Genomic DNA, 47,427 nt, shown 5'->3' on the forward strand with positions numbered 1-47,427 from the left:
CGGACGTGCCGGTGCCGCGTTCTCTTTCATCCGGACTGTGACCGTCGGCTCCGGGATCACACCGGAATCTGCTCGACCCACACTGCCGATGAGAGACACTGTGGCGCTCGCGGGCTCGTGCACTCCGGATCGGCCCGGATGCCATTACCGCCGGTGGGGAATTCCACCCCGCCCTGAGAACGTGTACGTAGCGGACAGTAACACGGGGATTCCGGCATCCGGAACCCCGTGTACCGCACAGCGCGACAGCACGGCCGGGTGTCAGCGCACCAGCACGTCGGAATCGGCGGGCAGCCCGTCCACCGGCCACCAGCGCAGGTCGGTCGACTCCGAACTGCGCACCGGCACAGCGCCTTCCGGTGCCTTGATCTTGAACAGCAGGTCCAGGTGCCGGGTCGGCACGCCCAGCGAGCAGGTGATGGGGTGCGCCTGCGCGCCGTAGAGGCCGGGCTCGAGCACCAGCCCGTCGATGCCGGACTCCTCGGTCGCCTCACGGAAGGCGGCCGCCGCGACCGAATCGTCGGATTCCTCACAGTGCCCGCCCAATTGGATCCAGCGGCCCACCCGCGGGTGCAGGGTCAGCAGCACCTCGCGCTCGTCGTGGGAGAACACGATGGCCGAGGCGGTGATGTGCCCGGCCGCGTGCTCGCGCAGGCAGCCGCGCGGCGCGGAACCCAGGAAGGCCAGCATGGCCTCCCGGATGGAGCACTCCGGACCCGTTGCCGGGGACCAGGTCTCCAGCAGCTCGGTCGCCGATTTGTGCAGCGACTCCGCGCTCACAGCTCGACCAGCCCGAGGCCGGGCTCGCGCGCCTCGCGCGGCTCGATCTCGTCGAGCGGGTACCCGATGGCGATGGCGCCCAGCGGATTCCAGTCCGCCTCCAGACCCAGCACGTCGCGGGTGACCTCGGGCGCGAAGATGGTCGACCCGATCCAGCAGCTGCCCACGCCCCGCACGGCCAGCGAGACCAGCAGGCCCTGCACGGCCGCGCCCACCGCGACGGTGAACATGGTCTGCTCGGCGGCGCGGCGGCGCTCGTCCGGATAGTCGTGCGCGCCGTCGGGCACGCAGAACGGGATGATCATTTCGGGGGCGTCGAAGAGGATGCGGCCGCGCGCGACCCGCTTCTCCACGCTCTCCGGGGTGCGGCCGTCACCGGTCAGGTCGGTGCGCCACTTCTCGGCCATGGCCTCGAGCAGCTGCTCGCGCAGGCCACGCTTGCGGACCCAGACGAAGCGGACCGGACGGGTGTGGTGCGGCGCGGGCGCGGTGAGCCCGGCGGCCACGGCCTCGCGAATGAGCTCCGGCGGCACCGGCGTCTCCGCGAACCGGCGCACCGAACGCCGCAGCGGCACCGCCTGTTTGCGGCCGAGCTCGACGGATTCCCCGGTGCCCAGCCAGAACAGATCGTCCTCGCCGCGCCGCAGCAGATCCCCGGCGGTGGATCCGTCGTCGGTGTAGTCGAGCCCGCGCACCACCGCGACCGGGACGCCGCCCAGCTTGCCCTTCACCAGGTCCGCGGCCGCGGCCAGCTCGTCGGCCACCGCGACCAGGGTGACGTGCAGTTCATTGCCCTGCCCGTCGACCGCGCCGTCGTAGTCGTGCAGCACCCGGATGCCCGCCGACCCGATGGCGGCGTCGATCTGGCCGTTGCGCCAGGCCCGGCCCATGGTGTCGGTGATGACCACGGCCACCTGCACGCCCAGGCGGTCGGCCAGCGCGGTGCGCAGCGCCTTGGCGCTGGCGTCCGGATCCTCCGGCAGCAGGACCAGTTCGCCCTGTTCCACATTGGAGCCGTCGACTCCGGAGGCGGCCTGCACGATGCCGAGCCGGTTCTCGGTGATGAGGGTGCGGTTCTTGCGCGCCAGCACGCGCACCGACTCGTCGAGCACCAGTTGCCGGCGTGCCGCGTCGCGTTCCTCGGGGTCGCTGGGCACGGTCACGATGCGGCCCTCGGCCTTGGCGACGATCTTGCTGGTCACCACCAGCACGTCACCGTCCTGGAGCCAGGGCGCCTGTGCCGCGATGGCATCGGCGACATCGTCGCCCGGGCGAAATTCCGGCAGGCCCGGAATGGGCAGGATGCGCAGTTCGCCGCCGGACGCGTGATCGCCCAGCGCTTCGATGGAATCCGTTGTCACGGTTTGACTCCCGCGATGTCGAGGGCTTCGCGAACCATCTCGGCGGTCGCGGCCGGGTCGGTCATGAGCAGTGGCACGCTCCGGACTTCGACGCCCGGAATGTCGGCGGTGTCGCCGGTGTGCACGAGCCAGCCGTCGAGAATGCCGGTGCTCGAGCGCGCGCCGTAGTAGGTGCCGACGGCCTCGGCGGAGGTTTCGACGCCGATCACCGACAGGCACTCATCGGCCATGCCGCGCAACGGTTTTCCGCCGATCACCGGGGACAGTCCGATCACCTTGGCATCGGTGGTCCGCAGTGCGCCCCGAATGCCCGGAACCGAGAGGATGGCGCCCACGCTCACGACGGGGTTCGACGGAGCGAGCAGGATCACATCCGCTGAACCTATGATTTCGATCACACCCGGGGCTGGTTTCGCAGCATCTGCCCCAATAGTCACGAATCCATGGGTCTCTACGTTCGCCCGGTATCGAACCCACCACTCCTGGAAATGGATCGCGCGGCGTTCGCCAGGGTTCTCCGGGTCACCGATTACGACATGTGTTTCGCATCGGTCGTCGGTTGCCGGAAGCAGTTTCACACCCGGTTGCCACCGATTGCAGAGCGCCTCGGTGACCGCCGAGAGCGGGTATCCCTGGCGCAGCATTTCGGTGCGAATGAGATGTGTGGCGATATCCCGGTCGCCCAGCCCGAACCAATCGGGCTGAGCCTTGTATTTCGCCAGCTCCTCCTTGGCGCTCCAGGTCTCGTTCGCGTGCCCCCAGCCCCGTTCGGGGTCGATGCCGCCACCCAGGGTGTACATGCAGGTGTCCAGGTCAGGACAGATGCGCAGCCCGTGCATCCACACGTCGTCGCCGACATTGACGATGGCCGTGGTGTCGGCTCCGGGCAGCAGTTCGCGCACCCCCGTCAGGAACCGCGCGCCGCCGACTCCGCCGACCAGGACGGCGATCCGCAGGCCGGTGCCGGGCGCGGTGTCCGCTTGTTCTCGAGTCACATCCGCACAGCCTATGCGTTCGAAGCGGAAAGTCGTCCCGCAGCTCATTTGCTGTGAATTTGCTATTTGAACTGCGGGAACGCCTCCCGACGGGGTCGCAGATGGTAACGGAATCGCTTCGGCAGCTTGACCATCGCCGCTCCCGGCGTGTCTAATCACAGGCATGTCATTCCGGGTCCGCGTGAGAGTGCAAGGCGCGGACGGGTTTTCGAACAAGCGTTCGCACGGAGTGACGCCAAGCTCGGGGATGGCCGCGGGACTACGCCGCGGTGTTGGGCCGTCGGTGGGATCGGCTCCGGCGGATTAATCATTCTGCGCTAACACACAGTGAGGAGGCGGAGCGATGGCCGAAGAGCTGGCCCCGTCGGGCATTCCGGGCGGTGTATCGCAAACCGATTCCACGACTGGCGCAGCACCTGACTTCTGCGCCGACGATCGGAACGGATACGAGGGGGGTGAACCGATGACGACTGCGCGACCGGGGGGCGGACAGTGGGCGCGAGCCGCCTACCAGCCCGAACCGCCGCGGCTGAGCCTGATCGTCACCGGTGCCGAGGATATGTACGACACTTTCTCGCGCGGCGGTCGCATGATGACCGAGGCCGAACAATGGCAGGAACGGGCGCTGTGCGCCCAGACCGACCCGGAGGCGTTCTTCCCGGAGAAGGGCGGCTCCACCCGCGAGGCCAAGCGGATCTGCATGGGCTGCGAGGTCCGCGACGAGTGCCTCGAATACGCCCTGGCCAATGACGAGCGCTTCGGCATCTGGGGCGGACTCTCCGAGCGGGAGCGCCGCCGCCTGAAGCGGGGCATCAGCTGACTCCCCCGCCTCTCCGAGCCTTCAGCGGGCGGCTTGGGAGCCGTTGACCGCTGGCAACCCGTGCCGGCGGTTGGGTACCGAAACTACCTTGGACGTACCCGGCGAGTTACCCCGAACATACGAAATCAATTGTTGCGAAACGTAGTTCGGGGTATGCGGTTGCATTCTGACTACTCCGGGTCGGGATCGATGATGTCGGGTTCCACACCCAAGTAGGTCGCGATCTGTTGCACGAGGACCTCGCGCAGCAGGTCGACCAGGTCGTCGGGGTCCCCGGCACGGAGCTCCAACGGCTTGCGGAACAACACGACGCGGGCGCGGGTGGCCATGCCGTAGCGGTCCACACCGGCCGGGATAAGGCGGGAGAGGGGCACCGGGCCGTCGGCCACCACCTCTTCCGGCCAGGTGACCGAATCCGGGTGCAGCGGACGGATTTTCGGCACGTCGTCGACGGCGATGTCGAGCTTGGTGAGCTGCTCGTGCCAGCGGGTCTCCAGCGGCGCGAAGGCCTCCAGCACCAGACGGTCGAACTCCTGGCCCCGGGTGCGCCGGGCGGGCACGGTCGGTGGCAGCATCGGCCCGCGCACACCCCGCCCGCGGCGGATGACCGACCGCGCGGTGGGCGGTCGCCTCTTACGTGAACGGGTCATACCTTGAATCTAACCCTTACCCCGGGCGGGTGTGAGCACCCGCCTCGCCGGGCCGCCCGGCCGGTGCGGCGGCCCGCCGCGACGGCATTCCGGAGACCCGGCGACCGCATTTCCGAGGGCCGTCGCGACGCGCCCGCGGCTCGAAAGCGCACAGCTACCCGGGGCCCTCGTGGCACGAGTGAGACGGGCTTCATTGAGCGTGTCTGTGTCCACGAGGGCGTGAGGGGGGTTACCCTGCATGGCGTGATCCCCATGCGTCGTTGCTGCCGTCCAGGCTGCAAGAACCCGGCCGTCGCGACGCTGACCTATGTGTACTCCGACTCGATGGCAGTCGTGGGTCCGCTGGTCACGGTGGCGGAGCCACACTCCTGGGACCTGTGTGAAACGCATGCTTCCCGAATCACCGCGCCCAAGGGATGGGAGTTGGTCCGCCACGAGGGCGGGTTTTCCTCCTCGACCCCGGACGACGACGATCTCACCGCGCTCGCCGAAGCCGTCCGCGAGGCCGGATTGCGCCGCCGCACACCGGAACCCGATCCGCGCGGCTACACCGACTACGCTCCCGCCCCGCAGCGCCCGACCCGCGCGGGTCGCACCGGCAGACGCGGCCATCTACGCGTCCTACCGGACCCGCCGGACCGCCTCTCCGAGACTTGAGCGGGCGGCTATGAGCCGTGCTCCATTGACATTCCGTGCCGGCGGTTGGGTGCCGCCGGCAATTCTGGACGTACCCGGCGAGTTACCCGCGCCTCACGAAATCAGTTGTCCGGTTGGCAAGGGTCGGGGGAAGTCTCTCATTGTCGCGGTCAGCTACTAGGGTGGTGCGCATGACAGTCGCCCGGTCCGCCGAGTCCGTTCAAGCAGTCATCAAGGCATACGATGTTCGCGGAGTTGTCGGCGAACAGATCGACGCGGACTTCGTCCGGGACGTTGCCGGATCCTTCGCACGGCTGATGCGCGGCGAGGGCGCCCGGCGCATCGTGATCGGTCACGATATGCGCGACTCCTCACCGGAATTGGCCGCCGCCTTCGCCGACGGCGTGCTCGCCCAGGGACTCGATGTGGTGCACATCGGCCTGGCCTCCACCGACGAGCTCTACTTCGCCTCCGGCCACCTGGACTGCCCCGGGGCCATGTTCACTGCCAGCCACAATCCCGCCAAGTACAACGGCATCAAGCTGTGCCGCGCCAAGGCGCTGCCGGTCGGTCAGGACACCGGGCTGGCCACCATCAGCGAGGAGGTCGTCGCGGGCGTCCCGGCCTTCGACGGGCCGCGCGGCACCGAGACCCGGGAGGACCTGCTCTCGGCCTACGCCGACTTCCTGCACAAGCTGGTGGACCTGAGCGGTTCGCGCCCGCTGCGCATCGCGGTGGACGCCGGCAACGGCATGGGCGGCTACACCGTGCCCGCCGTGCTGGGCACGCTGGCGCAGTACACGGTCGAGCCGCTGTTCTTCGAACTCGACGGCAGCTTCCCCAATCACGAAGCCAATCCGCTGGATCCGAAGAACCTGGTGGATCTGCAGGACCACGTCCGCAAGACCGGCGCCGACCTCGGCCTGGCCTTCGACGGCGACGCCGACCGCTGCTTCGTGGTGGACGAGAAGGGCGACCCGGTCGCGCCGTCGGCCATCACCGGCCTGGTGGCCGAGCGCGAGCTGACCAAGGAACCGGGCGCGACCGTCATCCACAATCTGATCACCTCCCGGGCGGTGCCGGAGCTGGTGACCGAGCTCGGCGGCACCCCGGTGCGGACCCGGGTCGGCCACTCGTTCATCAAGCAGCAGATGGCGGCCACCGGCGCGATCTTCGGCGGCGAGCACTCGGCGCACTACTACTTCCGCGACTTCTGGGGCGCCGACTCCGGCATGCTCGCGGCCCTGCACGTGCTGGCCGCGCTGGGCGAGAAGGACCGGCCGATGTCGGAACTGGCCTCCGCCTACGCGACGTACGCGGCCTCCGGGGAGATCAATTCGACGGTGGCGGATGCGCAGGAGCGGACCCTGGCCGTACTCGAGGCGTTCGGCAAGCGGGCGAAATCGGTCGATCGGCTGGACGGCGTGACCGTGCAGCTGGCCGACGGCGCGTGGTTCAACCTGCGCGCCTCCAATACCGAACCGCTGCTGCGACTCAACGTCGAGGCGCGTTCGCAGGATGAAGTAGACGCACTCGTAACCGAGATCCTGAGCATCGTCCGCGCCTGACTGGAATAGTGGAATCACAGAGCTTGGATTCACCAGCGTCTGGTGACCCGATGAGGGGAGGTGGCAACGCCCGATGATCGCTGGGACACCGGTAATCGACCTCGATGACGTCGCCTCGCTGGAGGCGGCGGACGCCGGGGGTGTACTCCGCTCCGCCGCGTCGGGGGGAGCCCAGGTAAGGGCAACCGCCGCGGCACTTTCCGAAGATGCGCTGACCCGACTGACCGATCTGCGGCCCCGCAGTCTGGTGCTGGTGTCGGGCAGCGGGCGCGCCGCACGCGCGGCGTCGCTGTTGATCGCGGCCCTGGGCGACCGCACGAGTATGCCGCTGGTACCGGCGACTTCGATCCCGCCGTGGGTCGGGCCGCTCGACGTGGTGCTGGTGGCGGGCGACGACGCGGGTGATCCGCGGCTGGCCGAAGCGATGGACCGAGCACTTCGACGGGGTGCCGAAGTGGTCGTGGCCGCGCCGGACGAGGGACCCATCCGGGCGGCCGCCGCCGGGCGCGCCACCATTCTCGCGCCGCGGGTGCGGGTCCTCGACCACAACCGCATGCTGCGCTATCTGGCCGCGGGCCTGGCCGTGCTGACCACCATCGACCCGCACCGCATCGGGCCGCTGGTGCCCGAATTGAACGCTCTCGCAGACCTGCTCGACGAGGAGGCGCTGCGCGACGGACCGCAGCACGAGGCCTTCCACAATCCCGCCAAGACCCTGGCCACCCGCATGCAGCAGCGCAAGCGCCTGGTGCTGGCCGGTGATTCCGGCGCCGCCACCGTGCTCGCCGAGCACGGCGCCGAGGTGCTGCTGGCCACGGCCGGGCACACCGCTACCGCGGTCACGCTCTCGGAAGCCGTTGCGGCGCACGGCCGGCTGGTCGCCGCCGCCGGGGTGGCCGCCCCCGGATTCGATCCGCTGTTCCACGACGAGCAGCTGGACGGGCCGGCGCCGGTGGAGCAGGTGCGGGTGTTCGTGGTGAGCGCCGATCCGGACGAGGTGAAGGTGCGCCGGCGATTGGCCGTGTTCGGTTCCGACGCCGGGCTGGTCGACACCGACCTGATCACCGTGGACACCGAGGTGGCCACCGCAGCCACCGTTGCCGCCGAGGCGGCGGGGCAGACCGCGCCCGCCGTCCAGGGTGGTGAGCTGGAAAAGCTTGCGGTACTCGCACTTCGGCTGGAGATGGCGGCCGCCTATCTCCGACTACTCGGTTCCCGCCCGGCCACCGGACCGGGACGCTACGACGGGGGCAATTACTAGTGCACGAACTCGTTGGTGCGCTGCGTTCCTACGCTTGGGGTTCGCGCACCGCGCTCGCTCAGCTGTGCGGACGACCGGTCCCCTCCGCGCACCCGGAGGCCGAACTCTGGTTCGGCGCGCACCCCGCCGATCCGGCGCGGGTGCAGATCAACGGGCACAGTGAATCCCTGCTGGAGCTGGTCAGCGCCGACCCGCAGCACGAACTCGGCCCGGTGGCGGGCGAATTCGGCGGACGGCTGCCGTTCCTGCTGAAGGTCCTGGCCGCCGAGGAGCCGCTCTCGCTGCAGGCGCATCCCAGCGTCGAACAGGCCCGGGCCGGGTTCGCGCGGGAGAACCACAACGGGGTCGCCATCGACTCCCCCATGCGCAACTACCGCGACGAGAACCACAAGCCCGAACTCGTGGTGGCGCTGCACCGTTTCGAGGCGCTGGCCGGATTCCGCGATCCGCGCCAGACCGTGCGGCTGCTCAATGCCCTGGACGTGCCGGAACTGAGCCAGTACGCCGAACTGCTTGCCGCCCAGCCCGACTCGGCGGGGCTGCGCACGCTGTTCACCACCTGGATCGCGCTGCCGCAGGGCAGTCTGAGCATGCTGCTGCCCAAGGTGCTCGACGGCTGCGTGCGGTATCTGTCGGAGGCCCGAAGCGGCGGCGCGGGCAAGGAATTCGTGGCCGAGGTGCGCACGGCGCTCGAGCTCGCCGAGGCGTATCCCGGCGACGCCGGGGTGCTGGCGGCGCTGCTGCTCAACCGCATCACCCTGGAGCCCGGCGAGGGCCTGTTCCTGGACGCCGGGAATCTGCACGCGTACCTGCGCGGGGTCGGCGTGGAGATCATGGCCAACTCCGACAATGTGCTGCGCGGCGGCCTCACGCCCAAGCACGTGGATGTGCCGGAGCTGCTGCGGGTGCTGGACTTCGAGCCGCTGGACCTACCGGTCGTGACGGCGGAGCGGGTGTCGGACAGCGTGTTCCGCTACCACACACCCGCGGCCGAATTCGCGCTCAGCCGTTTCGAACTGGCCGCGGGTGCCGAGCCGGTACCGGTGCTGCAGTCGGGGCCGGGGATCGCGCTGGTCACGCACGGGCGGGTGAAGCTGTCCCAGGGCAATCACGAGCTGATCGTGGAACGCGGGCGCGCGGCGTGGATCTCGGCCGCCGACGGCGGGATTCGCGCGCAGGCGTTCCCGGTGGACGAGGATGGCGACGGGGACGCGGACGGCTCGGCGCAGCTGTTCTGCGCGGCCGTCGGCGAGGAGTGACGCCCGGGCTCTAGTAGGCTCTCCCGGTCAAAGACGTTTAGGACAAAACGGACATAGATTCGGGAAGGGGCGATTCATTGTCTGCGGGCGGCGGTAAGAAGGCCATCCTGGCGGCGCTGAGCGCGAACGCCGGTATCGCGGCGGCCAAATTCGTGGGTGCGGCGATCACCGGATCGGCGTCCATGCTGGCCGAGGCCGTGCACTCGGTGGCCGACACCTCCAACCAGGGGCTGCTGCTGCTCGGCCAGCGCCGCGCGGAACAGGAGGCCGACCAGCTGCACCCGTTCGGCTACGGGCGCAACCGGTACTTCTATTCGTTCGTGGTCGCGCTGGTCATCTTCGCGCTCGGCTCGCTGTACGCGATCTGGGAGGGCATCCACAAGATCCAGCATCCCGAGGAACTGTCCAACCCGATCGTCGCGATAGTCATCCTCGGCCTCGCCATCTGCCTGGAGGGCTTCAGCTTCATCACCGCCATGCGGGAATCCAAGCCGCTCAAGGGCAATTCGAGCTGGTGGCGGTTCATCCGTAACTCGCGCAATCCGGAGCTGCCGGTGGTGCTGCTGGAGGACTCGGGCGCGCTGATCGGCCTGATCTTCGCCTTCGCGGCCATCAGCCTGACCATGATCACCGGCGATCCGGTGTGGGACGGCGTGGGCACCCTGGCCATCGGCCTGCTGCTCGGCGTCATCGCCGTCATCCTCATCATCGAGATGCAGAGCCTGCTCATCGGCGAGGGCGCGACGCCCGAGGAGGACGCCGCGATCCGCACCGCGCTGGTCGACGACCGCCGCATCGACCGGGTCATCCACCTGCGCACCCAGTATCTGGGTCCGGAGGAAATGCTGGTGGCCGCAAAGGTTTCCATCGTGCCCGGCCTGACGATCGCCGATATCGCCACCGCGATCGACGACGCCGAGGCGCGGGTGCGCGCCGAGGTCCCGGCCGCCCGGGTCATCTACCTGGAGCCGGATCTGTATCGGACACACTCCCCCGCCTCCCCGAGCCTTTAGCGGACGGCTCAGGTGCCGTTGACAGTTGGGAACCCGTGCCGGCGGTTGACGGCCCAACCGATTTCGGAGGTACCCGACGAGTTACCCCGACCGGCACGAAATCAGTTGTCACTTATCGATCGGCGAGGCGGATGACGAACCGCAATCCCGACCAGGTGTCGTCGATGGCGGCGACCTTGTTGTCGACCAGCCCCTGAGCCAAACCGTATTCCCGAGCGGCGTTCTCACCGAGATCGGTGGGCACGCCGCTCGCCTTCTTGGGCCAGGCCAGCCACAGGCCGCCGGCGACCGCGAGCCGCTGCCGCCACCCGGGGAACCGGCGCGTCGGGGTGGCGCGGTCCGGACAGAACCCGAGGATCACGTCGTAGGGCCCGGCGCCCGCCCGGCGATGCACCTCGACCCCGCCGGGCAGTTCACCCAGCTCGAAACCCGCCGGCGCACCGGCCAGCAGCACCCGGCTCTCGGCCTTGATGCCGAGCTTGCGCGGCAGGGGCGTCCCCGAATATCCGGCCATGCCCCGGAGCGTAGCAATCAGATGCGCCAGTGGTCGGTGAGTAGTTCGAGAGGGTCGGTGCGGACGTCGAATTCGGTGCGCAGGGTGTGGCGGGCGGCGTAGTAGCCGTTCATGCCGTGCACGCCCGGGCCGGGCGGGGTGGCCGAGGAGCACAGGTAGACCCCGGGTAGCGGGGTCGAGTACGGATTCCAGCGGGGCGCGGGGCGGAAGACGGTCTGGCGCAAGGTCATCGCGCCCGCCGAGATGTCGCCGCCGATGTAGTTCGGGTTGTGGGCGGGCATGGTGGCGGCCGTGCGGACATGGGTGGCGAGAACGAGGTCGCGGAAGCCGGGGGCGAAGCGTTCGACCTGGGCGGTGACGGCCTCGGTGAGATCCTCGGCGGAACCGTTGGGGACGTGGGCGTAGGTGTAGAGGGTGTGCTTGCCCTCCGGGGCCCGGGTCGGATCGACGACGCCGGGCTGGATGGCCAGCACGTAGGGGCGGTCGGCGTGCCGCCCTGCGGCCACCGCCTTTTCGGCGGCGACGGCCTCGGCGCGGGTGCCGACCAGGTGCAGGGTGCCGGCACGATCGCAGCCGGTGGCCTGCCACGGCACGGGTCCGGCGAGCGCGAAGTCCACCTTGCAGGCCGCGCCGCCGTAGCGGAACCTGTTGAGCGCGAAGTTGTATCGGGCGGGCAGGGTCGCGATGCGCTGGAGTTCGGCGGGCGCGACATCCAGCAGCACGGCCCGGACCTCGTCGAATTCGTCGAGGGAATCCACGCGGTGGCCGGTGAAGATGCGGCCGCTATGAGTTTTCAGATCATCGGCGAGCGCGTCCACGATGGCCTGGCTGCCGCCGCGCGGGACCGGCCAGCCACTCACATGGGCGAGGGTGCCGAGCAGCATCGCGACGCCCGCGCCCGGCACACCGCGCGGGGGCCGGATGGCATGCGCGGCTATGCCGGTCAGCAGGGCGGGCGCGATGTCCTCGCGAAAACGCATGTTCCACAACGGCGTCGACTGTTCGAGCAGCCGGCGGACGAAGCGCAGTTCGATGCCCGGATCCAGGTGCAGCAGGCCGGCCGGGTCGATCGGCGGATGCCGCAGGTCCGACATGGCCAGCCCGACCAGGTCCTCCCACTTGCGCACCAGCGGGCCGAACAGCCGCCGCCAGGAACCGCCGTCGCGCCCCAGGCCGTCGGCGGTCCGGTCGAGATCGAGCCAGGCCAGACCGGCGTGCCCGCCGTCGAGCGGATGGGCGTAGGAAACCTGCGGGGTGAGCAATTCGACGCCGTGCGTCTTCAGATCGAAGGCCCGGAAGACCGGGGACGCCACCGCCATGGGATGCGCGCCCGCGCACAGGTCGTGGTGGAAGCCCGGCAGGGTCACCTCACCGGTGCGGCAGCCGCCGCCGATGTGGTCGGAGGCCTCGTACACTTCCACCTCGAGCCCGGCCCGGGCCAGGATCACCGCCGCCACCAGCCCGTTGGGCCCGGATCCGACCACCACCGCGTCAGCCATGAATTCAGCGTAGGCCGGGCACGGCCGGTGGTGGCGTAACCATGGGGTCAGTCACCGCGAACCCATTGCGCGACCAGGATTTCCAGCCGCTGGTCCCGGAAGCCGGGCCGCAGGCGGCCACTGCGATCCAGGGTGGCCAGCCCGTGCAGGCTGCTCCAGCCGACCTCGGTGAAGGTCTCGGGGTCGTGCGGCGGGGCGAAGGGGGCGAAGGTCTGCAGCAGCTCGCCGAAGGCGTCCTTCAACGCCTGCGGCGCCTCGGGGCCGAACTTCAGGTCGGTGTGCAGCAGGAACATGGCGTCGTAGAGGGCGGCGCTGTCTCGGGCGAAGTCGAGGAAGCCCTGGGCGACCGCGCGCAGCGCCTCTTCCGGGGTGGCGGCGGACGCCCGCAGTTGCTTGACGACCGCGCCGAATTCGGCGCAGCCCGCCTCGGCGACGGCCGACACGATGGCGTCCTTCCCGGCGAAATGGCTGTACAGGACGGGCTGGCTGTATTCGATGCGTTCGGCGAGCTTGCGCACGGTGACCGCGTCCCAGCTGTCGGTCTCGGCGATCTCGCGGGCGGTGTCGACGATGCGCTGCCGGCGCTCGGCACGCTCACGTTCCTTACGGGTCTGGATGACGCTCATGAGGAAACTCTAGCACCGCTAGACAAACTACCGACGAATGGGATAGCGTTGCTTCATCAGTTAGCGACGCTAGAATTTGGAGCACCGGACATGATCACCTCGCGCCTCACCTCCCGCATCGCCACCACCCTCGCCGTCGCCGGAGCCGGCTTCATCGGCTACATCGGCTTCCGCTACCTGGCCGACCCGCAGGCCATGGCGCCCACCTTCGGCATGCGGGTCTCCCCCACCGGCGAAGCCGCCGACTTCCTGAACGTCAAGGGTGTCCGCGATGCGGCCTGCGCGCTGCTCATCGTGGCCCTGCTCGCCGCCCGCGAGCGGTACGCACTGGGCATCGTCATGCTGGTCATGGCCACCATCCCCACCGGCGACATGCTCACCATCCTGCGCCACGACGGCTCGACGGCCACAGCCTTCGGCGTCCACGGCGTGACCGCCGCCCTGGTCGCCGCCACCGGCCTGCTCCTGGTGAACGAGCGCACCGCCACTGCAGGACGCGCCATCACCGCATGACCCGCGTCACACCGCGATGAATTCGCCCGCGCCGCACCGTCGATCCCTTCGACACCACAGCGCAAGGAGATGATCATGGCGACCACCAAGCCCCACGGCCCGGCCTCGTACTTCCCCTCCATCGAGGCCAAACACGGCCGCCCCGCGGACGAATGGTTCGCCGTACTGACCGCCTCCGGCCGCACCGGCCACAAGGACCTGGTCAACTGGCTGAAGACCGAACACGAGCTGGGCCACGGCCACGCCACCGCCCTGGTCCAGTTCCACCTCAACCCCGGCAAGTGGGAGCGCTGACCCGCCCCTACCCGGGAAGGTCACGCACCTCGGCCACCAGCAGCGGCGCGAGGGACACCGCGGCGAAGGCGAGTCCCCCCACCAGCGCCACCGGCGACGCACCGAAGCGGGCGGCCAGCGGCCCCACCATCAGCTGCCCGACCGGGATCGCCGCATAGGACAGCAGATCGCCGTAGGCGGTGACCCGCGAGAGCATGTCACGCGGAACATGCTGCTGCAGTGAGACTTCCGAAGCGATATCGAGGGCAGTGAAGCCCACTCCGGCCAGGAAGGCACATCCCAGGAGCATCGGCAGACCGGCTCCGAAACCCAGTGCCAGCAGCCCGAATCCGCCGAACACCCCGAGCAACTGCCCGGCGCGCAACAGATATCGGAACGTGAGCCGATACATCAGCGCACTCATGGCGAGCAGTCCGAGCGCCCGCACGCCGAGCACCAGTCCCCAGGCCGCGTCCCCGGCCCGGTGCTGGGTCAGCGCCGGGCCGAGGATCTGCCAGACACCCGTATACAGCAGGTTGATCAGGCAGAACGACACCGTGATCACCCACACCCAGCGGATGCCCCGGAAGGTCCGCCACCCGGCCCGCAGCTCCCGCCACAGCCCGGCACCCGGCTGGGCGACCGCCGGGGCGAGCCGCAACCGGGTCAGCAGCATGGCGGCGACGAGGAAGCTCGCCGCGTCGACCGCGATCGCCCAGCCCCCGCCGACCGTGGCCACCAGCACCCCCGCCGCCGTCGGCCCGAGGATCTTGGTGGCATTGCGGGTCCCCGCCAACAGCGAATTCGCCCGTTGCAGCGCATGATCCGCCACCAGTTCCGGCACGATCCCCCGCAACGCGGGCGCGGCGAATGCACTCGCGGCCCCATTGAGCAACTCCAACCCCGCGATCACCGGCAGGCTGTAGTGCCCGCCGATCAGCACCGCGGCCACGGCGGCCTGCGTCACCCCCGCACACAGATTGGCCCCTACCAACACCGCCCGCCTGGACCACCGATCGGCCACCACGCCACCGACCAACAGCAACCCGATCTGCGGAATCACCTGCGCCGCAAGCACAATCCCCAGATCCCCCGCCCGCCCTGAAACCCCCAGCACCGCGAGCGCCAACGCCACCGGCGTCATCGCACTCCCTGCCAGCGAGATCGCGCGGATCAGCAGGAACCGCCGGAACGGCGGCGACAGGCGGGGCTGAACGGAAAGCGAGACCACGCTCCGATATTCATCGGGCGGGGCTCGCTAGGCTAACGCTTCGGAGAAAGGCGAAACATGACCTTGCTCAGATTGAACGCGGTCGCGCTGACCCGGTGCCGCTTCGCCCTGTCACCCCTGGCCGAAACGCTCGGCACGCTCATCGCCCTGCAGCGGCCGAACACCGATCCGGCCTACTCGGACCGGCACGCCCGCCTCCGGCCCACTCTTTCGGAATGGCTGGACCGTGATCCGGTGGCCGCCGGGCTGGTGCCGCTGGTCGCCGCCACCAAATGGTTCCCGTCCTTCGTCGCCATCCCGCCCACCGGTGGGATGAACACCCGTCTGGCCGACGAATTGGCCGCGGTCGCAGCCTATTCCGATGATCTGGTGCGGGCCGAGGTCCGCGATTCACTGACGGCGTGCTGGGCAGAACCGGACACCGGCTGGCTGACGCTGGACAATCTGGGACCGCGCATCGCCGCCGTTTTCGAGCACGCCTGGACCGCACTGGTCGCCCCGGATTGGGCGCGCCGGCGCGCGATCCTGGACCGCGACATCACCTTTCGCGCCGGACTGGTCGCCGACCACGGCTGGCACGAGGCCATCGCCTCACTGCGCGCCAAACCCATCTGGTCCGCTGCCGAAACCGCCATCCGCTTCAGCAACCAGGACTACCCCGACCTCGACATCACCGAGGAAGGCCTGATCTTCGTCCCCCGCACCACCCCGGGCGGCTGGTGGACCTGCGACAACCCACCCGCCTACGCCCTGGTCTACCAGGCCCGCGGCACCGCCGCCCCCGCGCCTGCCCCCGATTCCGACCCGCTCGCCACCCTGCTCGGCCCCGGCCGCGCCCGCGTCACCCGCGAACTGACGGCCCCCGCCACCAGCACCCAACTGGCAGCCCTGCTCGACATCTCACTCGGCACTGTCGGCGCCCACCTCGCCGTACTGCGCGACGCGGGCATCATCGCCGGCGCCCGCACCGGCCGAAATGTCGTCTACCGTCTCACGCCGCGCGGCGAATCCCTGCTGGCCGCACTCGCTTCGGAGTAATCACCGTCCGCGATCGGACGTTATCGTCGCCCGCGATCGACACTGTATGCCGACCACGACGTGGCGAATGTCGAACTGCCGGAACGTGATCGGCCGTCCACCTCGGGAGGTGGACGGCCGATCGAGGGGCTTCGTGGGGTCAGACGTCGGTGGAGAAGCGGATGCCGCCGTCGGGGATGTCGACGCCGGGCCAGATGCGGGCGCCGCGGAGGAGTTCGCAGCGGGCGCCGACGTTGGCGCCGTCGCCGATGACGGCATCGCGGACCAGGGCGCGCGGGCCGATCCGGGCGCCGAAGCCGATGATCGAACGCTCCACGGTGGCACCGGCTTCCACGCGCGCGCCGTCGAAGAGGATCGCGCCGTCGAGGCGGGCGCCCGCGCCGACCTCGGCGCCGCGGCCGACGACCGTGCCGCCGATGAGGAGGGCACCGGGGGCGATACCCGCACCGGGGTGGACCAGGGATTCGCCGCGCTGGCCCGGCAGAGCCGGGGACGGGGCGATGCCGCGGACCAGGTCGGCCGAGCCGCGGACGAAGTCCTCGGGGGTGCCCATGTCACGCCAGTAGGAGATGTCCACGTGGCCCTGGATGTGCGCGCCCTCGGCGAGCAGCGATGGGAAGGTCTCCCGCTCGACCGAGACCGGACGGCCGGCGGGGATCTTCTCGATGTACTCGCGACGGAAGACGTAGCAGCCCGCGTTGATCTGATCGGTCGGCGGATCCTGGGTCTTCTCCAGGAATGCGGTGACCCGGCCGTTCTCGTCAGTGGGGACGCAGCCGAAGGCGCGGGGGTCGCTCACCCGCACCAGGTGCAGGGTGACGTCCGCGCCGGAGGTGTGGTGGGTCTCGAGGACGCTGCCGAGGTCGGTGCCGCCGAGTACGTCGCCGTTGAACACCAGGACGGTGTCGGCGCGCAGCTTGGGCAGCACATTGCGGATGCCGCCGCCGGTGCCCAGCGGTTCGGTCTCGGTGACGTATTCGAGCTCGAGGCCGAGGTCGGAGCCGTCACCGAAGTGCTCCTCGAACACCTCCGCCTTGTAGGAGGTGCCGAGCACCACGTGGGTGATGCCGGCATCGGCGATGCGGGCCAGCAGATGCTGCAGGAACGGCAGTCCGGCCGTGGGCAGCATCGGCTTGGGGGCGGACAAGGTCAGCGGACGCAGGCGGGTGCCCTGGCCTCCGACCAGGATCACCGCGTCCGTCGACCCGGCGGTACTACCGCTGTTCGCCATCTTCTCCCCTGTTGTCAGGTTGTCAGGAATGCGCGCCCGCGATGTTAAACACTCTCGTTTCGATCACGTTCGCGCAGTGCGGATCGAACCGCAAGCCGGCATCGGATCGCAAGTCCAGCCTTCAGCGCGATGCGCAGCGGAGCCTGCCACCAGTGCGGATGCCGGTCGGCCTGGAAACGATAGGCGCTGGCGTGGTGCGCGGGCAGCATGGTCTCCGGGTGACGACCCGCGGCATGCCCCTTGGCATGCGTGACCTCAGCGGACGGCACGAAGACATTGTGCCAGCCGGCCTTGCCCATCCGATCACCGAAGTCGACGTCCTCCATGTACATGAAGTAGCGGGAGTCGAAACCGTCGATGGAGTCGAAGGCGGCCCGGCGCACCAGCAGGCACGAGCCCGACAGCCAGCCGACCGAACGCTCGGAGATCTCCTCGTTGTCCTGGCGGTAGCGCAGGGTCCACGGGTTCTTGGGCCAGATGCTGCCCAGGATGGCGTGGCCGGCGCCGTCGGCGATGCCGGGCACCGAGCGCGCGGAGGGGTAGGTGCTGCCGTCCGGCTCGAGCACCATCGGGCCCAGGGCCCCGGCGCGCGGCCAGCGGCGGGCCGCGGCCAGCAGCTCGTCGATGGAGTCGGTGCCCCAGCGCACGTCCGGGTTGGCGATGACGATGAATTCGATGTCCGGGTCGATCTCGGCGACCGCGCGGTTGATGGCGCCGCCGTAGCCGATATTGCCGCCGGTGCGCAGCAGGCGCACATGGGCGTTGGCCTCGGCGGCCATTTCCGGGGTGCCGTCCACCGAGCCGTTGTCGGCCAGGATGACCTGCGGCTTCTCACCGGTAGCGGTGGCCAGCGTGCTGATGAAGTGTTCCAGGTGCTCGCCGGGCGAGTAGGTCACCGTGACGACGGCCAGCTGCGGTTTTTTCTCCGCAGCGGGGGGTTGTCCGACAGAATCCGAGGGGCTCACGGGGGCCCAGGATAGTCGGAGATGGCGGTCAGTGCGTCGTTCAGTGCCTGCTTCCAGTGACGCAGTGGCGACAGGCCCGCGGCGGCCCACGAATTGCCCGAAAGGACCGAATATGCCGGGCGCGGAGCGGGTCTCGGGAAATCCTCGGTGCCGCAGGGCAGTACGCGTTCCGGGTCCGCGCCGAGGCCGGCGAAGACGGCCCGGGCCAGCTCGAACCAACTGGCCTGTCCGCCATTGGTGGCGTGCAGGATTCGGGGTGTAGTGGGATTGCCGGGCCGGGACGCCAGTTCCAGCAGGCCGGCCGCCAGATCGGGCGCGTAGGTGGGCGACCCGATCTGGTCGCGCACCACGGTGATGGTGTCGCGCTCGCCTTCCAGCCGCCGCATGGTGGCCACGAAGTCGGCGCCCGCGCCGGTGTAGACCCACGCGGTGCGCACGATGTCCGCCTCGGGCGCGAACTCCAGAACCGCTTGCTCCCCAGCCAGTTTCGACCGTCCGTAGACCGTTGCCGGTCCGGTCGGATCGTCCGGTTCGTACGGGTGCGTGCCGGTGCCGGGGAAGACGTAGTCGGTGGAGACGTGGATCAGCCGCGCGCCGTTCTCGGCGCACACCCGGGCCAGCACGCCCGGCCCGGTGGCATTCACCGCGAAGGCGGCGTCCACGTCGGTCTCGGCCCGGTCGACGGCGGTGTAGGCGGCGCAGTTGATCAGCACGTCACCGGGATTCACCAGCTTGCGCACGGCATCGGCGTCGGTGATGTCGAGATCGGTGTGGGCTACGCCACGTGCGCCGGGCGCGAGCGTCATCACCGCGCGCCCGAGCTGACCGCGCGCCCCCGTCACCAGCAGTGGCGCGGAATCCGGGCGCGGTCGGCCGGTGGTCGGGCTCACGTCATGGGCGGTCACGGCTGTCAGTCTGGCACGGACCCCGCACGACTCACGGAGCCGGCGATACCGCAACATCACCGCTACCGCCACTAGCCTGACTGGCGGGGGCCTTCCCATCGACGCGACCTCGCTCATCGGGGTCCGCTCGGCCGAAGACGCGAAAGGGAGATCGGGTTGCCGGACCGCACCTGGGCATCCGCGCCGCTATCGCCGCGATCCGGTACGGGATCGCGCGAGCTATGGGGCGGCGGTCCGGGCCGCATGGTGGCCGCCGTGATCTCGGTGCTGGTGCTGACGGTGACCGGATTGGGCTGGCACAGCGTGGATCAGCTGGTGGCGGGCATCGAGCGGATCGGCAATCTGGGACTCGGCGGCGACAAGGCCGACGGCGCGACCGACATCCTGATGGTCGGCATCGACTCCCGCACCGACGCCCACGGAAACTCGCTCACCGCCGATGAATTGGCCATGCTGCACGCCGGCGACGACGGCGAGGGCGGGCTCAACACCGACACCATCGTGCTCATCCGGGTGCCCAACGACGGCAGCTCGGCGACCGCCATCTCCATCCCCCGCGACTCCTACGTCGACATCCCCGGGGTGGGCATGGGAAAGATCAACTCCGCCTACGGCGTCACCAAGGCGACCACGGAGCAGAAGCTGATCGACAAGGGCGCCAGCCCGGCCGAGGCCGATCGTCAGTCGACGGAGGCCGGGCGGCAGGCGCTGGTCAAGACGGTGGCCAACCTCACCGGCATCACCGTGGACCACTACGCCGAGATCGGGCTGCTGGGGTTCGTGCTGCTCACCGATGCCGTCGGCGGCGTCGAGGTGTGCCTGAACAATCCGGTGGACGAACCGCTTTCGGGCGCGGACTTCCCCGCCGGGGAGCAGAAGCTCGATGGCGCACACGCTTTGAGCTTCGTGCGTCAGCGCCACCAGCTGCCACGCGGCGACGTGGACCGGATCGTGCGTCAGCAGGTGTACATGGCGCAGCTCGTGCACCAGGTGCTCAGCGCCAAGACGCTCACCAGTCCCAGCCGGCTGAAGGATCTCAGCGATGCCGTCGGCCGCACCGTCGTGCTCGACGACGGCTGGGATGTGATCGGCTTCCTGCACGAGCTGCAGGACCTGTCCGGCGGCCAGGTGAAGTTCGAGACCATCCCGGTCAAGGACCTCAACGGCTGGACCGACAACGGCCAATCCGTGGTCCGGGTGGATCCGGCGGCGGTGCACAAGTACGTGGCCAAGGCGGTCGGCGACGCCCCGAGCGAGGGCGGGGTGGACCCGTCCACGGTGACCGTCGACGTCTACAACGCCTCGGGCACCGCCGGCCTCGCCGCGCAGGCGGCGCAGGCGCTGGCGGCCAAGGGTTTCCGCACCGGCACGGTGGACAACTGGATCGGCGGCCCGATCCAGAGCAGCCGGGTGCTGGCGGCCTCGAGCGGCGACGACAAGGCGCGGGCGGTGGCACAGGCGCTGGGCGGGCTGCCGGTGATGGCGGAATCAGGACTGCCCCAGGGGGCGATTCGCGTGGTGCTGGCGACTGACTACGCTGGTCCGGGTTCGGCGACCGGCAGCGCCACCTTCGACTTCTCCGGAAGCAGTACGACCGCGACGCCGGTGCCGCCCGCCCCACCCATCGACGCCGGTACGAACGGACCGAAATGCGTGAACTGAACGAGACCCTCACCGAAGCGGTACTCGACCCCATCCTCGCCCGCGACCCCGCGGGCCCGCGCATCACCTACTACGACGACGCCAGCGGCGCGCGGATCGAGCTGTCCGCGCTGACGCTGGCCAACTGGGCGGCCAAGACCGCCAATATGATTCGCGACGAATTCGGGCTGTCCTCCGGCGCCCGGGTCGCGGTGCTGCTCCCGGCGCACTGGCAGACCGCGGCCGTGCTGCTGGGCTGCTGGTGGGCGGGTGTGGAGGTGGTGCTGCACGCCGATCCCGACGCCGAGCTGGCGCTGGTCACCGCCGACCGCATCGACGAGGCCGACGGGATCGCGGAGGTCGCCGCCCTCTCCCTGGATCCGATGGGCATGCCGGTGCGCGATCTGCCGATCGGCGTCACCGACTACGCCACCTCGGTGCGCGTGCACGGCGACCAGTTCCATCCGCGCGGCATCGGCTGCGCGCTCGACGGCACCTCGGTCTCCGCAGTCCTCGACGAGGCCCGCAAATCCGCTGCCCGCCAGGGCTTCACCGCCGAGGACCGGGTGCTGTCGACCGCGTCCTGGGACACCCCGGCCGAACTCGTCGACGGGTTCGTGGCGGTGCTGGCCGCGGGCGCCTCGCTGGTCCAGGTCGCCAATCCCGACGCGGCCGCCCAGGAACGCCGCCTGACGTCGGAGCGGGTGACCGCCCAGCGCCGCTGAGCACGCCTTTCCGAGTACGGCCCTCCTACCGCGGTAGGAGGGCCTTTTCCCTCCTCAGGATGTTTCTCGTCCGCGGCGGTTTCCGTACGGTGGAATCATCCGACGACGAGGGAGTCCCGCGATGATGAGTCCGCGATATTGGACCCGGTGGCTGGTCGAGCACGGCGCCCCGCGGTGGGCGCTGCGACTGCAGGCGCGGCAGGACAACCCGTTCGCGAAACTGATCACCACCTCGGACGCGCTGCACGACCCGTACCCGCAGATCGAGGAGATTCGCCGCCGCGGCCGCCTGGTGCACAACCCGTACACCTGGGCCTCCGCCGACTACGAGCTGACCCGGGCCATCCTGCGTGACAATCGCTTCGGCGCATTCGGGCCCGATGGCGTGGATATGCCGGCGTGGCTGCGCGACCGGCTGAAGCGGGCGCAGACCCCACCCAATCCGGTCGAACCGCCATCGATGCTGATGATCGATCCGCCGGATCACACCCGCATCCGCAAGTCGGTGTCGGCGGCCTTCACCCCGCGCGCCGTCGGCCGGCTGCGCGACCGGGTGGAGTCGGTGACCGCCGAGCTGCTGGACGCGCTGCCGCCGAACGGCTCCGCCGATCTCATCGCGGATTTCGCCCAGCAGGTGCCGATCGCCATCATCACCGAGATGCTGGGCTTCCCGCAGGCCTCCCGCGACGAGTTCCTCAGCTGGGGTGACGCGGCCAGCCCGCTGCTGGACATCGGCATCTCCTGGCGGTCCTGGCGCGATGCCTACACGGCCATGGGTGTCATGGACAGCTATCTGAACGAGCACCTGGCCGAGCTGCGGCGCGCGCCCGGCGAGGACATCCTCTCCAGCCTGGTGACGGCCGGGGAGCTGAACGAGCGCGAGCTCAAGGCGACCGCGAGCCTGCTGATGGGCGCGGGGTTCGAGACCACCGTCAACCTGATCGGCAACGGCATCGTCCAATTGCTCTCGCATCCAGAGCAATTGGCCATGCTGCGCGCGGATCCGGACCTGTGGCCGCAGGCCGTGGACGAGATCCTGCGTTTCGACCCGCCGGTCACCATGACCGCGCGAATCGCCCTGTGCGACGCCGAGGTCGGTGATTTCCGGCTGGCGGCGGGCACGGTGCTCGTGATGTCGCTGGCGGGCGCGAACCGGGATCCGAAGAAGTTCGAGGACCCCAACCGCTTCGACATCACCCGCGCCGATGCCCGCGAGCACCTGACGTTCTCCAGCGGCATCCACACCTGTCTGGGCGCGAGCCTGGCTCGGATGGAGGGCGCGTACGCGCTCCGCGCGCTGTTCGACAACTTCCCCGATCTCACACTGGCGGGCACGCCCGAACGCCGCCGGCTCTACACCCTGCACGGCTACGCGCACATGCCCGCCCGGCTGGGCCGGCGTGCGACCGCCACCGTGTGACCGATTGCGGCCCACCGTGTGATCGATTGTGGCTCAGTAGAACCCGACCACGTCGTCGCCCCACACGGTATTGCGATCGCGGTCGGGGTCGTCGATGACGCGGTCCATATTGTCGATGACCAGGGTGGTGCGGGTCGCAGCGCTGTAGGGCGGCCAGTGCTTGGAGCCGTCGATGGCGGCGGGCACGCCGTATTCGGCGAAGGCCAGCCAGCGGCGCATCATGCGGCCCGAAACCTCCTGTGCCGCTTTGCGTCCGCCCAGCCAGAAGGTGGGGTCGTAGTCGAAGGAGCCGAAATTGCCGAAGACATAGGGTAATTCGGTGGCGTGGCCGGCGCCGACCCGGGCGGCCTTGAGCATCGGGGTGGCGTGGTCGAAGCGGTACATCCAGGTCGGCGAGTGCGCCGAATGCGCGTCGGCCACCCAGTGCGAGGGCATGCGGAAGGCGGCGTCGGTGGACATGGTGAGCGCGCCGCGCGGGGTGCTGGACTCGTAGGCGGAGGCGATCTCGGCCAGCCGCTCCGGTGACAGGCCGGGGTGTTCGGCGGCCACCCCGCGCAGCATGGCGTTCACCGCGTCCGGGGTGACCGGCATGATGGGCGAGCGGAACAGCCGGAACAGCGAGGCCTCGTCCTTGTTGGTGCCGATGATCAGCGGCACCCGGTGCGAACGGCCCTGCTGGAAGCGCTCGCTCGGGTACGCGGGCAGCAGGTTGCCGTCCACCACGGGCGCGGCGGCCAGCCGGCCGGGTTCGCGCAGCGGCACCTCGTCGAGCAGGGCGCCGGCCGCGGTCACGATGCGTTCGATGGGCATGGTGAGCAGCTCGGCCGAATGGTCGGGGGTCAGCTCCAGCAGTTCCAGATAGCGCTTGGCCACCACGGCGGTGCGTTCGGGCCCGAAAACCGTGGTGGCGGGCGGGGATTGGGCAATGGCGCGATGGAACAGGCCCGCCGACAGCGGTGACGTGAGCAGCGCGGTGACACAGCCCGCGCCGGAGGATTCGCCGAAGATGGTGACATTGCCCGGATCGCCGCCGAAGGCCGCGGCATTGTCGCGCACCCACTGCAGGGCGGCGATCTGGTCGTGCAGGCCCAGATTCGGGACGAATTCCTCGCCGAGCGAGGACAGGTCGAGGAAGCCCAGTGCGCCGAGCCGGTAGTTGACCGCGACCACGATCACGTCACCGGTCTCGGCCAGCCGCCGCCCGTCGTAGATGGCCTGGGCGGCGGTGCCCAAGCAGAAGGCCCCGCCGTGCAGCCACACCAGGACCGGGCGGAGTTCGTCCGCGTCGGCGACCGGGGCCCAGAGATTGAGCCAGAGGCAGTTCTCGCCCATCCGCAGGTTGGCGTCGACGGGCACGAAGCCCGGGGTCTGCGGGGCGACGTCACCGACACGCACGCATTCGCGGACGCCGGTCCAGGATTGCGGGGGCTGGGGCAATCGGAAGCGATTGGGCCCGGCCGTGCTGGCGCCGTAGGGAATGCCGCGCCACAGCGCCACCGCACCGTCCAGCACACCGGACACCTCGCCGTTCGCGGTCCGCGCAACCGGCGCGCCATCACGTTCCGACAGCCTGTCGAAGAATCGAGTGCTCACACCACACCTCCTCGTACTCCGTAAATCGAGGGTACTGGGTGGTCCCGGGTGCACCGCGGGATCGACGTCAGCGCGCCGCCGGTACGCCCGGGCGTCGTTTACGCTGGGCGGGTGCCGAGCTATGCGTATCGATGCCGCAGCTGCGGCGACACCTTCGAGCTGACCCGTCCCATGGCCGAGGCGTCCGCCCCTGCGACGTGCCCGGAGGGCCATGACGACACCGTCAAACTCCTGACCACCTTCGGGACCGTGACCCGCGGCGGCACCGCCCCCGCGCCGGCTCCGTCGAGTGGTGGCGGCTGCTGTGGTGGCGGCTGCTGTAGCTGATCCGGCGGCCGGCGGAAGCGGCGGATTATATATGGTCCAATGCGGCGTCTTCTAGAGTTCGGCGAAACCGCGTAGACTTCCAGCAGGTCGGGACAGCATTTCTGGAGCCCTATCATGACCGAGAGAAAGAGTTCACGCACAAGGTTCGCACGGTTGGCGGCTGCTGTCGGTATAGCCGCACTTGCCGCGATTCCGGTCGCCGCAGCCGCGGCAAAAGCGCCTACGGCGCAAGCAACGACGCCCACCTCTGCAACCCAACTCGTCGACAACCCCGGTGGCGGTGACGGCCACGGCTGGGGTGGCGGTGGCGGCCACGGCTGGGGTGGCGGTGGCGGCTGGGGTGGCGGTGGCGGCCACGGCTGGGGTAACGGCCCTGGTTGGGGTGGCGGCCACGGCTGGGGTTGGGGCGGCAATGGCTGGGGTTGGGGCGGCAACGGCTGGGGATGGGGCGGCAACGGCTGGGGATGGAATCCCGGCTGGTGGCTACCCGGCTGGGGTGGCTGGGGCAGCTTCTAGCGCCGGTGATCGAGCCCGGACACGCACAGCGTGCCGGGCTCGGTCGCATCGAGTACCACCCATGTGAAGCCAGGTTCGACCAATTCGGCTGGAGCCGGTGACGAGATGAAGATCGTGTGTGTCGGTGGCGGGCCGGCCGGGTTGTACTTCGCTATTTCGATGAAGCGACGCGACCCGGCCCATGACATCACGGTGATCGACCGCGATCCTCCCGGATCCACTTACGGCTGGGGCGTCGTGTATTGGGACGACCTGCTCGACATTCTGTATCGGAATGACCCCGACAGCGCCCAGGCGGTGCGTGCCGGGTCGGTCGTATGGCGTGAACAGGCAATCCATGTGTGCGACAACGAGACCGCGCATTTCGCGGGCTACGGCTTCAGCATGGGGCGCGCGGCATTGCTCGACGTACTTTCGCGACGGGCGAGGGACCTGGGCGTCGACGTCCAGCACGGGCGAGACGTCGATGATCTGTCCGGCTTCGGCGATTTCGATCTCATCGTCGCCTCCGACGGCGCGAACAGCCGGATACGACAGCTGGGTGATCACCGTTTCGGCACGTCCGTCACACTCGGCGAGAATCGATATATCTGGCTCGGTACGAACAAGGTCTTCAAGCGATTCACCTTCGCCTTCGAACACACCTCGGCCGGTTGGATCTGGTTCCATGCCTACCCGTCGATTGCCGGAAGAATCAGCACCTGCATCGTCGAGTGCCAGCCGCAGACTTGGCATGGATTGGGATTCGATTCCCTGGACAACCTGGAGAACGTGCGTGTTCTGGAGAACATATTCGGCCGTCCTCTCGACGGTCACTCGTTGATCAGCAAGACACGAGGCGAATTCGCAAGGTGGAGCCGCTTTCCCGAGGTGACCAACAAGACGTGGTATCACGACAACGTGGTGCTGCTCGGCGATGCGGCGCACACGACGCACTTCACCATCGGCTCGGGCACCCGGTTGGCAATCGTCGACGCTATCGTGCTCGCACAGAATCTGTACGAGCAGGCCGAGGTCGCCGACGCACTGAAGAATTACGATGCGCAGCGGCGCGCTGCGCTGCGCCCGATACAGGCCGGCGCCCGCACCAGCATGGTCTGGTTCGAACACGCCGACCGGTATCTCGACCGCGGCGCCGTGCAGTTCGCCTATGCGATGTCGGTCCGGCACGGACTGCAAATGCCGTGGCGGTATCAGCTGCACCTGCTCACACAGGTACCCACGGTGCGCAGGATCCGGCGTGCCATCGACTCCGGACAGCGGTGGCGGCGGGCTGCGCGACGAGGGGAACTCGCGATGGCGCCCCGCTCGAGCCGCTAGCTCGCCGGTTCGGTGTCCTTCTTGTCCGCGTGGCCGAGCGAGCGGCCGGGTGCCACCCGGTCGCGGACGCGCTGCTTGAGAATGGCGATGTCGGGAAAACCGCCGTCGGCCTTGCGTTCCCAGATCTGGTCACCGTCGACGGTGATGCGGAAGACGCCGCCCTCGCCGGGGATGAGGGCGACCTCGGACAGGTCGGTGGCGAAGGTGGTGAGCAACTCCTGAGCCATCCAGCTCGCGCGGAGCAGCCAGCGGCACTGCGTGCAGTATTCGATCGCGACGCGAGGCATGTCCGCGACCTTACCGGGCGCGCCCCGCGCGGCCGTTGGGGCGGGCCCGCTCGTGGTTGTTGGAAGGGGCCCGCTCGTGGCCCGGATCTGTCGGTGCCCTCGGATACAACTTTGCTCAACCGAGGAAGGGGGGATGGATGACCACCGCTTGGACCGCCGATCACGTCGGATCGCTCGCACCGGACGCCGCATCGCTGACCGCCGCGCGCAAGCTCCGTGGCAAGTGGAGCGGCACCGGCATTCACGACACCGCGCTGTGGGGGCGGTGCCGGGGCAGCGGCAGCCGACCGTATCAGACCATCGTGGATCTGTCGGGGCCCGCGTACAAATGCACCTGCCCGAGTCGCAAGTTTCCGTGCAAACACGCACTGTCCCTTTTGTTGTCGTGGAGTGCGGGTGACGTGCCCGCCGCGGACACCGTGGCCGATTTCGCCGCCGACTGGCTGGGTGGCCGGGCCGCCCGCGCCGAAAAGCAGGCCGCGCCCGAGGCCAAGCCCGCCCGCGGCGCCGGCGCCGCCGATCAGCGCCGCGCCCGGGTCGCCGCGGGCCTGGCCGATCTGGACATCTGGCTCACCGACCAGGTGCGCACCGGCCTCGCGCAATCGGATCGGTCGATCCGTGCCTTCGAGACGGTGGCGGCCCGCATGGTCGACGCGCAGGCTCCCGGCATCGCCGCGACCCTGCGCCAGTTACCGCTCGCCACCACCCATTCCGAATGGCCCCGGCTACTGCTGCGCGAATACGCCCGCCTGCACCTGCTGACTGCCGCGCACGCCCGTCTCGACGCCCTCTCCCCCGGCCTGCGCGCCAGCGTGCGCACCCACATCGGGTACCCCACGCCGGCCGACACGGTCCGCGCCGAACCCGCGGTCCGCGACCGCTGGCTGGTCCTGGGCATCCGGATCACCACCGAGGACGGCCTCTACACCCGCCGAGTCTGGTTGCGCGGCCGCACATCCGGCCGCTGGGCCCTGCTCGTCGACCACCACTACGGCAGCCCCGCCTTCCCGAACGACACCCCGGCTCCGGGCTTCCAGGTGGACGCGAACCTCCACTTCTACCCGAGCGCCACACCCCTGCGCGCCCTCTGGGGCGACCGCCACGAAGACATCCCCGAACCCTTCACCACCATCCCGCTGCATGCGGCCGGTTCCCCGGACCGGAACGGCACCATTGCCGCTGCTCTCGCCGAGCAGGCGCGGGCGTTGGGGGCCGATCCGTTCCTGCGGTCGTGGCCGGTGCTGCTGGCCGAGGTCGTGCCCGTTCGGGGCGAAAAGGGCTGGTACATCGTGGAATCCGGTGGCGATGCGCTGCCGGTGTCGACCGCCGAAGGTGAGCCGTGGCGACTGCTCGGACTCTCCGGCGGGCATCCGGTCACGGTGATCGGCGAGTGGACGGTGGACGGGTTGGTGCCGGTTGCGGCACTCGCCGCCGGGACCATGGTGGATGTCGGTGCGGCACAGGGAAATCCGATGCCGATCCGGGGTGGCGTCGAGGATTCCGCAAGTGCCGATCTGGTTTCCGCGGCGCTCGTCGGCACGGCGCGACGCCAGGCCGACCTGTCGGGATTGGCGTCGCCGGTCGCCGCCGCGACGACCGCGTTGACCGGGGATCGGGCCGCGGTCCTGCTGGAATCGATTGCGCTGCAGGACTGTTTCGCACGCGGCGGTGTCTCGGCCACCTCGGCGGAGCGCAGTGCGGCCGCGGCCGATGACGAACGGCGGTTGCTGCCGGTCGCGGCGGGTGCGCGGCTGACCCAGCTGCTGGCCGACAATTCGCCGTTCCTCGACGAGTGGTTCGCGCTGGCCGGGCCGCGGGACTTCCGCGCTCCGGACGGAATGGTCAGCGGCCTGCTGGATCGGGCCAAGGCGCTGGCGTCGCATCGGGAACCGCTGCTGCGGCTGGCGGGGGCGCGGGGTCGCTGGCTGGCCGCGCAGCATCCCGGCTGGAAGTCGCTGGTGCGGGCCGCCGCCGAGGACGAGAGCGTGTGGTCGCATGGCCGGGCCGCGGAGCGGCGCAGCTGGCTGTCGCAGCTGCGGCAGCGGGATCCGGCGGCCGCGCGGGCGGCGCTCGCGGCGTCCTGGGGCACCGAGTCCGGGCCGGGCAAGGCCGAACTGCTGGCGGTGCTGGCGGACGGCCTCTCGCTCGACGACGAGGCGCTGCTGGAGACCGCCCTCGACGACCGGCGGGCTGAGGTGCGCCGGCTGGCCGCGGATCTGCTGGGGCGGCTGCCGGATTCGGCGTTCGCGCGGCGGATGGCCGGCCGGGCCGCGGCCTGGCTGAGTTTCGGTTCCCGGCCGGTGCGGCCGCAGCTGGTCACCACCGGCCCGGGCGTCCTCGACGAGGCGGCCCGGCGCGACGGTGTCGGAGACTCCTTCGGCTACACCGCCTATCGCGCCGACGGCGCCCCCGATCTGTCCACCGAATGGCTGCACCGGGTGGTGGCCGCCACGCCGCTGCGGCACTGGGAGCGGCTGCTCGGCCCGGCCGAGGAGGCGGTTCGGGTGCCCATGGCCGAGGGCATGCGCGGCCCCATGATCGCGGGCTGGTCGGATGCCGCGCTGGCACAGCGGAATCCGGAGTGGGCCCGGGCGCTGTTCGGGGCCGTCTCCGGCGCGGACGCCCGCGACGCCGACACCGACAAGCTGCGCGAGCTGTTCGCGCTCCAGCCGGAGGCCGATCAGGTGCGCTACCTGCGTGGCCTGGATTCCAGCTGGCTGGCCGAGATCGAATCCATGCTGCGCGCCATGCCGCATCCGTGGCCCGGCCCGATGGCCGAGCACGTGCTGCGGCTGCTCACCGAGCGCGCCCAGCTGTGCGCCGACCGGCCGGGTGCGCCCAGCCTGGTGCCCGGCTCCTACCGGACGCTGTTCCGCGCGGCGTCCGCTCACTTCCCGGTGGCGGTGGCGGGCATGGTGTCCGGTATCGCCCGCCGGTGCGCGGATCCGTACTGGGAGCAGGCCTTCGACCAGCTCGCCCATGACCTCATCGACCGCAAGACAATGCTCGAGGAGCTGCAGTGACCATGACTCAGGAACGGGACGCCCTGCTGCGCCCGCACGCCGAACAGGCCTTCGCCGACGAACTGAAGGCCCTGGCCGCCACCGACGATCGCCCGCGTCCGCCCTCCTGGAAGCTGTCGCCGTGGGCGGTGGTCACCTACCTGCTGGGCGGCACGCTGGCCGACGGCACCGTGATCACCCCCAAGTATGTGGGCCCGCGCCGGCTCATGGAGGTCGCGGTCGCCACCCTCGCCACCGATCGCGCCCTGCTGTTGATCGGTGTGCCCGGCACCGCGAAAACGTGGGTGTCGGAACACCTTTCGGCCGCCATCGCCGGGCATTCCACGCTGCTGGTGCAGGGCACCTCCGGCACCGCCGAGGAGGCCATCCGCTACGGCTGGAACTACGCCCGGCTGCTGGCCGAGGGTCCGAGCGAGGCCGCGCTGGTGCCCTCGCCCATCATGACCGCCATGCGCGCCGGCTCCATCGCGCGGCTCGAGGAGCTCACCCGCATCCCCTCGGATGTGCAGGACGCGCTGATCACGGTGCTGTCGGAGAAGACGCTGCCGGTGCCGGAACTGGGCATGGAGGTGCAGGCGGCCAAGGGCTTCAATGTGATCGCCACCGCCAACGATCGCGACCGCGGCGTCAACGAGCTCTCCTCCGCGCTGCGCCGCCGGTTCAATACCGTGGTGCTGCCGCTGCCGGCCGGCGAGGACGAGGAGGTCTCCATCGTGACCCGCCGCGTCGAACAGCTCGGCGCCGCACTGGAATTGCCCGCCGTCCCCGCGGCGGCCGAGGAGATCCGGCGCGTAGTGCGGGTCTTTCGCGAACTGCGCTCGGGCATGACCGAGGACGGGCGCACCAAACTGAAGTCGCCGACGGGCACGCTGTCGACGGCCGAGGCGATCTCGGTGATCACCAATGGCATAGCGCTGGCAGCGCACTTCGGCGACGGCGTGCTGCGGCCCGCCGATATCGCGGGCGCGGTACTGGGCGCGGTGGTCAAGGATCCGGTCGCCGACCAGGTGGTGTGGACGGAATATCTGGAGGCCGTGGTGCGGCAGCGCCCCGACTGGGCCGACTTCTACCGGGCCTGCCGCGAGGTGCACGAATGACCATTGCCGTCGCGGTATCGACCGAGGCCGGAGTGCCGACCGAGACGCGGGTGTTCGGCATCCGCCACCACGGGCCGGGTTCGGCCCGCTCGCTCGCGCTGGCGCTGGCGCGGTTCCGGCCGGACGCCATCCTCATCGAGGGGCCGTCCGATGCCGATCCGCTCATCGGTTACCTTGCGGCCGAGGGGATGTCGCCGCCGGTGGCGCTGCTCGCCTATCAGCCCGACAGCCCGGCCAAGGCCGCGTTCTGGCCCTTCGCGACCTTCTCACCGGAGTGGGTGGCGCTGCGGTACGCGGTGGACAACGGTGTGGCCGTGGGCTTCTGCGATCTGCCCGCGAATGTCGCGCTCGCGGTGGCGGACGAGCCCGGCGACCGGACCGATCCGCTGGCCATCCTGGCGGCCGCCGCCGGGTACGACGACGCCGAACGCTGGTGGGACGCCATCGTCGAATCCGCCTCGGACGCCGATATCTTCGCAGCCGTCAACGAGGCCATGGGCGCCTTGCGGGAGCACGCCGAGCACCTGGACGGCGCCACCGCCGGCCGGGAATCCGATTCCGTTGTCCCGGTCGGGGGGTCCGGGACAGCAGAGGAGGACGAACCGCTCTCGGAGGACGGACCGGTCTCCATCGAATCGGTACGGATCACGGTGGACGCGCACACATTGCGGCGTGAGGCGCACATGCGGCAGATCATGCGAAAGGCCTTGAAGGACGGCGCACAGCGGCTGGCCGTGGTGTGCGGCGCGTGGCACGCGCCGGCACTGGAGGGCAAGCTGGGCCCGGCCGTGGCCGATGCCCGGATCCTCAAGGGCATGCCGAAGAGCAAGGCCACGCTGACCTGGGTGCCGTGGACGCATTCGCGGCTGGCGAGCTCGTCCGGCTACGGCGCGGGCATTACCTCGCCGGGCTGGTACCACCACCTGTTCACCGAGACCGAGCAGCCCATCGCGCGGTGGCTGACCAAGGTGGCGGGCACGCTGCGGGCCCACGATCTGCCGGTGTCCAGCGCGCACATCATCGAATCCGTGCGGCTGGCCGACACTCTCGCGACCCTGCGGGGGCGGCCGCTCGCCGGCTTGTCGGAGGTCACCGAGGCCACCCGGTCGGTGCTGTGCGACGGTGACGAGACGCTGTTGCGGCTGGTCAGTACCCAACTGGTGGTGGGCGAGGCGCTGGGGACGGTCCCGGACGGGACGCCGACGGTACCGCTGGAGGCGGATCTGCGGGCCCAGATCAGGACGCTGCGGCTGAAGCAGCAGGCCCTGGAACGGACGGTGGATCTGGATCTGCGCACCGATGGCGGGCTGGCGAGATCGCGCCTGCTGCACCGGCTCCGGCTGCTGGGCATCGGGTGGGGCAAGCTGACCGACAGCCAGGTGCGCAATACCGGCACCTTCCGGGAGACGTGGACGCTGCGGTGGCGGCCGGAGCTGGCGATCTCGATCGTCGAGGCGTCGCGCTGGGGTACCACGCTGCGGTCGGCGGCCGAAGCGAAAATCCTCGATACGGCCCAGGATCCGGACGCGACGGTCGGGAAGGTGGCGTCCGCGCTGGAGGAGGCGCTGCTGGCCGATCTCGGCGGGGCCACCGATGGACTCATCGCGCGGCTGGAATCGGTTGCGGCGCTGGATCACGACGTCACCCATCTGATGTCCGCGCTACCCGGATTGCTGCGGATCGTGCGCTACGGCGATGTGCGCGGCACGGACAGCGCGGCGCTGACCCGGGTGGCGGACAGTCTGCTGGTTCGCAGTTGCGCGGGTCTGCCGGGCGCGGTGACCGGGCTGGATGCCGACGCGTCCGCCGCGCTGCGGGCTCAGATCGATGCGGTGCATCTGGCGCTGTCGGCGCGTGACGACGAATGGGCCACCGGGACTTGGCTGTCCACGCTGGAGACCCTCGCCGATCGCGATGACGTCAACGGCGGGATCGTCGGGCGCGCGGTCCGCCTGCTCTGCGATGCCGAGCGCATCGACGGCGCGGAATCCGGGCGCCGACTATCCGCGGCGCTGTCGGTCGGGCGCACCGCTCCCGACAAGGCGGCCTGGATCGACGGCTTCCTGGGCGGGCGCGGGCTGCTCCTGGTCCACGACCGAAACCTGTTGTCGCTCATCGACGATTGGCTGTGCGGCCTCGAGGAGGCGCAGTTCGTCGCCACCCTGCCGTTGCTGCGCCGGACCTTCGGAGCATTCGAATCCGGCGAGCGGCAGGCCATCGGCCAGGCCGTACGGCGCGGCGCGCCAACGGCTTCGGGCGCCCGCAGCACCGACTACGACACCGACCGCGGCGAGCTCGCCATGCGCGGGGCGGCCGAGATTCTCGGAGTGGCGGGATGACTGCACATCGAAACCGGGGCGTTGCCGAACTTTCGAGGGGATTGTCATGAACGAGATGGACGAGGCACAGGGGCGGCGGTGGCGGCTGGTGCTCGGGAGCGCCGGTGAGGCCGGGCTCGGGGGCGGCGGGCTGGGCAACGCCGACGATCAGGCGATGGATCGGGCGCTGGGGGCGCTCTACGATTCCGGCGGGCAGGGCGGGAGCGGGCGGCGCTCGGGCGGGCTCGGGGGTTCCGCGCCGCAGGTGTCGCGGTGGCTGGGCGATATCCGCCGGTACTTCCCTTCGACGGTGGTGGAGGTGATGCAGCGGGACGCGGTGGATCGGCTCAACCTCACCGAATTGCTGCTCGAGCCCGAGCTTTTGGAGGCGGTCGAGCCGGATGTGCATCTGGTGGGGACGCTGCTGAGCCTGAACCGGGTGATGCCGGAGACCACCAAGGCCACCGCCCGCATGGTGGTGGAGAAGGTGGTGCAGGAGATCGAGCGGCGGATCGCGGCGGCGACCGTGGCCGCCGTGGGCGGGGCGCTGAACCGGGCGGCGCGGGTGTCGCGGCCGAAGCTGCGGGATATCGACTGGGACCGGACCATTCGCAAGAACCTGGCGAACTACCTGCCCGAGCATCGGACAGTGGTGCCCGAGCGGCTGGTCGGGTACGGACGCAAGGCGCAGGCCGTCAAACGGGATGTGGTGCTGGCCATCGATCAGTCGGGGTCCATGGCGTCGAGCGTGGTGTACGCCTCGGTGTTCGGCGCGGTGCTGGCGTCCATGCGGTCGCTGCGCACCTCGCTGGTGGTCTTCGATACGGCCGTCGTGGATCTCACCGAGAAGCTGGCGGATCCGGTGGAGGTGTTGTTCGGCACGCAGCTGGGTGGCGGCACCGATATCAATCGCGCCATCGCCTACTCGCAGTCGCTCATCACCCGGCCGGCGGACACGCTGTTCGTGCTGATCTCCGACCTGTACGAGGGCGGCGTCCGCGCGGAGATGCTGCGGCGCATTCGCGCCATGAAGGAGGCCGGGGTACAGGTGGTGGTGCTGCTGGCGCTCTCGGACGAGGGCGCTCCGGCCTACGACCGCGACAATGCGGCGGCGCTGGCCGCACTGGGCGTGCCCGCTTTCGCCTGCACACCGGACCGCTTCCCCGACCTGCTCGCGGTGGCCCTGGATCGCGGTGATGTTGGGGCGTGGGCACACAACACGCTGCGTGGACAGACATAATGGGCACGCACCACGTGGAGAAACCACGCCACGCGGTGCGCCTCGAGGATGGAAGTGCCCAATGGTTCGCGGCCCGTCTCGTTCTGGACTGAGCGGAGCGGGGGAGCGAAGCGGAGGAGCGGAGGGAGGGAAGAACGAGACCTCCAGGGCCGCGAACCCGCCCGGAGCGAAGCGGAGGGCACATTAGATACAGAACGGGGGCTGATGTGCGCTCTGGTGATGTGTTCGCCGATTACGTCATCGAACGCGAGCTCGGTCGCGGCGGCATGGGCTCGGTGTATCTGGCCAAGCATCCGCGGCTGCCGCGGATGACGGCATTGAAGCTGCTGAATCAGGAGATGTTCGCCGACGACGAGATTCGCGCCCGCTTCATCCGCGAGGCGGATCTGGTCGCCCGGCTGGACCACCCGAATATCGTCACCGTATACGACCGCGGTGACGAGGGCGAACAGCTGTGGATCTCCATGCAGTACATCGACGGGATCAATGCTTCCTCGATCACCCCGGGCACACTGCCGCCGCTGCGCGCGGCCCAGATCATCGGCGAGACCGCCAAGGCGCTCGACTACGCGCACGGCCTGGGTGTCCTGCACCGCGATGTGAAGCCGGCCAATATCCTGCTGGCCCGCTCGTCGTCCAAGACCGGCTCCGGCGAACGTGTCTACCTGACCGACTTCGGCATCGCCCGCCTGCGCGATGACACCGGCCACCTTACCCAGACCGGCACGGTCACCGCCACGCTCGCCTACGCCTCGCCCGAACAGCTGACCGGTGCGTCCCTCGACGGCCGCTCCGACCAGTACTCCCTGGCCTGCACGCTCTTCCAACTCCTCACCGGCACAGTCCCGTTCGAGGGCACCAGCCCCGCCGCGGTCATCCGCGGCCACCTCCAGCAGCCCCCGCCGCCGGCGAGCCCGCTCCGCCAGGCACTGCCGCGCACCATCGACGCGGTCCTCACCAAGGCGCTCTCCAAGCGGCCGGCCGACCGGTACCGCTCCTGCGTCGAATTCGCCACCGCCGCCGAACGCGCCCTCCAGGCGCCCCGCCCCGCCGCGCCCCCGCGCCCGCCGACTCCCGCGCATCCGCAGCCCGTCGTCGCCCCGCGCCCGCCGACTCCCGTCCGGCCGCAGCCGGTGATCCAGCAACCGCCCAATCCGACACCGTCGACGCCGCGCCCGCTCGTGGGCCCGGGCCCGTCCTACCCGAACCAGGCCCCGTCCTACCCCAGCCCGGGCCCCGCGTACCCGGTCCCGCCCACGTCGAACCCGTCCTTCCCCAACCAGCCGATTCCGAATCAGCAGGTATCGACCCCGGCCTACCCGAATCAGCCCGCGCCGCAAACCTTTTCGAAACCGGCGGTGGGCCCGGCCCCGTCGTACAACCAACCGCAGTCCTTCGCCCCACACACCAACCCACCCCCGACCTACGCTCCCCCGCAACGCAATTCGAACACGACGGCCTGGCTGATCGCCGCCATCGTCACGGTCCTGGTCATCGTCATCATCGTGATCGCGGTGATCATCAAGGGCAGCAAATCCAAGGCCGACGCCCCGCAACACCCGGACACAGTCGTCACCCTCGCCGTCGCCGACGCCCTGACCCCCGACAACGCCCTGGGCGACAAGCCCTTCCACATCACCCTCTGAACCAGCCCTGCCGGTCAACCGAGTTCCACACCGGCAGGCATCGGCCCGACGGCTTCGAGTCGTCGGTCGAGCAGCGGCCACGCCGGTAGGCGTCGCAATGGCCGGCTTCGATGACGCACGTCAGAAATTCTGTGGTCGGGTGCGCGATCACGCGGTCAGACTGCAGCGGTGGCGACGACGGAAAGGGTTGGGCGGCCTCCGATCCGAGTCCGGGCGACCGGGTGGGCTCTGACCTCATGGGCACTGTTCGCGAGTTCCGGGCCGGTGGCCAAGGCGGTGATGGCGACGGGCTGGTCCCCGGCGGCGGTGACGTCGGTTCGGATCACATTGGCCGCGATACTCCTCGTCCCGGCCGTTGCCGTATTGCGGCCGCGGGCGCTGCGGTTCCGCCGTGCCGACCTGTGGTTACTGCTCGGCTATGGAGTGCTCGGCGTCGCCGGGGTGCAACTGTTGTTCTTCGTTGCGGTGGCCCGGATTCCAGTTGCGGTAGCAATGGTGCTGGTCAACCTCGCGCCCGTGCTGGTCGCGCTCTGGGTGCAGAGAACACGGCACACCAGGCTGCCCGCACCGGTTTGGCTGGGCATCGGATTGGCGCTGACCGGCTTGGCCCTGGTCGCACAGCTCTGGCAGACCACCCACCTGAACATGCTCGGCCTTGCCGCCGGTCTGGGCTCGGCGATCTGCTCGGCCGGATACTTCCTGCTCGGCGAACACGGTGCCGGTAGGCACGACCCGGCCGGGCTGACTGCCCTCGGATTGACCATCGGCGCAGTAGTGGTGGCAACGTTCACCCCGCCGTGGACGCTACCCACCCACTTACTCACAGCCCCCGCTGTATTGGGCGGTCTGCAGGCTCCGGTGTGGCTGCTCTTGCTGACCCTGGCCGTCGCCGGCACCGTGCTGCCCTACCTGGCCGGACTCCGAGCCCTCCGCGACCTGCCCTCGGCCGTGGCGAGCGTGCTGGCCGTGGTGGAACCTCTGATCGCCGCCGCTTTGGCCTGGCTACTGCTCGGCCAGTCGCTTGGGCCGACACAAATAGCCGGGGCGGTGATCATGCTGATCGGCGCAATGCTCGTGCAGCTGAACGCCCCGAGGTAGTACGGGAAATAACGAATTCTCGTGATGTGGTGGGGTGGGCTTTAGCGGAAATATTCATGTCATGAGCAGCACAGAGATTCGCAACTCCCGCCCGACCGTTCTCGTCACCGGAGCGACCGGGGGCGTCGGTCGTCACCTGGTCTCCACCCTCCTCGCTCGCGGCGTCGCGGTCCGCGCGCTGACCCGGAAGCCCGAGGACGCGAACCTGCCCGAGGGGGTCGAGGTTGTCGCGGGTGATCTCGCCGACGCCTCGACCCTCGGGGCGCAGGTGTTCGAGGGTGTTGATCGCGCCTTCGTGTTCCCGGCGCGGGGCGTCGACACTTTCATGGACGCGGCTGTGGCCGCTGGAGTGCACCGGTTCACGGTGTTGTCCTCGCTGGCGGCGGCGATGGAATTCCCCCGCGACCACGGCTCGGCGAGCCAGCTGCACCACAGTGCCGTGGAAGCCGCCGTCACCGAGCGCACCGACGGGTGGACGATCCTGCGCCCCGGCACCTTTGCCAACAACCTGCTCGAATGGCGGTGGCAGATCGGCTCGGGTGCGCCGATCCGGGCACCGTACCTGGCGTCCGCTCAGGCCCCGATCCACGAATTCGACGTCGCCGAGGCCGCGGCCGAGACGCTGCTGTCCGACGAGCACATCGGCCAGATCATCCCGATCACCGGCCCGCAGGCGCTCACCCGCACCGAGCAGGTCGCCACGCTCAGTGCCGCGCTCGGCCGGGAGATCCCGCTGATCGAGATCACGGCCGACGAATTCCGCGCCGAGACAGCGCAATTCATCCCGGAGCCGATCATGAAGATGTTGCTCGACTACTGGAGCGACACCCTCACCACCCCCGACCGGGTGCGTCCCGCCACCGTGGTGACCGGCAAGCCCGGACGCACTCTCGCCGAGTGGGGCGAGGACCACCGCGCCGACTTCGGCGCCTGACAACTCCACCGACCGGGTAGCCCGGCCATACAGGCCGGGCTACCCGCGGTTGATCATGGAAGTGCCACTGCGAAGTTGGGGTAGTTGCGGGCTGCGGCGCGGGCGGGGGCGAGCAGGTCGGTGGGGCCGTTCAGGGTCCAGATCACGAGACGGGCGGTCGGCGGGTAGTTGTCGAACTGCTTCCAGATGTCGTCTTCTGTTGTGGCGGTGAGAGGTTCGCGGATGACCGGCGAGGTGTCGACGGGGTGGGTGGTGAGGGTGCCGGAAAGGCGGAGTTCGAGGAAACCACGCGGGCCCGTCTCGGACTTGCGGGCGGGATGGGGGCTTCCCGCATAGGAGGCCGGGCCGAGGTGGGTGCGCTGGTGGACGTGGCCCAGGGCCCAGTAGTCGTAGCCATGCGCGGCGAGAGTGGCGAGAGTGGTTGGGGCGCAGGCGCGGCGGCTGTGTTGGCCGGTGAGGCTGGTGTGGAGGAGGGCGATGTTGGTCGCGGCGGCGAGGGGCGTGGGGTAGCCGGCGGCAAGGTCGCGCAGGTCGTCGCGGGCGGCGATGGACTGGGCGTGCAGGACGATGCCGAGGTCGGGCCAGTGGTGGGTGGCAGGGTTGTCGGCGGGGGCGAGCCAGGTGGTGGGTGGTAGCCGGAGGTGTTGCGGGAGGGGAGATTCGGCGTCGTGGTTGCCCCAGATGAGAGCCACGGGGATGCCCGCGTCGTGCAGGTCGGCCAACGCCTGTTCGGCGGTGGCGAGCGCGCGCGGGGTGGCTTCGTGCCGGTCGAACAGGTCGCCGGCGAGGAGGACGCCGTCATAGCGTTCGTCGAGAATCCGTTGCAGGAGAGCGGCGGACGCGGCGTAGGCGTCCTCGACCGGGTCGATGGCAGGGCATCCGGGATAGTCCGGGACCGCCCGCAGGCGGGCGCCCAGGTGGATGTCGGCGACGTGTGCCAGCCGGATCATCGGGTGGACCGGTCGGTGAGGCGGTGCCGCCACCACTCCAGGATCACCAGGACAACGGTCGAGCTGAGCACGCCGATCACGGTCATGGCCATCGCCTCGGCACGGTGGCCCTGATCGAATTGGCCGAGAATCCACGGCGACAGCAGCGGCAGCGAGGACGGCCGCACCATCGAGGACGCGACGACCTCGCGCACACCGAGCAGGAACGCCAGCAGCCAGCCCGCGACGATGCCGGGGACGAGCAGCGGAATCGTGATGCGGCGCAGGACCTGCCAGGTGTTCGCGCCCGCGGCGGCCGCGGCCTCCAGCAGGGTGTCGTCGATGGCGGCATAGGCGGTCTTCACCTGCTGCAACGCCATGGGCAGGGTGATGACCACATAGGCGAGCACCACCATCGCGCGCGTGTTGTAGGGCGTGACCGGCAGCCAGGGCGCGTTCCAGAAGAAGATGAAGCCGATGACCAGCACGATGGTGGGCACGGTGTCGGGCGCGATACCGAGCAGATCGACGCCCCGCCGGGCCGCGGATCGCGCCCGCGGCACGGCATCCCGGCCGCGCCGGACGATCACCAGGGCGCAGGCGACGGCCAGCACGGTCGTCACGGTGGCCGCGATGCAGGCCAGCACCACGCTGTTCTGCAGCGCCTCCAGCCCCCGGCCTGGACGCAGCACCCGCGCGAAGTAGTCGAAGGTGAGATTGTCCGGCGTCGGCGGCTTGGACCGCAGAATCGTCATGGCGCCCAGCAGGATCGCGATATACGGCACCACCACCGACACCAGCAGCACCAGGCCCGGCCACAGCAGCGCGGCCGCGGTCCAGCGACCGGTCCCGACGGTGGCGCGGCGCGCGGCGCGGCCGCCGAACCCGATATCGCGGCGGCTCACCCACTGCTGCAGCCCCCACACGGTCATGCCCATCGCCAGCAGCAGGCTCGACAATGCAGCAGCCCGCGGGAAATTCAGCGGGTCGATGGTGACGTTCCCGTAGATCTCCGACACCAGCACCGGAAATCCGATCTGATTGCCGAGCGTGACCGGCGTGCCGAATTCGCCTGCGGCGCGGATGAACACGATCAGCACGCCCAGCGCATAGGTGGGTGTCAGCAGCGGGGCCAGCACCAGCCGCAGCCGCTGCCCGGCGGATGCCCCTGCCACCGCGGCCATTTCATCCGCGCTGGCGGGGATGGTGTCGAGCCGGTTGCGCAGCAGCAGGTACAGGAAGGTGAAGATTTCACACGCCATGATGGCCGCCATCCCGACCGGGGTCTCCACCACCGCGCGCAACCCCGCGCCGAACGGCCCGAACCACCGCTCGGCGAGACCGTTGACGCGGGTGAAGTCCAGCCACGCCATGGCCGCCACATACGGCGGGGTGAGGAACGGGACCATGACAGCGATGTCGATCCATCGGTGCCGCCGCAGCGGCGTCCACGACATGAGGAAGGCGAGCGGCGCGGCCATCACGGTGGCGATGACCACGACCAGCACACCAAGCAAAACCGTATTGCCGACGATCCGCAGATTCGCCGATTCGGTGAGCTGCCCGAGCGCGGACGGCCGCCCGTCGTAGCCGGTCACCGCCCGGATGAGCACCGCCACCAGCGGCGCGGCCACACCGACCAGCAGCAGCGCCAGCAGGGCGTAGACCCCGCCGCCGGTGCGCGGGCGGGTGGCCGCGCGACCGGATGCGGCCTCGTCGAGGCGTGCGGTCACGCCGCGCCCAGATAGCGCTTGGTGAATTCGGCGAGTACGTCGCTGCCGCTGCTCTTCACCTGGTCCCAGGTGAACGAAAGCTGCTTGACGTCCTCGTATTTGCGGGTGCCGTCGGCGACGGACACCTCGGGCCGCGCCGGAATCATCTGGTGCGCGGCCGAGATCTGCTGACCCTGCTGGGCGAACATGAAGTCCAGGAATGCCTTCGCCGCGGCCGGGTTCTTGGCGGTCTTCAGCACGAACACCGGGCGCGGGGTGATGGTGGTGCCGGAGAACGGCGAGATCACCTGCAGCGGTTCGCCCTTGGCGATGGCATCGTAGGCGGAGTAGTCGACGCCGCCCAGGATCACGGCATGGGATCCGGCGGTGACATCGTCGAGGGCCGGGCCGTTCGCCCCGTGCACCACCATGCCGTTGGCGAAGAGCTTGTCGAACAGCTCCCAGGTCTTGTCCTTGCCCCAGGCCGCGACCATGGCGGCGATCAGGTCACGGGCGGTGCCGGATTCGCGTGGGTCGGGCATGATCACCTTGCCCTTGTAGTCCGGCCCGGCCAGATCGGCCCAGTCCTGCGGGCGGGCGGTGGTGGCCTTGGTATTGACCACCAGCGTCAGCGCCGAACCGTCGCGGCCGACGAAGGCGTCGTCCTTGCCGGCCCAGCCGGCGCGGATCTGGTCGGATCCGGCCGGGCGGTAGAGCAGGGTGCGGCCGTCGGCGGCGTACTTCGCGGCCGGGGTCCAGGAGGCCAGGTAGGCGATGTCGGCCTGCGGATTCGCCCATTCGGCATCGAGTTTCGCGGTGATCTTGCCGGTCTCACCGGCGAAGACGTTCACCTTCACGCCGGACGCCTTGGTGAAGGCGGCCACCAGGTCGTCGGTGAGTTCCTGCGGGTTGGCCGAGTACAGGGTGAGTTCGCCCGACAGGCCCGCCGGGGCGGTCCAGGTGCTGGTGACCGCGGTCTTCGCGGTGTCATCGGCGGCCGAACCGCAACCGGCGAGCACGAGCGCCGACGCGAGCGTGGCCGCGGCGAAAGCGCGACGGGACATCGACATTTCGGGGATTCCTTTCGAAAAAGCCTGGTGGAGAGCGGGTTCAGGCGGCGGGAGTGACGACGTCGTCTGCCCGCACCGCGAGCCGCAGTTCGGTCCCGGCCGCGTGCGCGCGCCGGTCCGGAACCGTCCAGAGCCGATCGACGCCGTCGACCGCGCAGCGCAACTGGTATGCGCCGCCGGTGAAGACGGACGACCGGACCGTCCCCGACACGGTCACTTCGTCCGGCCCGGCGGGTGTGTCGCCGAGGACCCGCACGGCCTCGGCGCGCACACCGCCACCGGACGGCAGCGGATTGAAGGTGCCGACGAACTCCGCCACGAACAGATCGGCGGGCCGGTGATACAGCTCCTCCGGACTACCGTGCTGCAGCACGCGCCCGGCCCGCATCACCACGATGCGGTCGGACATGCTCAACGCCTCCGCCTGATCGTGGGTGACGAAGACCGTGGTGAGACCCAATTCCGTGGTCAGCGACCGAATCTCGGTGCGCAGCTGCTCCCGCAGCGCCGCATCCAGCGCCGACAGCGGCTCGTCCATCAGCAGCAGGCTCGGCCGCGCCACCAGCGCCCGGGCGATGGCCACCCGCTGCTGCTGCCCGCCGGACAACTGATACGGCATCTTCTCCGCCGCCGCGGCCAGCTCGACCCGCGCCAGCGCCTCGGCCACCCGCTGCCCCGCCTCGGCGCGCGCGACGCCGGTAACCCGCAGCGGGAACCCGACATTCGCCGCGACAGTCAGATGCGGCCACAACGCCAGATCCTGGAACACCATCCCCAGACGCCTGCGCCGCGGCGGCACGAAATCCCCCCGCCCGACATCGCAGACCACCTCGTCACCGAGCCGAATCCGCCCCCGCTGCGGCCGGTCCAACCCCGCCAGCAGCCGCAACAGCGTGGACTTCCCACACCCGGACGGCCCGAGCACCGACACGAACTCCCCGGGTTCGATCACCAGATCGGTGGGCAGCAAACCGGTCCCGTCCGAATAGGTACGGCTCAGTTCCTCCAGGACGACCCGCGTCCCGAGTCCCTCCCCGGCCACAGCAAACATGGCGGCTGACAGTAGGCAGCAAATCTGACTTCTTCGGGCGCGCCGGGTGAACGCCCGATGACAACTCGTCTCAGCCCCGGCAGCGAGGCCGCGGCAGCGGAGACGAAATGGGCCCCTCGGGATCGAAATCCCGAGGGGCCCAGATCGGTCCGGAGTGCTTACAGGTCGGCGATGGCGGCCAGTGGGGGTGTGCGGGCGGCTCGCACGGCGGGCCAGAGGGCGGCGAGGACGCCGACCACGCCGGAGGCGAGGAGCATGAGCACGATTTGGACCCAGGGCACGGCGATGGTGGCAATGCCCAGGTCGGCAAGGGTTTTGAGGAAGCCTACGCCGAGCGCGAGGCCGAGGATGACGCCTACCACCGCGCCGAAGATGGCGATGAGCATGGATTCGAGGTAGATGCTGCGGCGGACCTGGGCCCGCTGCATGCCCACCGCGCGGAGCATGCCGATTTCGCGACGGCGCTCCACCACCGACAGGGCCAGCGTGTTGACGATGCCGAGGATGGCGATGACCACCGCCAGCGCCAGCAGGCCGTAGAGGATGGCCAGCAGGGTGTCGATCTGTTTGCCCTCGGCGCCCTTGAAGTCGTTGCGGTCCTGGACCTGGACGATGACGTACTGCTCGGTGGCCTTCTCCAGGTTCTTCCGCATGGCGGGGAGGTCGGCGCCGGGCTGGGCGGCGACCAGGACCAGGAAGCTGGACTGGTAGCTGACCGGGACCGTCTTCTGGTACAGGGCCATGGGGGTGACCATGTTCTGCAGCAGCTGGGTGTCCTTGTAGATGCCCGCGACGGTGACCTTGAACTTCTTGTAGTCCATGCTGGAGATCTCGACGCTCTCGCCGAGCTTCCAATCATGGTCGGAGGCATAGGTTTCCGACACCATGATGTCGTCGTCGCCGAGCTGGTCGGTGCCCTGCTCCACGGTGTAGTTGAGCACCTTGGCCATCGGGCCCTCGGGCGCGGTGCCGAGCACCTGCTTGCCGTCGACCCTCAGGGCGACACCGTGGAAGGCCACCACGTCCTTGACCTGCGGCACCTGCCCGACGGTGGCGGTGGCGGCCAGGGGGACGCCGATGATGCCGCCGGGCGGCCCGGCCAGGATGTAGTCGGCATTCACGCCCTTGTCGACCAGGTCGCTCACACTGGCCTTGGCCGAGGAGCCGAGCATGCCGATGGCGGACACCAGCATCAGGCCCAGGGTCAGCGCGAAAGCCGTCGCGGCGGTCCGGCGCGGATTGCGAATCGCGTTGTTGCGCGCCATCCTTCCGACCGGACCGAACGGCCGCACCAGCACACCCAACCCGGTCACCACCGGTCGCGACAGCGCCGGTGAGGCGAACAGCACCGCGAAAATCAGTGCGGCAGCGCCGATTCCGACCACGGTGGCCGCGCTGCCGCCGGTGCCGCGCGCACCCAGCACCACCAGCACCGCGCCGGCCACCGCCAGCACCGCGCCGATAATGGTGCGCAGCCGCAACGACTCTCCGGCCGAGTTGGACTCCGAGCGCATCGCCTCCACCGGCGGCACCTTGGCCGCCCGCCGTGCCGGCGCGTACGCACTGAGCACCGTGACCACGGTGCCGACGCCGAGGGCCACCAGCACGGTGCGCGGCTGCAGCGACATGGTGCCGGTGGGCAGCCCCAGCTTGAAGGCATTCAGCAGCCCGGACAGGCCGAACGACAGGCCGACGCCCGCCGCCAGACCCAGTGCGCTGCCGATCAATCCGACGATCAGCGACTCCCCCACCACCGACCGCGAGATCTGCCCGCGGCTCGCGCCGACCGCGCGCAGCAGCGCCAGTTCGCGCAGCCGCTGCGCAACCAGCATGGAGAAGGTGTTGTAGATGATGAACGTGCCCACCAGCAATGCGATGGACCCGAACGCCAGCAGGAAGTAGTTGATGAACTTCAGCGCATTGCCGAGCTGCGCCTTGAAGTCGTCACGCACCTGCTGGGCGTCCTGCACCTTGTAGTCGGGCAGCGCCGCCTTGAGCCGATCGCGCAGATCATCGGCCTTCACCCCGGGCTGGGCCGCGATGTCCACGTACGCGACATGCAGGCCGTCGGTGAACAGCTGGCGGGCCTGCGCATCCTCGAACTGCAGCGCGATGAACCCGCCGGTACTGGAGGCGTCGATGTCGTAGATGCCGGAGATGGTGACGTCGATATTGCCCTTGGACGGCACCAGCACCGTGGTGTGGTCGCCGACCTTCAGCCCGGCCCGCTCCGCACCGCCCTTGTTGATGGCGACCTGACCCGGCTGGGCGGGCGGCACGCCGTCGATGAACTTGTCCGGCTCGGCCACCGACTTGCCCGGCGGCAGATACGACTGCCCGAAACTCGGTGCGCCACCGGTCTGTACGGCGTGCCCGTCCTTCAGCAGCACCACCGGGCCGTTGACGCTGGGCGCGACGGTCTTGACGCCGTCCAGGTGGGAGAGCTTGTCCACCACGTCGTTCGGCACACCGAGCGACTGCTGCTCCTTGGGCTGCACCCGCACGTCCACGCCCTTGGCCTGGGCGGCGAAGATGCCGTCGAAGGTGCTCTGCAGCGTGTCGGTGAAGATGAAAGACCCTGAGATGAAGGCGGTTCCGAGCACGACCGACAGCACGGTCAACACCAGGCGCACCTTGTGCGCGGCGAGATTGCGCAAGGCGACCTTGCGCATCGGGGAGGCAGCCATCAGAGCGTCTCCAGCGACTTCATCTTGTCGAGCACGGAATCGGCGGTGGGCTCCCGCAATTCGTCCACGATCTGGCCGTCGGCGAGGAAGACGACCCGGTCGGCGTAGGAGGCCGCGCGCGGATCGTGGGTCACGATCACCACCGTCTGCCCGAACTCGTTGACCGCCGCCCGCAGGATGCTGAGCACCTCACCGGAGGAGTGCGAGTCCAGATTGCCGGTCGGCTCGTCACCGAAGATGATGTCCGGCTTGCCCGCCAGCGCGCGAGCACAGGCCACGCGCTGCTGCTGACCACCCGACAGCTCGGCGGGCCGGTGGGTGAGCCGGTCGCCCAGGCCCAGCCGCTTGACCACCGTCGCCAGCCACTCCTCGTCGGTCTTGCGGTTCGCGATATCCAACGGCAGCGTGATGTTCTCCAGCGCGGTCAGCGTGGGGACCAGATTGAACGCCTGGAAGACGAAGCCGATGCGGTCGCGGCGCAGCATGGTCATCTGCTTGTCCGAGAGCTTGGTCAGATCGGTGTCACCGATGTGGACCGTGCCCGCGGTGGCGGCATCGAGACCGGCCAGGCAGTGCATGAGGGTCGACTTGCCCGAGCCCGAGGGCCCCATGATGGCGGTGAACTCGCCCTTCGCGAACTCGGCCGTCACCCCGTCCAGCGCACGAACCTGTGTGTCGCCCGATCCGTAGATCTTCACAAGATCGGTCGCTCGGGCGGCGACCGCGGCCGTGCTCTGCTCGAGCGTGGCGGATTCCGAGACGTTCGAAGTCATGATGTCCAGTGTGTCTAGGTTCTGGGATGGACGCCATCCGGGATGTCCCCGATGCCGATGTCCTCACAGACTCCACACAAACACGCCCGTCGAACAGCCCTCAATTGATGGGGGCGGACCGCCACCAATCCAGCAGCTGGTCGTCGGTGGCGAGGAAACCGGTGCTGTACATCAGGAAAGCGTGCTTGCCGTCCTGGGAGTGGAACTCCGTCACCAGGCGCGGACGCAGCAGGGCGCTGTCGCTGAGCTGGTAGTTCGTGTACAGGTTGCCGTGCACCTTGACGTCGGACCGGGAGAACCCCGACAGCGTGTTCAGGGCGTCCTCGGCATCGGCGGCCGACCGGTACATGACGAAACGGTAGCTCGGGTGGCCGACACCGCCCGCACAGTTCCAGGCCACCGCCCAGTTGCCCAGGTCGGGATCGCCGGATCCGGTGTCGGGCGGGGGCGCGGAATGCTGGTAGGTCGAGCATGCCGCGCCCTGGTAGCCGGTGCCGGAGTTCGAGTCGGCGTTCGGGTCGGACTGCGGCAGCATCTGCGGGAAGCGCTGGCTGAGCACCTGCGCGTCGGTGCCCGAATGCTCCGGGATACCGGCGGCGGGATCGGTGGTCTCGGTCGGGGTCGGCTCGTCGTCGGTGGTCGGCGTGGGCGCCTCGGAGGTGGTCGCCGGGGTGTGCGAGGTCCCACTCCGATCCAGCGCGGCCAGACACCCGCCGACCGCCACCAGCGGCAGCACCACGACGGCCGCCGCACCCAGCAGGCAGCCCCGCAGCTTCGAACGCTTCTTCCGCGGCGGCGCCGGACGCGGCGGGGGCGGGGCGGGGGGAGGGGTAGGCGAGGGTGCGGGGCAGTGTAAGGTCGGGGGGGGCTGTGTTTCGTGGA

The 47,427-nt window shown here is 69.7% G+C and carries 42 protein-coding genes and 1 riboswitch; of the genes, 22 read left to right on the plus strand and 20 right to left on the minus strand.

Translation table 11 applies throughout. The features are described 5' to 3' along the window. Positions 1–14 precede the first annotated feature (14 nt). Positions 15–185, minus strand: a riboswitch (FMN riboswitch). Between the two features lie 76 nt (positions 186–261). The 3 genes from ACFXN1_RS13300 to cofD are packed head-to-tail and all read right to left on the minus strand — an operon-like array spanning position 262 to position 3,097. Beyond that, on the minus strand, positions 262–780 hold the full coding sequence (locus ACFXN1_RS13300; RefSeq protein ID WP_354833929.1) for an NUDIX domain-containing protein: 519 nt from the start codon (positions 778–780) through the stop codon (positions 262–264). Next, complete coding sequence (locus tag ACFXN1_RS13305) at positions 777–2,141, minus strand: coenzyme F420-0:L-glutamate ligase (protein WP_379444857.1); 1,365 nt, start codon at positions 2,139–2,141, stop codon at positions 777–779. Before ACFXN1_RS13305 ends, ACFXN1_RS13300 begins: the two co-directional genes overlap by 4 nt. Beyond that, a complete protein-coding gene (gene cofD / locus ACFXN1_RS13310) occupies positions 2,138–3,097 on the minus strand; it encodes a 2-phospho-L-lactate transferase (protein WP_379394370.1) in 960 nt (319 codons plus the stop codon). Before cofD ends, ACFXN1_RS13305 begins: the two co-directional genes overlap by 4 nt. A 598-nt stretch (positions 3,098–3,695) precedes the next feature. On the opposite strand from cofD, the gene ACFXN1_RS13315 reads away from it, so the two are divergent. Beyond that, entirely contained in the window at positions 3,696–3,956 is a 261-nt protein-coding gene (locus ACFXN1_RS13315) for a WhiB family transcriptional regulator (protein WP_354834123.1), read from the plus strand. Positions 3,957–4,126: 170 nt separating this feature from the next. Here the strand turns inward: ACFXN1_RS13315 and ACFXN1_RS13320 are convergent, their stop codons facing one another. Then, positions 4,127–4,606, minus strand: a complete 480-nt coding sequence (locus ACFXN1_RS13320; RefSeq protein WP_354833925.1) for a metallopeptidase family protein — start codon at positions 4,604–4,606, stop codon at positions 4,127–4,129. 252 nt (positions 4,607–4,858) lie between these two features. Here ACFXN1_RS13320 and ACFXN1_RS13325 point away from each other — a divergent pair, with 252 nt between their 5' ends. The 5 genes from ACFXN1_RS13325 (at position 4,859) to ACFXN1_RS13345 (ending at position 10,343) form a co-directional block, all read left to right on the plus strand. Further along, a complete protein-coding gene (locus ACFXN1_RS13325) occupies positions 4,859–5,263 on the plus strand; it encodes a DUF3499 domain-containing protein (RefSeq protein WP_379394368.1) in 405 nt (134 codons plus the stop codon). Between the two features lie 170 nt (positions 5,264–5,433). Continuing rightward, a complete protein-coding gene (locus ACFXN1_RS13330) occupies positions 5,434–6,810 on the plus strand; it encodes a phosphomannomutase/phosphoglucomutase (protein ID WP_379444855.1) in 1,377 nt (458 codons plus the stop codon). A gap of 73 nt (positions 6,811–6,883) precedes the next feature. Beyond that, positions 6,884–8,071, plus strand: coding sequence for a tobH protein (locus ACFXN1_RS13335; RefSeq protein WP_379394218.1), 1,188 nt, complete (start codon positions 6,884–6,886; stop codon positions 8,069–8,071). Beyond that, positions 8,071–9,330 (plus strand): mannose-6-phosphate isomerase, class I, encoded by a 1,260-nt coding sequence (gene manA, locus ACFXN1_RS13340; RefSeq protein WP_379444854.1) that lies wholly within the window; start codon positions 8,071–8,073, stop codon positions 9,328–9,330. Before ACFXN1_RS13335 ends, manA begins: the two co-directional genes overlap by 1 nt. Positions 9,331–9,407: 77 nt before the next feature. Further along, positions 9,408–10,343, plus strand: a complete 936-nt coding sequence (locus ACFXN1_RS13345; protein WP_379394214.1) for a cation diffusion facilitator family transporter — start codon at positions 9,408–9,410, stop codon at positions 10,341–10,343. Positions 10,344–10,455: 112 nt separating this feature from the next. Here ACFXN1_RS13345 and ACFXN1_RS13350 read toward each other — a convergent pair whose 3' ends face one another. From ACFXN1_RS13350 to ACFXN1_RS13360, 3 genes are read right to left on the minus strand one after another with little or no spacing between them, the layout of a single operon-like run. After that, positions 10,456–10,857: a DUF3052 domain-containing protein gene (locus ACFXN1_RS13350; RefSeq protein WP_379444853.1), complete on the minus strand. Its 402-nt coding sequence runs from the start codon at positions 10,855–10,857 to the stop codon at positions 10,456–10,458. A gap of 17 nt (positions 10,858–10,874) precedes the next feature. Further along, complete coding sequence (locus ACFXN1_RS13355; protein WP_379394210.1) at positions 10,875–12,356, minus strand: phytoene desaturase family protein; 1,482 nt, start codon at positions 12,354–12,356, stop codon at positions 10,875–10,877. Between the two features lie 47 nt (positions 12,357–12,403). Further along, positions 12,404–12,982 carry a TetR/AcrR family transcriptional regulator gene (locus ACFXN1_RS13360; protein WP_379444851.1) on the minus strand — a complete coding sequence of 193 codons (579 nt, stop codon included), beginning with the start codon at positions 12,980–12,982 and terminating at the stop codon, positions 12,404–12,406. A gap of 90 nt (positions 12,983–13,072) precedes the next feature. Between ACFXN1_RS13360 and ACFXN1_RS13365 the strand changes: the two genes are divergently transcribed. Together ACFXN1_RS13365 and ACFXN1_RS13370 are read left to right on the plus strand one after the other, a co-directional pair. After that, positions 13,073–13,495, plus strand: coding sequence for a DUF4267 domain-containing protein (locus ACFXN1_RS13365; RefSeq protein ID WP_379444850.1), 423 nt, complete (start codon positions 13,073–13,075; stop codon positions 13,493–13,495). A gap of 75 nt (positions 13,496–13,570) precedes the next feature. Then, positions 13,571–13,789, plus strand: coding sequence for a DUF4287 domain-containing protein (locus ACFXN1_RS13370; protein WP_379444849.1), 219 nt, complete (start codon positions 13,571–13,573; stop codon positions 13,787–13,789). A 7-nt stretch (positions 13,790–13,796) separates the two neighbouring features. Here the strand turns inward: ACFXN1_RS13370 and ACFXN1_RS13375 are convergent, their stop codons facing one another. Then, a complete protein-coding gene (locus tag ACFXN1_RS13375) occupies positions 13,797–14,999 on the minus strand; it encodes an MFS transporter (RefSeq protein WP_379444847.1) in 1,203 nt (400 codons plus the stop codon). 57 nt (positions 15,000–15,056) lie between these two features. On the opposite strand from ACFXN1_RS13375, the gene ACFXN1_RS13380 reads away from it, so the two are divergent. Further along, positions 15,057–16,037, plus strand: coding sequence for an ArsR/SmtB family transcription factor (locus ACFXN1_RS13380; RefSeq protein ID WP_379444846.1), 981 nt, complete (start codon positions 15,057–15,059; stop codon positions 16,035–16,037). A 139-nt stretch (positions 16,038–16,176) separates the two neighbouring features. On the opposite strand, the gene ACFXN1_RS13385 is transcribed toward ACFXN1_RS13380, so the two are convergent. From ACFXN1_RS13385 to rfbD, 3 genes are read right to left on the minus strand one after another with little or no spacing between them, the layout of a single operon-like run. Next, positions 16,177–17,268 (minus strand): NDP-sugar synthase, encoded by a 1,092-nt coding sequence (locus ACFXN1_RS13385; RefSeq protein ID WP_354833902.1) that lies wholly within the window; start codon positions 17,266–17,268, stop codon positions 16,177–16,179. 44 nt (positions 17,269–17,312) lie between these two features. Continuing rightward, the gene (locus tag ACFXN1_RS13390) at positions 17,313–18,233 is read right to left on the minus strand and encodes a glycosyltransferase family 2 protein (protein ID WP_379394200.1); all 921 of its coding nucleotides are present in this window, start codon (positions 18,231–18,233) and stop codon (positions 17,313–17,315) included. Beyond that, positions 18,230–19,147, minus strand: a complete 918-nt coding sequence (rfbD, locus tag ACFXN1_RS13395) for a dTDP-4-dehydrorhamnose reductase (RefSeq protein ID WP_379445501.1) — start codon at positions 19,145–19,147, stop codon at positions 18,230–18,232. Before rfbD ends, ACFXN1_RS13390 begins: the two co-directional genes overlap by 4 nt. A 234-nt stretch (positions 19,148–19,381) precedes the next feature. Between rfbD and ACFXN1_RS13400 the strand changes: the two genes are divergently transcribed. The 3 genes from ACFXN1_RS13400 (at position 19,382) to ACFXN1_RS13410 (ending at position 22,924) form a co-directional block, all read left to right on the plus strand. Then, positions 19,382–20,800: an LCP family protein gene (locus tag ACFXN1_RS13400; RefSeq protein WP_379445503.1), complete on the plus strand. Its 1,419-nt coding sequence runs from the start codon at positions 19,382–19,384 to the stop codon at positions 20,798–20,800. Further along, positions 20,788–21,504 carry a TIGR03089 family protein gene (locus ACFXN1_RS13405; protein ID WP_379445493.1) on the plus strand — a complete coding sequence of 239 codons (717 nt, stop codon included), beginning with the start codon at positions 20,788–20,790 and terminating at the stop codon, positions 21,502–21,504. The genes ACFXN1_RS13400 and ACFXN1_RS13405 overlap by 13 nt, the downstream gene beginning before the upstream one ends. Before the next feature lie 124 nt (positions 21,505–21,628). Continuing rightward, complete coding sequence (locus ACFXN1_RS13410) at positions 21,629–22,924, plus strand: cytochrome P450 (protein ID WP_379445504.1); 1,296 nt, start codon at positions 21,629–21,631, stop codon at positions 22,922–22,924. A gap of 33 nt (positions 22,925–22,957) precedes the next feature. Here ACFXN1_RS13410 and ACFXN1_RS13415 read toward each other — a convergent pair whose 3' ends face one another. Next, entirely contained in the window at positions 22,958–24,517 is a 1,560-nt protein-coding gene (locus ACFXN1_RS13415; protein ID WP_379394196.1) for a carboxylesterase/lipase family protein, read from the minus strand. Between the two features lie 111 nt (positions 24,518–24,628). Between ACFXN1_RS13415 and ACFXN1_RS13420 the strand changes: the two genes are divergently transcribed. The 3 genes from ACFXN1_RS13420 to ACFXN1_RS13430 all read left to right on the plus strand — a co-directional run bounded on the left by ACFXN1_RS13420 (position 24,629) and on the right by ACFXN1_RS13430 (position 26,680). After that, positions 24,629–24,844, plus strand: coding sequence for a zinc ribbon domain-containing protein (locus tag ACFXN1_RS13420; RefSeq protein WP_379394194.1), 216 nt, complete (start codon positions 24,629–24,631; stop codon positions 24,842–24,844). 153 nt (positions 24,845–24,997) lie between these two features. Beyond that, complete coding sequence (locus tag ACFXN1_RS13425; RefSeq protein WP_379445494.1) at positions 24,998–25,360, plus strand: hypothetical protein; 363 nt, start codon at positions 24,998–25,000, stop codon at positions 25,358–25,360. Positions 25,361–25,519: 159 nt separating this feature from the next. After that, positions 25,520–26,680: an FAD-dependent monooxygenase gene (locus ACFXN1_RS13430; protein WP_379445496.1), complete on the plus strand. Its 1,161-nt coding sequence runs from the start codon at positions 25,520–25,522 to the stop codon at positions 26,678–26,680. Here the strand turns inward: ACFXN1_RS13430 and ACFXN1_RS13435 are convergent. Next, positions 26,677–26,967 (minus strand): SelT/SelW/SelH family protein, encoded by a 291-nt coding sequence (locus ACFXN1_RS13435; RefSeq protein WP_354833890.1) that lies wholly within the window; start codon positions 26,965–26,967, stop codon positions 26,677–26,679. The genes ACFXN1_RS13430 and ACFXN1_RS13435 overlap by 4 nt on opposite strands. Before the next feature lie 137 nt (positions 26,968–27,104). On the opposite strand from ACFXN1_RS13435, the gene ACFXN1_RS13440 reads away from it, so the two are divergent. From ACFXN1_RS13440 to ACFXN1_RS13470, 7 genes are all read left to right on the plus strand, one after another. After that, positions 27,105–29,990, plus strand: a complete 2,886-nt coding sequence (locus tag ACFXN1_RS13440; RefSeq protein WP_379445498.1) for a DUF5691 domain-containing protein — start codon at positions 27,105–27,107, stop codon at positions 29,988–29,990. 2 nt (positions 29,991–29,992) lie between these two features. Then, entirely contained in the window at positions 29,993–31,087 is a 1,095-nt protein-coding gene (locus ACFXN1_RS13445; RefSeq protein ID WP_379394360.1) for an AAA family ATPase, read from the plus strand. Then, positions 31,084–33,426, plus strand: coding sequence for a DUF5682 family protein (locus ACFXN1_RS13450; RefSeq protein ID WP_379445499.1), 2,343 nt, complete (start codon positions 31,084–31,086; stop codon positions 33,424–33,426). Before ACFXN1_RS13445 ends, ACFXN1_RS13450 begins: the two co-directional genes overlap by 4 nt. 46 nt (positions 33,427–33,472) lie before the next feature. After that, positions 33,473–34,645: a VWA domain-containing protein gene (locus ACFXN1_RS13455; protein WP_379394184.1), complete on the plus strand. Its 1,173-nt coding sequence runs from the start codon at positions 33,473–33,475 to the stop codon at positions 34,643–34,645. Positions 34,646–34,851: 206 nt separating this feature from the next. After that, the gene (locus ACFXN1_RS13460) at positions 34,852–36,291 is read left to right on the plus strand and encodes a protein kinase (RefSeq protein ID WP_379444957.1); all 1,440 of its coding nucleotides are present in this window, start codon (positions 34,852–34,854) and stop codon (positions 36,289–36,291) included. A gap of 168 nt (positions 36,292–36,459) precedes the next feature. Continuing rightward, positions 36,460–37,389 (plus strand): DMT family transporter, encoded by a 930-nt coding sequence (locus ACFXN1_RS13465; RefSeq protein ID WP_379444954.1) that lies wholly within the window; start codon positions 36,460–36,462, stop codon positions 37,387–37,389. A 61-nt stretch (positions 37,390–37,450) separates the two neighbouring features. Further along, positions 37,451–38,323, plus strand: a complete 873-nt coding sequence (locus ACFXN1_RS13470; RefSeq protein WP_379444953.1) for an SDR family oxidoreductase — start codon at positions 37,451–37,453, stop codon at positions 38,321–38,323. A 53-nt stretch (positions 38,324–38,376) separates the two neighbouring features. On the opposite strand, the gene ACFXN1_RS13475 is transcribed toward ACFXN1_RS13470, so the two are convergent. The 7 genes from ACFXN1_RS13475 to ACFXN1_RS13505 all read right to left on the minus strand — a co-directional run bounded on the left by ACFXN1_RS13475 (position 38,377) and on the right by ACFXN1_RS13505 (position 47,284). Then, on the minus strand, positions 38,377–39,273 hold the full coding sequence (locus ACFXN1_RS13475; protein WP_379394176.1) for an exonuclease SbcCD subunit D: 897 nt from the start codon (positions 39,271–39,273) through the stop codon (positions 38,377–38,379). Next, the gene (locus ACFXN1_RS13480) at positions 39,270–40,985 is read right to left on the minus strand and encodes an ABC transporter permease (RefSeq protein ID WP_379444952.1); all 1,716 of its coding nucleotides are present in this window, start codon (positions 40,983–40,985) and stop codon (positions 39,270–39,272) included. Before ACFXN1_RS13480 ends, ACFXN1_RS13475 begins: the two co-directional genes overlap by 4 nt. Then, a complete protein-coding gene (locus ACFXN1_RS13485) occupies positions 40,982–42,034 on the minus strand; it encodes an extracellular solute-binding protein (protein ID WP_379444951.1) in 1,053 nt (350 codons plus the stop codon). The genes ACFXN1_RS13480 and ACFXN1_RS13485 overlap by 4 nt, the downstream gene beginning before the upstream one ends. A gap of 40 nt (positions 42,035–42,074) precedes the next feature. Next, positions 42,075–43,085, minus strand: a complete 1,011-nt coding sequence (locus ACFXN1_RS13490) for an ABC transporter ATP-binding protein (RefSeq protein WP_379444950.1) — start codon at positions 43,083–43,085, stop codon at positions 42,075–42,077. A gap of 158 nt (positions 43,086–43,243) precedes the next feature. Further along, entirely contained in the window at positions 43,244–45,772 is a 2,529-nt protein-coding gene (locus tag ACFXN1_RS13495; protein WP_379444948.1) for an ABC transporter permease, read from the minus strand. After that, on the minus strand, positions 45,772–46,545 hold the full coding sequence (locus ACFXN1_RS13500; RefSeq protein WP_379394166.1) for an ABC transporter ATP-binding protein: 774 nt from the start codon (positions 46,543–46,545) through the stop codon (positions 45,772–45,774). The genes ACFXN1_RS13495 and ACFXN1_RS13500 overlap by 1 nt, the downstream gene beginning before the upstream one ends. Before the next feature lie 100 nt (positions 46,546–46,645). Continuing rightward, positions 46,646–47,284 carry a hypothetical protein gene (locus tag ACFXN1_RS13505; protein WP_379463577.1) on the minus strand — a complete coding sequence of 213 codons (639 nt, stop codon included), beginning with the start codon at positions 47,282–47,284 and terminating at the stop codon, positions 46,646–46,648. Positions 47,285–47,427: the final 143 nt, after the last annotated feature.

Source organism: Nocardia sp. NPDC059154, assembly GCF_042755705.1.
GTDB lineage: Bacteria > Actinomycetota > Actinomycetes > Mycobacteriales > Mycobacteriaceae > Nocardia.

What these genes read in the sequence shown, in the direction of transcription:
- ACFXN1_RS13315 (WP_354834123.1), top strand. Translation starts at nt 3,696, where the DNA reads ATGTACGACACTTTCTCGCGCGGCGGTCGCATGATGACCGAGGCCGAA.
- ACFXN1_RS13320 (WP_354833925.1), bottom strand. Translation starts at nt 4,606, where the DNA reads ATGACCCGTTCACGTAAGAGGCGACCGCCCACCGCGCGGTCGGTCATC.
- ACFXN1_RS13325 (WP_379394368.1), top strand. Translation starts at nt 4,859, where the DNA reads ATGCGTCGTTGCTGCCGTCCAGGCTGCAAGAACCCGGCCGTCGCGACG.
- ACFXN1_RS13330 (WP_379444855.1), top strand. Translation starts at nt 5,434, where the DNA reads ATGACAGTCGCCCGGTCCGCCGAGTCCGTTCAAGCAGTCATCAAGGCA.
- ACFXN1_RS13335 (WP_379394218.1), top strand. Translation starts at nt 6,884, where the DNA reads ATGATCGCTGGGACACCGGTAATCGACCTCGATGACGTCGCCTCGCTG.
- ACFXN1_RS13350 (WP_379444853.1), bottom strand. Translation starts at nt 10,857, where the DNA reads ATGGCCGGATATTCGGGGACGCCCCTGCCGCGCAAGCTCGGCATCAAG.
- ACFXN1_RS13355 (WP_379394210.1), bottom strand. Translation starts at nt 12,356, where the DNA reads ATGGCTGACGCGGTGGTGGTCGGATCCGGGCCCAACGGGCTGGTGGCG.
- ACFXN1_RS13360 (WP_379444851.1), bottom strand. Translation starts at nt 12,982, where the DNA reads ATGAGCGTCATCCAGACCCGTAAGGAACGTGAGCGTGCCGAGCGCCGG.
- ACFXN1_RS13365 (WP_379444850.1), top strand. Translation starts at nt 13,073, where the DNA reads ATGATCACCTCGCGCCTCACCTCCCGCATCGCCACCACCCTCGCCGTC.
- ACFXN1_RS13370 (WP_379444849.1), top strand. Translation starts at nt 13,571, where the DNA reads ATGGCGACCACCAAGCCCCACGGCCCGGCCTCGTACTTCCCCTCCATC.
- ACFXN1_RS13380 (WP_379444846.1), top strand. Translation starts at nt 15,057, where the DNA reads ATGACCTTGCTCAGATTGAACGCGGTCGCGCTGACCCGGTGCCGCTTC.
- ACFXN1_RS13385 (WP_354833902.1), bottom strand. Translation starts at nt 17,268, where the DNA reads ATGGCGAACAGCGGTAGTACCGCCGGGTCGACGGACGCGGTGATCCTG.
- ACFXN1_RS13400 (WP_379445503.1), top strand. Translation starts at nt 19,382, where the DNA reads ATGGTGGCCGCCGTGATCTCGGTGCTGGTGCTGACGGTGACCGGATTG.
- ACFXN1_RS13405 (WP_379445493.1), top strand. Translation starts at nt 20,788, where the DNA reads ATGCGTGAACTGAACGAGACCCTCACCGAAGCGGTACTCGACCCCATC.
- ACFXN1_RS13410 (WP_379445504.1), top strand. Translation starts at nt 21,629, where the DNA reads ATGAGTCCGCGATATTGGACCCGGTGGCTGGTCGAGCACGGCGCCCCG.
- ACFXN1_RS13430 (WP_379445496.1), top strand. Translation starts at nt 25,520, where the DNA reads ATGAAGCGACGCGACCCGGCCCATGACATCACGGTGATCGACCGCGAT.
- ACFXN1_RS13435 (WP_354833890.1), bottom strand. Translation starts at nt 26,967, where the DNA reads ATGCCTCGCGTCGCGATCGAATACTGCACGCAGTGCCGCTGGCTGCTC.
- ACFXN1_RS13440 (WP_379445498.1), top strand. Translation starts at nt 27,105, where the DNA reads ATGACCACCGCTTGGACCGCCGATCACGTCGGATCGCTCGCACCGGAC.
- ACFXN1_RS13445 (WP_379394360.1), top strand. Translation starts at nt 29,993, where the DNA reads ATGACTCAGGAACGGGACGCCCTGCTGCGCCCGCACGCCGAACAGGCC.
- ACFXN1_RS13450 (WP_379445499.1), top strand. Translation starts at nt 31,084, where the DNA reads ATGACCATTGCCGTCGCGGTATCGACCGAGGCCGGAGTGCCGACCGAG.
- ACFXN1_RS13455 (WP_379394184.1), top strand. Translation starts at nt 33,473, where the DNA reads ATGAACGAGATGGACGAGGCACAGGGGCGGCGGTGGCGGCTGGTGCTC.
- ACFXN1_RS13470 (WP_379444953.1), top strand. Translation starts at nt 37,451, where the DNA reads ATGAGCAGCACAGAGATTCGCAACTCCCGCCCGACCGTTCTCGTCACC.
- ACFXN1_RS13475 (WP_379394176.1), bottom strand. Translation starts at nt 39,273, where the DNA reads ATGATCCGGCTGGCACACGTCGCCGACATCCACCTGGGCGCCCGCCTG.
- ACFXN1_RS13485 (WP_379444951.1), bottom strand. Translation starts at nt 42,034, where the DNA reads ATGTCGATGTCCCGTCGCGCTTTCGCCGCGGCCACGCTCGCGTCGGCG.
- ACFXN1_RS13490 (WP_379444950.1), bottom strand. Translation starts at nt 43,085, where the DNA reads ATGTTTGCTGTGGCCGGGGAGGGACTCGGGACGCGGGTCGTCCTGGAG.
- ACFXN1_RS13495 (WP_379444948.1), bottom strand. Translation starts at nt 45,772, where the DNA reads ATGGCTGCCTCCCCGATGCGCAAGGTCGCCTTGCGCAATCTCGCCGCG.
- ACFXN1_RS13500 (WP_379394166.1), bottom strand. Translation starts at nt 46,545, where the DNA reads ATGACTTCGAACGTCTCGGAATCCGCCACGCTCGAGCAGAGCACGGCC.